We start from the raw sequence: 56152 nt of genomic DNA, 5'->3' as shown, positions 1-56152 counted from the left end.
ATCGCAGCGCTCGCCCTGTTCAGCGCTGCACCGCACGTCGACGCCGACGCCGTGGTCGCCGCGGGACCGTCGGCCACCGCCCCCTTGCCCACGGACGACACGAATTTCGTCAACGACAACGGCCAGACCTCCGGTGACACCTTCACCCAGAACGCCCAGGACCAAAGCACCGCGAGCGGTGCAGGAACGCCCTGACGCAAGTCGCTGTCGTCACGCACCCAGCGCGTCGAGCGCGGCCGCCACCGACTTCTCGCGCAGCTCCTCGTGGGGCGCATCGGGGAACTGCACGCAGCAGTCCTGCAGGCCACCGAACGCGACGACCGCCCGCGTGGACTGCGCCAGCGTCGGCTTCTTACCGAAGACCAACCTCGCCAGCCGCTCCCGCCACGCCAGCACGGTGTCGATGAGGTCGAGGTCGATCAGCGTCGACAGCTCGGTCAACAACAGCACCAGATCCCGGCGGTGCCGGTAGTGGAAGTCGAAATAGCCCTCCAACAACTCGCGCACATCGTTGTGGCCGCGGCTCTCGTGGTCGGCGACGAACCGTTCACCCTCGTCGATCAACGGCACCAGAATGCTGCGCACCAGGTCTTCGCGTGACGGAAAGTGGTAGTACAACGCGGGTTTGGTGATGCCCAGCCGATTCGCGATGTCCTGCAGGCTGGTGCGCTGCACTCCCCGCTGCAAGAACAGCTCGCGGGCGACCTCCTGGATGCGCTCACGAGTGTCCGACCGGGGCCTGCTCACCCCACCACCTTATCTGACTTACCGATAGGTAAGTGGGATGCTAAGCTTACCGAACGTTAAGTAAGTGCGGGAGGTGCTCATGCGGATCCTCATCTCTGGCGCCAGCATCGCCGGCCCGGTCCTGGCGTACTGGCTGACCCGGTACGGCTTCGACGTCACCGTCGTGGAGCGCGCACCGACGCTGCGCAAGACCGGCGGGCACGCGGTCGACTTGTTCCGTCCCGCAATGGAAATCTCGGCCAAGATGGGCGTCCTCCCGCGCATCGAGGCGCTGGCCACCGGGACGGACCGGTTGACGATGTACCGGGAAGGCCGGACGAAGGCCACCCGGATCGACCTCACCAAGATCTATGCCGCCACCTCCGACCGGCACGTGGAAATCATGCGCGACGACCTGAGCGAGATCTACTACGACGTCGCCCGTGACGACGTCGAGTACCTGTTCGGCGACTCGATCACCGCGATCGAACACGACGCCACCGTGACATTCGAGCATTCGGCGGCGCGCACCTTCGACGTCATCGTGGGTGCCGACGGGTTGCACTCCCATGTTCGGCGCCTGATCTTCGGCGAGGAGGCCGACCTGACGCGCTTCCTCGGGGGATACCTCTCGGTGGTGTCGGCACCCAAGACGCTGGTCGAGTCCGGCCAGATGGTCGGCCACGTCGGTGTCGGCCGCTTCGCCGGGATTTATACCGCCGATCACCTGGACGACGCGCGCGCGGTGTTCATGTTCCGCAGCAAAACCGAGTTGGACTACGACCATCGTGATGCGTTGCGGCAGAAGGAATTACTGCGCGACGCGTTCGCCGGGATGCACGACCAGGTGGACAACTGGCTGGGCGAGCTGGAGCGCACGCCCACCTTCTACTTCGACTCCATCACCCAACTGCGCACCGACCGGTGGTCGCGCCGGCGGGTCACCCTGGTCGGCGACGCCGGATACTGCCCGGGACCCGCGGTGGGCGGCAGCACCAGCCTCGCCGTCCTCGGCGCCTACGTGCTGGCCGGCGAACTCGCCGAGGCGGACGGCGACCACCTGCGGGCCTTCGCCTCCTACGAACTCCGGATGCACGAACCGGTCCACCGCAGCCGGAATTTCGCCCGCGGCGCAGCCAAGGGCATCATCCCCGGTTCACGAATTGGCGTGTGGGCGTTAACCCGCGGCGCCCAGCTGATCTCGGCGATGCCGGTGGCGCTGTCGCGGTCCGTGGCCAAACTCAACACCAAGGGCATCCGGATGCACGATTCGATGCCGGTTCCCGAATACACCGGAAGCGACGTCTGACAGCATGTCCTGTAGAGCCGCGGCCCCGAGCAGTCGCGCGCCACAAGGGGAAGGCCTCACATGGAGCTGACCGGTGTTGGAATCTGGAGCAGTCAACTGCGCTACGGCGACCCGGCCGAATCCGCCGAGGCCGCAGCGGAACTCGACGAACTGGGCTTTCCGGCGCTGTGGATACCCGACGTCGGCGGTCCGGTGTTCGACGCGGTGGGTCATCTGCTCGCCGCGACCAGGCGGACCGTGATCGCCACGGGAATCCTGAATCTGTGGATGCATTCGCCCGCCGATGTCGCCGAATCCTTTGCGACGCTGACCGGCGAGCACGGCGACCGCTTTCTGCTGGGAATCGGTGTCAGCCACGCCCCGCTGATCGATGCCGGCCATCCCGGGCGATACCGCAAGCCGCTGGCGGCAACGGCGTCGTTCCTGGACGGCTTGGATGCCGCGCCTCGGCCGGTTCCCACCGAGCGCCGCGTTCTCGCCGCGCTCGGACCAAAGATGCTCACGCTGTCCGCCACTCGTGCCGGTGGCGCCCACCCCTACCTAGTCACCCCTGAGCACACCGCTTCCGCACGTTCGACTTTGGGCCATGGCCCGTTGTTGCTCCCCGAACAGACCGTGATCCTGACCGACGACGGCGACGAGGCCCGCGAGATCGGAACCGATTGGCTGCGAGCATATTTGGCCCTCCCCAACTACGCCAACAACCTGCTGCGCAGTGGCTTCTCCGAAGACGACCTGTCGCAGGTGAGCGATCGGCTCTTCAACGCGATCATCGCCTGGGGTGATGAAGAGGCCATCATGCGCCGTGTCGCCGAGCATCGTTCCGCGGGCGCCGACCACGTCTGCGTCCAGGTGCTGCTGGCCGATCCCCGAACATTCCCGCGTGCGCAATGGCGCCGAATCGCCGCCGCCTCCACAGTGAGCTGACCGGCCGGGGTGATCGGGCCTAGGGTGAGCTATGGCTTCCAAACAGACCCTGTTTCGAATCTTCTACCGCATTGGATTCACCCCGTGGGATGGCCATCCGCTCGCCCAGAGCGTGCGCGATCTGGTCGAGGGAACGCGCGACGCCGCCGCGCTGCCCGCCGGGTCGGCCCTCGAGCTCGGCTGCGGCACCGGTGACTGCTCCATCTATCTGGCCCAACATGGCTGGAAGGTCACCGCGGTCGACTTTGTGGCCAAGCCCCTCGAGCGCGCCCGTGCCAAGGCCGGCGCCGCCGGTGCCGCGGCCGACTTCGTCCAGGCCGACGTCACGCGGTTGAGCCAGGCCGGCATCGGCGCGAACTTCGAGTTGATCGTCGACAACGGGTGCCTGCACAACATGAGCGACGCGGATCGCGACGCCTACGTCCGGGAGATCAGCGCCCTGGCGGCACCCGACGCACGACTCCTGATCGTCGCGTTCGTGCCCGGCGGCCGGGTCGGGGTGCGCGGCGTCGACCGCCCCGAGATGGAACGACGATTCACGCAAAGCTGGACGCTGTTGTCGGCCGGTGCGGAACGCGAGCTGGACCGTGCCGAGAAGACACCGGCCTGGTACTACCTATTCCAAAGGCGGCGTTAGCCTTCCAAGACCGCAGGATGCAGCAGCCCCCGAAACCTCGTTGTTCCGGGGGCTTTTGCGCCTGCGTGGTGCGGGATTAGCTCAGCGAGGCCGGAGGCAGGAAGCGGTCGCCGTACTTGGCGGCCAGTTCCTTGGCCCGGGCCACGAAGGCCTCCTTGCCGGTCCCGAGCGCGCCCTGGTAGCCGACGATGAACTGCGCGCTACCACCGGTGTACGGCGGGAAGCCGATGCCCATGATCGAACCGATGTTGGCGTCGGCGGTCGATGTCAGCACGCCCTCGTCCAGGCACTTCTGGGTTTCCAGCGCCTCGGCGAACAGCATGCGATCGATCATGTCCTGCAACGGAATTTCGGCGCTGCCGGACTTGAACGTCTCGCGCAGACCCGGCCACAGCCGGGTGCGCTTGCCGTCGGCGTATTCGTAGAAGCCCGCGCCCTTCAGCCGCGACGGGCGACCGATCTCGATCATCTTCTCGACGACGGCCTCGGCCGGATGCGGCTCGTACGTGCCGCCCGCGTCCTCGACACCCTTGCGGGTGGCCGCGGCGATCTTGTGCATCAGCTCCAGGTTGAGCTCGTCGGACAGCTGCAGCGGAGGCGCCGGGTAGCCGGCCTGTGAACCGGCGTGCTCGATGCTGGCGGGCTCCACGCCCTCGCCCAGCATCGCCAGCGCCTCGTTCACGAACGTGCCGATCACCCGGCTGGTGAAGAAGCCACGGCTGTCGTTGACGACGATCGGGGTCTTGCCGATGGCCAGCGTGTAGTCGAACACGCGGGCCAGCGCCTCGTCGGAAGTCTTCTCGCCCCTGATGATTTCGACCAGCGGCATCTTGTCGACCGGCGAGAAGAAGTGGATCCCGATGAAGTCCTCCTGGCGCTTCACGCCGGTCGCCAGACCGGTGATCGGCAGGGTCGAGGTGTTCGACCCCAACAGGGCGTTGGGCTCGACGACGTCCTCGATCTCCTGGAAGACCTTGTGCTTGAGTTCCTGGTTCTCGAACACCGCCTCGATCACGAAGTCGACACCCTTGAGGTCGGCGGGGTCGGCGGCCGGCGTGATGCGGTCCAGCAGCGCCTTGCTCTTCTCCTCGGTGGTCTTGCCACGCTGAAGCGCTTTGGCCTCAAGCTTTTCCGAGTAAGCCTTGCCCTTCTGGGCGGCCTCGAGGCTGACATCCTTGAGCACCACCTCGAAGCCGGCCTTGGCCGACACGTAGGCGATACCGGCACCCATCATGCCCGCGCCCAGCACGCCGACCTTGGTGATCGGGGTCTTGCCGATGCCGTCCGGTCGCGACCCGCCGCCGTTGATGTGCTGCAGGTCGAGGAAGAACGCCTGGATCATGTTCTTGGCGACCTGGCCGGTGACCAGCTGGGTGAAGTAGCGGCTCTCGATGCGGCTGGCGGTGTCGAAGTCGACCTGCGCGCCCTCGACGGCCGCGTCCAGGATGGCGCGCGGCGCCGGCATCGGGGCGCCCTTGAGTTGCTTCTTCAGCAGTGCCGGGAACGACGGCAGGATGCCGGCCAGCGCGGGGCTGGCCGGGGTGCCGCCGGGCATCTTGTAACCCTTTTTGTCCCAAGGCTGTTCGTGCGAATCGGGGTTTGCCTTGATCCACGCCTTGGCGGCCGGCACCAATTCCTCGACCGAGCCGACGAGCTCGTCGACCAGGCCGATCTCCTTGGCCTTGTCCGGCTTGAAGCGGGTGCCCTGCGACAGAATGTTCATGAATGCGTTCTGAATACCGAACATCCGCACGGTGCGGGTCACCCCGCCGCCACCGGGCAGCAGGCCCAACGTGACCTCGGGCAGACCGACGACCAGGCCCTTGACGTCCGCGGCGATGCGGTGGTGACAGGCCAGCGCGATCTCCAGGCCGCCGCCCAGCGCGGCGCCGTTGATGGCGGCCACCACGGGCTTGCCCAACGTCTCCAGCGCACGCAGGTCACGCTTGACCGATTCGACGGTGTCAAACGCCTCACCGGCGTTCTCCGGGCCGAGGTTGATCATGCCCTTCAGGTCACCGCCGGCGAAGAAGGTCTTCTTCGCACTGGTGATGACCACGCCGGTGATCGAATCCTTCTCAGCGGCAAGGCGTTCCACAGCGTTGTGCATGGACTCGCTGTAGTGCTCGTTCATCACGTTGGCCGACCCGGTGGGGTCGTCCAGGGTCAGCGTGACGATGCCGTCGTCGTCCTTGTCCCACTGAATGGTGTTCTCTGCCATGGTCTTAGACCCTCTCGATGATGGTGGCGACACCCATGCCGCCGCCGATGCACAGCGTGACCAGGGCGCGACGCGCGTTGCGGCGCTCGAGCTCGTCGACCATGGTGCCGGTGATCATGGCGCCGGTGGCGCCCAGCGGGTGGCCCATCGCGATGGCACCACCGTTGACGTTGAGCTTCTCGTCGGGAATGTTGAGGTCCTTCTGGAACTTCAGCACCACAGACGCGAACGCCTCGTTGAGCTCGAACAGATCGATGTCATCGACCGTCAGGCCCGCACGGTCGAGAACCTTCTGAGTGGCCGGCGTCGGGCCGGTCAGCATGATGACCGGGTCCGCGCCGCTGGTGGCGGTGGCCACGATGCGCGCCCGCGGCGTCAGCCCCTGCGACTTGCCCGCGGCTTCCGAACCAACCAGCACCAGCGCGGCGCCGTCGACGATGCCCGAGCTGTTGCCGCCGGTGTGGACGTGGTTGATCTTTTCGACCCAGTGGTACTTCGTCAGCGCCACATCGTCGAAGCCGCCCATCTCACCGATGCCGTCGAACGCGGTCTTCAGCTTGCCCAGGCCCTCGAGCGTGGTGTCGGGCCGCATGTGCTCGTCGTGGTCGAGGATGACCAGACCGTTCTGGTCGCGCACCGGCACGACCGACTTGGCAAAGTAGCCGCCCGACCACGCCTCGGCGGCCTTCTGCTGGCTGCGCAGCGCGTAGGCGTCGACATCGTCGCGGGAGAAACCCTCGATGGTGGCGATCAGGTCGGCGCCGATGCCCTGGGGCACGAAGCCGATCTGGTAGTTGGTCTCGGGGTCGGTCGCCCAGGCGCCGCCGTCGGAGCCCATGGGCACGCGGCTCATCGACTCGACACCGCCGGCCAGCACCAGGTCGTCCCAACCGGACCGCACCTTCTGGGCGGCGGTGTTGACCGCCTCGAGGCCCGAGGCACAGAACCGGTTGAGCTGCACGCCGCCGGTGGTCTCGGGCAGCCCCGCGGCCAGCACCGCGGTGCGGGCGATGTCGCCGCCCTGGTCACCGACGGGGGACACGACGCCCAGGATCATGTCGCTGATCAGGTTCTCGTCGAGGTCGGGGAAACGCCGGCGCAGCTCGTCAACCAGACCCACGACCAGGTTGAGCGGCTTCACCTCGTTCAGCGAACCGTTGCGCTGCTTGCCCCGCGGGGTGCGGATGGCCTCATAGATAAAAGCTTCTTCGGACATGACGACTTCCTGTTCTCCGAATAGGGTTCGAATCCGTCTTCAAGACTAGGTTCCGCACCACCCTAACAGGGCCCCCGGCCAACCTGTTGGTTGGCCGAAACTGCGCAGCTCACGGGTGCCTAGTGGCGGACACCACTTCTTGAGCGTCACGCCAGCGTGACTGCGGCCGCCGATCGCCACGCTGGCGTGACGTTCGCGGAACCGCACTCCGCCTAAGCTCGACCACCATGACGGTGTCGCGACTGCGCCCCTACGCGACCACGGTGTTCGCCGAGATGTCGGCGCTGGCCGCGCGGGTCGGAGCGGTCAACCTGGGTCAGGGGTTTCCCGACGAGGACGGGCCCCCGGCCATGCTGAAGGCCGCGCAGGAGGCCATCGCCGACGGCGTCAACCAGTACCCACCGAGTATGGGCATCGCACCGCTGCGCCACGCGATCGCCGCCCAGCGCCGGCGCCGCTACGGCATCGAATACGACACCGACACCCAGGTGCTGGTGACGGTCGGGGCGACCGAGGCCATCGCCTCGGCGGTAATCGGCCTGGTCGAACCCGGCTCGGAGGTCCTGCTCATCGAGCCGTTCTACGACTCGTACTCGCCGGTGGTGGCGATGGCCTCCGCGCAGCGGGTGGCCGTACCCCTGGTTCCCCATGGCCGCGGCTTCGCCCTGGACGCGGATGCCCTGCGCAGGGCGGTGACGCCACGGACCCGCGCGGTGATCGTGAACTCGCCGCACAACCCCACCGGCACGGTGCTGAGTGCGGCCGAGCTTGGGGCCATCGCCGAGCTCGCGGTTGCGGCCGACCTGTTGGTGATCACCGATGAGGTGTACGAGCACCTGGTGTTTGACGGCCGGCAACACGTTCCGCTGGCCGGGTTCGACGGCATGGCCGAGCGGACGATCACGATCTCCAGCGCGGCAAAGATGTTCAACTGCACCGGTTGGAAGATCGGATGGGCTTGCGGCCCAGCGCATCTCATCGCCGGAATGCGCGCGGCCAAACAGTATCTGAGCTACGTCGGCGGTGCGCCGTTCCAGCCGGCAGTCGCCCTGGCCCTGGAGACCGAGGACGCGTGGGTGGCCGACCTGCGCGCCACTTTGCAGGCCAGACGCGATCGTCTGGCCACCGGGCTGATCGACGTCGGATTCGAGGTGCACGACAGCGCCGGCACGTACTTCCTGTGCGCCGATCCGCGTCCGCTGGGCTACGACGACAGCGGCGCGTTCTGCGCGGCGCTGCCCGAAAAGGTGGGAGTGGCCGCGATCCCGATGTCAGCCTTCTGCGACCCGGCCGCGACACACGGTCCGGCCGACGTGTGGAATCACTTGGTGCGCTTCACCTTCTGTAAACGCGACGACACCCTCGATGAAGCGATCAAGCGCCTGGCCGCGCTGAAAACCGGGTCGGCTCGCTAGCCCGCGGCCCCCGTCACCCGCTTTCGCAGGCCCTCCAGTGCGGCATTCAGGATTTTGTTGCCGGCCGACCTCACCCAGAACCCGGGCAGCGGCGCCCTGAGCTCGATCGTGAGGCTGAATCGCACCCGGGTCTTGTCGTCCCCCTCACGTGCCAGGTTGTATTCGCCATGCTGAGCGTGTTGTTGGGCGGTCTTCTGCGCATCCCAGACCATCCAGTCGGGCCCCCAGTGATACTCGACCATTTCGGTATCTGGGATGCCGCTTACCCTGAGCGTCATTTTCACGTGGTGCGGCAGGCCGTCGGGATATCTGTCGACGACTTCGACCCGCTTGTGCAACGGGGACCACGAGGGAACGGCGTCCATGTCCGCCAGCGCCTCCATGATCACTCCCGGGGGCGCCTCAATGACAATTTCAGACGATGCGCGTATGGCCACCGACTACCAAATTAGCAATCGCGCCACCCCGGCGAGCCGAAAAAGCGTAATTACGTTGCCTTGTCCGAATCGTCGCCACCCACGACCAGGGCGCGCAACCCCTTCATCGACGCGTCGAGAACACTCTCGGCCGCTCGCCGCACGATGAACGCGGGCATGGGCCGGCCGGGTTCGACGGTGATGTCGAAGCGCACCCGAGTCTGGTCGACCCCTTCGGGTTTGAGGGTGTACTCGACGTGCTGCCCATGCTGCTGGGAGGTCCCGGTGGCGTCGTAGACCACCCAGTCGGGGCCCCAGTGATATTCCAGGACCTCTTTGTCGACCAGCCCGAGAATCTTGATGGTGGTTTTGACGTGGTGGGGCCGGCCGTCGGGATAACGGTCGATCACTTCGACGTGTTTGTGCAGCGGCGACCACGATGACAGGACGCCGACGTCTGTCAGCGCCTCCATGACCACTTCCGGCGGCGCATTGACGACGAATTCCCGTGATGCTTTTACGGCCACTGAAGATCAACTTAGCAACGCTGACCCCGTTACGGATCGGATTCGGCGTAAACAGTTTACTACCAGTCGATTTCGTTGAGCGGAGTGGTCGCCGCGGGCGGCCGTCCGACCGGTCCCGCCGGGGTCCGCGAAAAGCGCGGGGCGGGTGCGGCCTGGTCGGCGCCGTGCGCGGTGATCACCGTGGACCGCGCCCGCAAGTGCTCATCGGTGGCGGCCTCACTCCACGTCAGCACTCCGGTCACACACGCATCGGTGCCGGCGAACGTCTGTGCCCATTCGTCACGAGTCCGGCTGGCGAATCGCCGGGTGAAGACCTCACGCATCTGCGGGTAGGAACCTCTGTCGTGCTGCGCGGGTACGTCGTCGGGTGACAGGCCGAGCCCATTGCACAACGCCGCGAAGAATTGGGGCTCGATGGCGCCGACGGCTACGTATTTGCCGTCGGCGGTCTCGTAGCAGCCGTAGAACGGGGCGCCGCCGTCGAGCAGAAACGATTCGCGTTGGTCACGCAGTGCGCCAGTGGACTTCATGGTCCACATCATCTGTGCCAGCAGGCTGACCCCGTCGACCATCGCGGCGTCGATGACCTGCCCCTTGCCCGAACGTTCCCGTTCGTAAAGGGCGACCGCGATGCCGATCAGCACCAGCATCGAGCCGCCGCCGAAGTCGGCGACCAGGTTCAGCGGCGGCATCGGTGGCCGGTCGGCGTAGCCCAGCGCGGACAGCACACCGGTCTGCGAAAGGTAGTTGATGTCGTGGCCGGCGGTCGGCGCCAGCGGCCCATCCTGTCCCCAGCCGGTCATCCGCGCGAAGATCAGGCGCGGATTGATTGCCGCGCAGTCGTCGGGTCCGATGCCGAGTCGCTCGCACGTGCCGGGTCGAAAGCAGTCCAGCAGCACGTCGGCCTTGGCGGCCAGATCTAACAGCGCCTCAGGCCGCGCCTTGACGTCCAGGTCGACGATTCGCTTGCCGCGGTGCAGCAGATCGCGGTCCTCGGCCGGCATCGCGAGACCGCCTGTTTGGCGGCGCACCCGCACCACGTCGGCACCCAGATCGGCCAGCAGCATTCCCGCGTGCGGCCCCGGTCCGATGCCGCCGAGTTCGATGACCCTGACCCCGGTCAGCGGCCCGCCGCCGCTCACCGTTACTACTTCGCCTTCTTCACCTTGAGCACCCGCTCGCGCAGCGCCTTGGTCGCGGAATCGATCGTTCCCTTCACGGCACGCTTGAGCACGAATCCGGGCAACGGCACGTTCGGGTCCGCGAGAAGCTCGAATTTGACCAGGGTCTCGTCGCCTTGCGGTATCAGGGTGTACTTGCCGTCCTGCGCCTTCTGCTGCGAGGAGCTGACCAGCGTCCAACTGACGACGTTGTCACCCCAGGTGTAGGCGACCACCTGGTCGTCGGTGATCCCGGCGACCTTGACCTTCATCCGCACCTGACCGGGGCGCCCGTCGTCGCCGGTCTCGAGGATCTCCGCACTCTGGTGCGGCTCCGACCATTCGGGCATCGCTTCGAAGTCGGCGATGACGTCCAGAATCTCCTCCGGACTGGCTTCGATGACGATCTCGCGGGATTCTTTGAGTGCCATGGCCCGCACGATACTGGCACGGCGTCTCACCCGGAACAGATTGGACCGAGCGTACCGTCGTGCCTGTGACTGATGCCGCGACCGATCCCGCATACACCGTCGGTGACTATCTGTTGGACCGTCTCGCCGAGCTCGGCGTCTCGGAGATCTTCGGCGTTCCCGGCGATTACAACCTGGAATTCCTCGACCACATCGTCGCCCACCGCAGCATCCGGTGGGTCGGCAACGCCAACGAGCTCAACGCCGGCTACGCCGCCGACGGGTATGGGCGGCTGCGCGGAATGTCAGCACTGGTAACAACATTCGGCGTCGGCGAGCTCTCCGCGGCCAACGCGATCGCGGGCAGTTACGCCGAGCAGGTCCCCGTCGTACATATCGTCGGCGGCCCGTCCAAGGATGCCCAGGGCACGCGCCGGGCGCTGCACCATTCGCTCGGCGACGGGGACTTCGAGCACTTCTTCCGGGTCAGCCGCGAAATCACTTGCGCCCAAGCCAATCTCATGCCAGCGACGGCCCGCCGCGAGATCGACCGGGTGCTGTCCGAGGTGCGTGAGCAGAAGCGCCCCGGATACATTCTGATGTCCATCGACGTCGCCCGCTTCCCCACCGAGCCGCCGGAGGCGCCGTTGCCCCGCTACACCGGTGGCACGAGTCCCCGCGCGCTGGCCATGTTCGTCGAGGCCGCGACCGAACTCATCGGCGACCATCAGCTCACCGTTCTCGCCGACTTGCTGGTGCACCGGCTGCAGGCGATCAAAGAGCTCGAAGCGTTGCTGGCGGCCGACGTGGTGCCGCACGCCACGTTGATGTGGGGGAAGAGTCTGCTCGACGAGAGTTCGCCCAACTTCCTCGGCATCTACGCGGGCTCCGCCAGCGCGCCGGCGGTGCGGACCGCGATCGAAGAGGCACCCGTGTTGGTCACCGCCGGAGTGGTGTTCACCGACATGGTCAGCGGCTTCTTCAGCCAGCGGATCGACCCGACCCGGGCCATCGACGTCGGCCAGTATCAGAGCAGTGTGGCCGGAGAAGTCTTCGCGCCGCTGGAAATGGGTGCCGCACTCGAGGCGCTGGCCACGATCCTGGTCCACCGCGAAATCTCATCACCACCGGTGGTGTCGCCGCCGGCCGCGCCCCTGCCGCCACCCCCACCGCGCGAGGAACCACTCACCCAGAAGATGTTGTGGGACCGCCTTTGTGTAGCCCTCACACCGGGCAACGTGGTGCTTGCGGACCAGGGCACCTCCTTCTATGGCATGGCTGACCACCGGTTGCCGCAGGGGGTGACCTTCATCGGTCAACCACTATGGGGCTCAATCGGTTACACGCTGCCCGCCGCGCTCGGTGCGGCGGTGGCACATCCGGACCGCAGGACGGTATTGCTCATCGGGGACGGCGCCGCGCAACTGACCGTCCAAGAGCTCGGCACCTTTTCGCGCGAGGGCCTCTCGCCCGTCATCGTGGTGGTCAACAACGACGGCTACACCGTCGAACGGGCGATCCACGGCGAGACCGCGCCGTACAACGACATCGTCAACTGGAAGTGGACGGACGTTCCCCACGCGCTGGGCGTCACCGACCACCTCGCGTTCCGCGTCCAGACCTACGGCGAGCTCGACGATGCCTTGGCCGCCGCCGCGGAGCACCAGGACCGCATGGTCTTCGTCGAGGTGATGTTGCCTCGGCTCGAAATCCCCAACCTGCTCGTCGAACTCGTCCAACCGACATCACCGGACGGCAGCCCGCGCCGCTGACACCATCGCCCGGCTTAGCGCGGGTTCGGGGTTCGCTCCGGGCTGGAGGATCGCAGCATGGCCTGCACCGTTCGCCGACAGCGACCGCAGTCGGCGCCCGCTCCGCACGCCTGGGCCACATCCTTCGTGGTCGACGCACCGCACTCCACGGCCTCGGCCACGGTTTGACTGGTGACTCCGTTACACAGGCACACGAACACCGGCGAACTCCTCAGTCCGCCTCGATGCGCATCATGTCGAAGAGTCGGCCGACGAATATCGGAGGGTAGGCTCCCACTCCGGCGCCGGACATCCATTCAGCCGCGGCATCAGGGTGGTCGATCCATCGCTGCGCGCCTGCTTCGTCGGGCAGCTCCGACATGATCAGCACCTCGTGCTCATCGTCGAAAGCTTGGAATACCCAGGTCTTTTGAACACCGGCCGCGACGAATCTGTCCAGTGCCGAGGACACTTCGGCGGTAAGGGTCGAAACGTCGTGGACGGATGCGATCGCGACTACCACGACGCCCGGTGCCGCCGCGGCTTTCGGTGGCTGCGCGATGAACCTGTCCACGATCTCGCCGGCGAAGACCGCGGGAATGTCGTCGACGCCGGCCTCGTCGAACCAGTCGAAGAAGACCCGGGAGCGCAGCAGCTCCACGATCGGCTCGCGGCTGTGAACGCCGATCATCACCAATACCCGACCGTGGTCGTGTGTGGAGGTGTAGACCAGCACGTGGTGCGCGCCGATATCGGCCAGGGCGGCTTTATTGCGCTCCAGCAGGGGCCATACCCGGGTCGGATCGGGGACCCGATAGTCCGACGCGATCACCATCGAATGAATATCGCCGTTGTTCATCGAAGTTGGTCCTTCATCACTTTCCCGGTCGCGTTGAGTGGGAGTGAATCAAGGAACTGTACCGCGCGCGGCACCTTGAACCCGGCCATGCGCTCGCGGCACCAGCCGATCAACTCTTCGGCACTGACGTCGGCGTTGCGGACCACAAACGCCTTGCCCACCTGGCCCATCCGTTCATCGGGGACACCGATGACCGCCGCCTGCGCCACGGCCGGGTGGTTGAGCAGGAAGCCTTCGATCTCGGCCGGATAGGCATTGAATCCGCCGACGATGAACATGTCCTTTTTGCGACCGACGATGCGCAGCCGCCCGGTCTGGGTGAACGCCCCCAGGTCTCCGGTGTGCAGCCAGCCGTCACCGTCGATCGCTTGGGCGGTGGCCTCCGGTTCGTCGAGATACCCCTTCATGACTCCGTAGCCGCGGACCAGCACCTCGCCGTCATCGGCGATGCGTACCTCGACCCCCTCACACGGCACGCCCGCGGTGGTGGCCACATCCTCGAAGGAATCGCCGGGCAGAGAAAGGGTGACGTTGCCGGCCTCCGTGAGTCCGTAACCCGTCATCAACGTCTGGAACGGCAGTTCGTCATGGATGCGACGCACCAGCTCGACGGGTATGTCGGCGGCGCCGGTCACTCCCGCACGCAATGACGACAGCTTGGACTTGTCCCTTACCGTCAACAACGAGTGATACAGCGTCGGCGGTCCGGGAAGCATCGTAATGCGCTCGCGTTCAATGAGATCCACCACCGTGTCGACGTCGAACACCGCGACGGGAAGCATCGTCGCGCCGCGCAGGAAGGAGGTGACGAGTCCCGCCTTCAGGCCGAACGTGTGGAAGTACGGATTGATCTGCAAGTAGCGGTCGCCCTCGCGCAGGTCCGCGAGCGTCGCCCACTCCTCGTACATGCGCAGCGTTTGACCGTGGCTCAGCATCGCACCCTTGGGGCGCCCGGTCGTGCCCGAGGTGAAGATGATGTCCGAGGTGTCGGTGCCGCTCACCGGCCGCTCGAACGGTGAACCGCTGGACAGGAAGTCGGACTTCAGGTCGATGACCGGCACCCCCGCGGGTGCGGTGTAGTCCTGGCCCAGAAAACCCTTTTGGACCAGGACGGCCTTCACCTTGCTCCGGACGATGATGTCGCCGGCTTCTTCGGTCTTGAACCGGGTGTTGACCGGGACGAGCACGCCGCCCGCGGTGAGCAACCCGAACGCCGCGATGATCCACTCGGCAGAATTGGGCGCCCAGATCGCGACTCGGTCACCCTTGTCGATGCCGAGGTCGGCGAAGGCGCCTGCGGCGCAACGGATCCGCTCGACGACTTGCCTGAATGTCAAGCGCAGCGGACCGTCGACGACGGCCTCTGCGTCGCCGAACCGGTCCGCTGCACTCGAGACCATCTCGGGGATGGTCTGCCACGGTTGATTGGCCGGTTCCTCCTCAGGCCGCTTTGCGCCCTGCATCGTCACCGCCCGGTTGGTTGGCCTGTCACACCGTGACGAGGCGACCGAGGTTGCCGCCCATGATCTTTGCCTGATCCTCAGCGGACAGATGCGACAGCGCGTTGACGTAGAACGTCGGCTCCGCCAGGCCCTCGGGGTGCGGCCAGTCCGAGCCGTACAGCACCTGATCCACACCGACGAGGTTGACCAGATCGTCGATGCCGTCCTCGAAGAACGGGCTCACGTGGATCCGATTCTTGACCATCTCGACGGGGTCGCTCGGGAACACTTCCGGGGCCTTGCGGAACACCTCGGCCAGGCCGTCCAGCAATGGAGTCATCCACTTCGAACCGGCCTCGACGATCGCGACCTTCAGCTTCGGGTGGCGGTAGAGCGCGCCGTGGATCACCCACGACCCCACCGCGTCCTGGATCGGCCGCCACTCGTTGAGTATGCCCATCGCATTGGTTTGGAATGGCAGCATCTCCTGGTCGGCACCGTCCCATTCGGAGGTGTAGCGGGAATAGCCGCTGTCGCTGGAGTGCATGCCGACCAGCAGGTCGTACTCGACGACCCGCTCCCAGAACGGATCGAACTCGGGCAGCGCGAACGAGCGGGGGCCGCGGAAGCCGGGGACGGGAGCCGGGCGGACCAGAATGCAACGGGCACCGCGCTTGACCGCCCATTCCAGCTCCTCGATCGCTTTCTCGACGATCGGCAGGGTGATGACCGGGGTGGTGAAGATGCGGTTCTGGTAGTTGAAGCCCCAGACCTCGTCGAGCCACTCGTTCAGCGCGTGGATCAGGACGTGGACGGCAACCGGGTCGTCGCGCAGCCGCTCCTCCAGCAGGCTGGCCAGCGTCGGGAACATCAGGGTGCGGTCCAGACCCAGCTCGTTCATCTTCTCTAGGCGCGGGCCGGGCTCGAAGAACGCCGGGATCGCGCGCATCGGCTCACCGAACAGCTCGCGCTTGCTCTTCCCGTCCGGGTTGCCGTACTTGAAGTACTCCTCCCAGGCGCCCGGCCGGGCGACGACCTCGAAGGTCGGGTTGGGGATGTAGTTGCTGATCTGGCCGCGGATCGCGATCTTCGTCCGCCCGTTGATCTGGACGTACTGGACGAAGTCCTTGTACTCCTTGGGCAGGAACTTGGTCAGCGCTTCTGGCGGCTCGTACAGATGGTTATCCGCGTCAAAGATGGGAAATGGGACGTCTTCCCGGTGCGATAACTGGCCCATGAAATCCTCCTTCGCAATTTATGAGAATACTATTCTCTACAGGCGCCCAATCGCAACGTGGCCCCGCCCATCCCCCGTTCCGCGTGGTCAGCACGTCACGAAGATCTTGAATGTGGCGGTAGCCGGTTCGCCGGGTTTGTCGGTCTTGTAGCCGTTGGCGGTGCCGCTGAGGGTGAATTTGTCACCGGTCATGCTCATGTCGGCGTTACCGTCCCCACCGCGGGAGTACATCCCGCTGAACCCACCCAGGTTCCGGATGCGCACGGACTCGGCTGTCGCCGGTTGCGCACTCTCGTCGATGATGAGCTTGGCTCCGGCAAAATCGCTACCGATGTCGATCGTCCGGGTCCACTCCCGCTGACTGCACTTCACGATGTGGAAAGTCCGATCGTTACCGTTGACGGTCACTGATGCCGTGCTCGAGATATGGGTTGGTGGCCGTGAAGTGCATGCCCCAACCAGGGCAACGGTCAGGGCCGCAGCAACGGCCATGATTCGGTTTCGCACGGGTCACCTCCATCCTCACTGACGAAAGTTCTTGGGCCTGCAGCGATGATGTTATTCTCGCGAAAAGAGAATGCCAATATCGGGTTTCTTGTCCGAGGAGCGATAACGCATGGTGGACCTAGAGATCGACGATGGGCTGGCGGTACTCACCATCGATCGCCCCCACGCACGCAATGCCATCGCGCCGGACACCATGGAACAGCTCGAGAAAGCGCTCGATGCGGCGGAGGGAGCCGACGCGCTGGTCATCAAGGGGGCCGGTGAGCACGCCTTCGTATCGGGCGGTGACCTCAAGGAGCTGAGCGCGCTGCGGACCGAAGAGGACGCCGCAGCGATGGCGCGGCGGATGCGGTCCATCTGCGACCAGCTGGCGGACTTCCCCGCGCCCGTCATCGCCGCGCTCAATGGCCACGCGTTCGGCGGTGGCGCCGAAGTCGCTGTCGCCGCCGACATCCGGGTGGCGGCCGATGACATCAAGATCGCCTTCAACCAAGTGCAGCTGGAGATCATGCCGGCCTGGGGAGGAGCCGAGCGGTTGGCCGCGCTGGTCGGAAAGAGCAAGGCGCTGCTCTTGGCCGGTTCGGGAACCGCCCTTAGCGCGTTCGACGCCGAGCGGATCGGGCTGGTGGACCGGGTGTTGCCCCGCGACGTCTTCGACTCGCCCGAGGAAGGATGGCGAGCGATCGCGAGGTCGCTGGCCCGCCGCCCGGCGACGGAGATAAAGCGGGTAATTCGCGGAGTTTCTCCTGATGAGGCGATAGCATCCTTTGCACGATTATGGGTTGCCGACCCACACTGGCAGGCCGCAGAACGGCTCATGAGCCGCAACACCAAACCGCGCCCGGCAGCCGGAGGAGCGTCATGACCACCATGAAGACAGTGATGGGCCTCGGTCCTGTCGTGTCGTTGGCTTGTCTATTAACGGCAGCGGGCGTGCTGGCGGGAAGCGGACGGGCACACGCCGACGACCCCGTGATGCATCACGTCAAGTACACGGTCACCGCGCAGAATCCGATCTATACCTCCATCTATTACCTGGACCACCAGCCGGAAAAATTTTCCGATTACAGCCACAATCCCTACTCGTTCACGCCGCACGTCGACGTCGATCTCGCCCCGGGCAAGCCGTGGGGCTTCGATCTGGACATGTCGAATCCCGACGATTACGCGATGGTGGTGGCGAGCACGGGCACGGAGCCCGGCACGCCGGGACTTCACTGTGACTTGTCCGTAGACGGTGCGGTCGTCGTATCCAAGGACGGCCCCAAAGGCGTGCTCTGTTCGCTGCGGAACTGGTGAACCACCCAGGTCTCCGGTACACCCTCGATCGGCTGCGGATCGCCTTCCAGGCGGCGCAGGTAGTTCTCGACCAACTCCACCGTCTCGGCATGGCCGGCGGACATGCCGATCGCCTGCTCGAGTACCAGAAAGCGCGACAGGCTGCTCATCAGCACAGTCCACACCACCGGTGGGATGTCGATGTCTTGGCCTCCGTCTTGAATTCTGGAGCCGTAGCGCTGCAGCGCCTCCGCCACCGCTTGGCGCTGTTCCTCGCGGAAACGCTCGGCGTAGTAGGCGATTTCGGCGCGCATGTCCTTGCGGTGATTGGCCAGTGCCATGAATTCCATCGAGATCCGCGTGAAGGCGGGATCGGTGCCGAATCGCCACAGCGCCCACAGTGGCTGCGGCAACTTCATCATTTGCGCGTGCACTTCGAGCGCTTCTTCGGCTCGTCGGCGAAAGACCGCGAGGAACAACTCCTCCATGGTGCGGAAGTAGTAGTGCACGAGCTGAGGCTTCAACCCCGCCCGGCCGGCCAGGCGCCGCGACGTCACCGCGGCATAGCCCTCTTCGAGCATCAACTGTTCGGCGGCATCGAGCAACAGACCACGGTTTTTCGCGTCCGGCGCCCCGATCCTGCGGGCCGATGTCATGTCCCTGCTCCGTACTGTGTGCCATCCCGTGCCGACCACACGGATCGTATCGTGGCCCGGCGTTGCGATCTTGACCCTGACATTACCGCCATGCTAAGCAGGTGCTCAGCACATTTTCGACCTCGCAATCGGGCGGCGGTACTCACTTGCCGCCGAACACCACCGGTAAACCCAGCGCAGGGGGACGCACTCCGATGAGCAACTTCGACTCGATTGACTTCTTCACCGATCCGAGCTTGGTCCCGGATCCGCATCCGTACTTCGACTACCTGCGCAGCCAGAACCCGGTGCTGCGCCTGCCGCACTACGGCGTCGTCGCGGTCACCGGATACGACGAAGCCTGCGAGATCTACAAGGACCCCGAAACGTTCTCGAACATCGTCGCACTCGGCGGGCCGTTCCCGCCGCTCCCATTCACGCCCGAAGGCGACGATATCGGTGCACAGATCGACCAGCACCGCAGTTCCTTCCCGATGAACGAGCACATGGTCACCATGGATCCGCCGGACCACACCAAGGCCCGATCGGTGCTGAGCAAGCTGCTGACCCCCAGCCGGTTGAAGCAGAACGAGGAGTTCATGTGGCGCCTCGCCGACCGTCAGCTCGACGAGTTCCTCGGCATCGGTGAGTGCGAGTTCATTGCCGAATACTCAAAGCCGTTCGCCACCTTGGTGATCGCCGATCTGCTCGGCGTTCCGGAGGAGGACCACAAGGAGTTCCGCACCGTATTGGGCGCCGACCGGCCTGGCGCGCGGGTAGGCGCCCTGGACCACGAGTCGGTGGGCATAAACCCGCTGGAGTGGCTCGACGACAAGTTCTGTAACTACATCGAGGACCGGCGGCGCGAGCCGCGCGGCGACGTGCTGACCTTCCTGGCCGAAGCGAAGTATCCGGACGGGTCCACGCCCCCGGTCATCGAGGTGGTCCGCTCGGCGACGTTCCTCTTTGCCGCCGGCCAGGAGACCACGGCGAAGCTGCTCAGCGCCGCCCTGCAGGTGCTCGGCGACCGGCCCGACATCCAGCAGCAGTTGCGTGAGGACCGCAGCCTGATTCCCGGGTTCATCGAGGAATCGCTGCGGATGGACAGTCCGGTCAAGAGCGACTCACGCCTGGCGCGCAAGGCAACCACCATCGGCGGCGTCGACATTCCTGCCGGCACCGTGGTGATGATCCTGCCGGGAGCGGCCAATCGCGACCCACGCCGGTTCGACAACCCGCACGAGTTCGACCTGCGCCGCAGGAACGTCCGCGAACACATGGCGTTCGCCCGTGGTGTCCACTCCTGCCCCGGCGGCCCGCTCGCCCGCGTCGAGGGGCGTGTCTCGATCGAGCGGATCCTGGACCGGATGCCGCACATCGAGATCAACGAAGCCCATCACGGGCCGGCCACCGAGCGTCGCTACTCCTACGAGCCGACGTACATCCTGCGCGGCCTGAGCGAACTGCACCTGTCGTTCACCACCGCCGACGCGGTCGCGCCGGTGGCCTAGGAACGGCACTCTCAAGCGCTACCGGACTTGCGCGCCGACGAAATAACTGCCGAGCAAGACGACGGCGATCAGCACCACCCACGCGTCGGTGAGTCGGCACAGCAGGACCGGAGCGTTTCGCACCTCCATGAACTCGCGAAAAATGATGCGCACCTTGACAAGTGCGATCACGATGACGCTCGACGTCACCACCGCGCTGGACTTCAGCGCCCCGGCGACCGAGTGGTCTATCCATAGGTAGCCGAGCGTGAGGGCCGCCAGAATCAGCCAGACGAACAGCAGCCGCTTGTTGAATTTGATTCCGATCACCTCACCACGTAGAGCAGCGCAAAAATCAGCACCCAAAGGAAATCGACGGTGTGCCAATACGTTGCGCAGGTTTCGACAAGTTCCTGGGATCGCCGCGCCGGACTCCGGAGTCGGTAGACGATGACACCGAGGGCGACGAAGCCGATCAGCAGATGCACGAAGTGGATGCCGGTCAAAAAGAAGTAGTAGGTGAAAAAGTCATCGCTGTCGAAGCCATGTCCGGCGCGGACCAACCGGGCCCACTCGAACACCTTGAAGAACAGGAACACTGCGGCAAAGGCCGCCGTGATGGCGACGTCCCTGAGCGCCGCCCGGTAGCCACCGGCGCGAGCCGACTGGACACAGCGCGCCACCGACCACGAACTCAGCAGCAGGACAAGAGTGTTGAAAACACCTACCCGTAGATCGAGGTGCGCCTGCGCATGCAGGAAGAGCTCGGGATTGCGGCCCCGGGAGAACAGGTAGAACCCGAAATAGGCCGTGAAGACCAGGGTCTCGAACAATACGAAGGCCCACATGTCGTGCTGGCCCGGCACGAACCGGCCGTGTTTACTCTTTTCGGCGAGGTCGGTCTTGAGATCGGTCACTGCGCAACCGCCTTCTTCCGCGGCAGGGCCGGCAGCGGCCCGGTGCCCAAGTCGTCGCGGCGGATCATCTGAAAGAGCATGACGATGAAGGTGACTTGGTAGATACCGAACACGACCATGTCCAGCCACCAAGCGATCTCGCCGTCCCACGCGAACACGCCACGCCGGAAGATCCAGCAGGGCGCGACGACGACCTCGGTCAGCGCATTGCACAGGTTGAGATAGCCGAACCACTTGGGGAACACGCGATTCTTGTCGAGCAGGATCGCGACCATCCAGATCAGCGAGCCGATCAGAAACACTCCCATGGTTCCGTCGAAAGACAAGAAGGCGAAATCATAGAGCCAGCCGATCACTTCCGGGTCGCGCTCCGGCCGCAACGTCCCGACGATCAGCGCGATGTTGAGCAGCAGCATGCCGGGAACCGCGCTGAGTGAATAGATGATCAGATACGAATAGCCGAACGCGCGGCTGACGGACATGCGGCGCATCGAGTACGCGATGAGGGCGTTGTTGGTCGCGATCAAGCCGCTGATCGCGAAGATGATGCCGAAACCAACTGGTATCCCCAGGTGGCGTTCGGAGAACCAGTGGAGCTGCGTCGCGAGGTCCCAGGTGGGCTCCGGCGGGGGCTGGACTTGCGCCACGATGAAGAACATCGGGAAGAACACGTTATAGAAGACCAGCAGTGCCGCCCACGCCAGCCAGAGCTCGCGCTTAGGGCTGCGCCATAGGTGCCAGCCGATCCGGCGATGCAGCGGCCCCCGCGGGGGCGTGGTCGGCGAGGTCGGTGGTGTGATCACCGCGCTCATGCGTTGACCAGTTCTTCCCCGGGTTCGGGCTTCTGGGCACGCTCGCGATAAATGGCTCGTCCCAACACGATTCCCATCACGACGATCCAGACCGCAATGGCGACGTTTTTCACCCAGAAGGACAGGAAGCCGTCCCACGCCAACGGGCCGGTCAACGACACTCCGACAAAAGCCGCGGGCACCAGCGCAGCCGCCACCAGAAGGTTGAAATGGGCCACCCACCGGCTGAATATCGGATGTGGTTGATCGTCGAAATAGATTGCCACGGCAAGGATTACGCTTTGGCCGATCAGGAAGGGCACCACGATGGTGAAGGTGATCCAGCCGAAATCGTTGAGCAGCTGGGTCAGCTGCGGGCTCCGCTCGGGACGGAAGGCAGCCAGCAGCCAGCAGACGTTGGCCACCAGGAATAGAGTCGGACCGCCCGCAGCACACCCCAGCATGGCGTAGGAAAAGATCGGCGTCCGGTGCGCCATCCTGCGGATCTGCAGCACGATCAGGGCCAGGATCGGCACCAGGCACACGCCGAACCAGTTGAACACGATCATGCTGGAGCGGATCTCGGGGAGGTGGGCCGGATCGCGATAAAACGCTGCGACCTGATCCGCCGGCATCGTGGGTGACATAGGCGGATTGAAGCCCGGAAAGAGGAGGAACGAGGCTATCCAGAGGATCAGCGCCACCGGCAACGTCCACAACAGAATCAGCTCGCCGTCGGTGCGCCGCGACGCGGTTCGCGCGGATTGGCGACCGCCTGCATCGTTTCCACCGACGTCGGACATTGGTACTCCTTCCCCGCACGAAACCACACGGAAACTCGGCTAGTGAGCGAAGCTAGCCGATCGGCTAGCCACGGTCAATAGCGTCGTCTAGTCTCGGTGCGTGGGAACAGCACGGCAGTCGGTCACCGGTGAGCAATTCTGGCTCATCGAGCACAGCCCGGCCCGGACACGGGTACTCGATGCCGCGTTGGATCTGATCGCCACACACGGTGTCAGCGGTACGTCACTGCAGATGATCGCGGACGCCGTCGGGATCACGAAAGCTGCTGTGTACCACCAATTCCGAACCAAGGAGCAGATCGTCATCGCCGTGACCGAGCGCGAACTGGGCCGGCTGGAGCCGGCGCTCGAGGAGGCCGAAGCATACGACGACGGTCCTCAAGCGCGAGATGCCTTGTTGGTGCGCGTGGTTGAGATGGCCGTGCGCGACCGCCGGTTGGTGCGCACGCTGCAATTCGATCCGGTCGTCGTCCGGTTGCTGGCCGAGCACAAGCCGTTTCAACTCTTCATGGACCGTCTGTACCAGGTGCTGCTGAGCGATGCGGGTCTGGACGGGCGGATCGAGGCCGCCATGTTCTCCGGCGCGCTCAGCACCGCGGTCATGCATCCGCTGGTGGTCGATATCGACGACGACACCTTGCTCGAACGTGTTACCGATCTGAGCCGGCGCCTGCTCGGTCTGCCTCGGAAATCCCGCGACTGACGCTGCTACGTGTCGGCGCGGACCCAGCTCGATATGCCGTCGTGAGCAATACAGATCAGGAACAGACCATCAGGCGCCTGCGCGACGTAGTTCAGGTAGTTCTGGCAGTCGGCGTTTTCGTCCTTGACTCCCGCCATCGGAGGTGAGCGGAACCATCGCGGTTGGTATCGCCTGGGCGAGCCGCAGAACATCAACCGTCCGGGCTCCGAGGCGAAGGAGACATAACCGTCCGCGACACCGAAGGCGTAATAGCTGGTGTTGTCGCACGGGGCGCCTAAAACCTGGTGCGGCATGATGCCCGGGGTGCAGGCGGGGTAGTCGCAGACACTCGGTCCGGCCGAAGCTTGCGGTGCCGCCAGCACACCGGCGCCGAGCAATACGGCAACCAGGGCCACGATCGATCGCACCCGATTACTCTGCCACACCTGAAAAGAAAATTCTCCTAGTTGGAGAAGATCTTCTGAACCGGACAGCCGTCGGCACCGCGCCGCCCCAACCCCTTGCGTCCCGGTGCCGGACAGACCGGCATTTCCGCATGTGAGGCCCATGATTACGGCCGCACGGTGACGTCGTTGGGGCTAGGCCGAAGTGATAAGCTCATTCTCCGTGCACGATCCAGAGGGGCCTGACGCCGACCATTGTGATGGCCCGGCGGAGGTGACCAAATCGGACGAAACACAGTCGGCCGCCAACACCGCAGCGCCCATCTCGAAAGTAGACACAGAAGACGAAGTTGCCGAGGCTGAGGCGCGCGCCGCGGCGGCTCGGGAACGCCTCTTAAAACTGCGCGGGACAGCCGAAACCGGGGACGCGAACGCGGACGCCGACCAAATTGACGAGCAGCGGCCCGCCAAGTCGACCCGGGCGCGACTACGGCTGCCGCGGCGGCCCGGGCGGCCACGGTGGCTTCGCCGCCCGGGGCGCAAAACAGTAGCCGCCGGCGTCGGTATGGTGCTCTTCTCCGCTTCCCTCGGAGCCACCGGCTACATGGTGTGGCAGCACCACATCGCGATGCATAATCGCCAACTCGCCGCGGAGTTCAGTGCAGCCGCCCGGCAAGGGATCACGGCTTTCATGTCGATTGACCCCGATCATGCCAAGGAGGATGTCCAGCGCACGATCGATGCCTCTACGGGCGACCAGAAGGACCAGCTAGCTGTGCTGTCGACCCTGATGGTCAAGAAGGCCGAGGACACCAAGGTCGGCACCAAGGTCACCATCGAAGCCGTCGCCGTCGAGTCGTTGAGCGACAATTCGGGAGTCGTGCTTGTGGCGGCGAAAACCGATCCCATTGGACCGGATAACGCCAAACCGCCACCGGCCTTGTTTCGGCTCAGCGTCAACCTGGACCGCGACGGCGGCCGGCTCAAGATGTCGAAAGTTGATTTCCTGCGATGACTGTCGAACCTGGCTCGTCGCTGGACGGCGCCGAAAAGGCGATTGACGGCGCCCCTAGTTCACCCGCCGAGGACGGACCGGCGCCCGCTGGCGAGAGACCGGCACGCTTGCGCCGGCGGGCAGCCCTTCGGCGCCGGGCCCGACGGTATTTGGCAAGGTGGCGTTCGATAGTCGCGACAACGTTGGTTATTGCCGCCGTGGGAGTCGCTGCCGGCGTGTACTTCATCCTGTACCGGCCGGATCGGCAGGTCGGCGACGCGGCGGCGCACCGGGCAATCCAGGCCGCATCAGATGGCGCCGTGGCGGTGTTGTCGTATTCCTACGACCATTTGAACCGCGATTTCAACAACGCGAAATCACATCTTACCGGCGACCTTCTGGCCTATTACAGCAAATTCAGCGACGATGTCGTCGCGCCGACGGCGCAGAAGGGACAACTGACGGCGTCCGCCAAGGTGATTCGGGCCGCAGTCTCGGAATTGCATCCGGATTCGGCCGTCGTGCTGGTTTTCGTCGACCAGACCACGAAAAGCCTGAAGAAGAAGGATCCCGAGAACACGCAGAGCAGCGTCCTGGTCACCCTGACAAAAGTCAACGGTTCCTGGCTGATCGCGAAATTCGACCCATCCGGATGAGCGCGGCAGATCTTGTCCTAACCGTTAACTGGCGGGCCGAAGCGGTGTAACGTCATCGCTCGAGAACGCCGCAACCGACGGTGAAACGGTGCCATTGGCACTCTCGGATTACGCGCTTCGAGGAGCACCTGATGCGTTCAGTCAAAACATTCACCACCGCAACGCTGGTGGCCGCCACTGCATTCGGCGGTTTGAGCACTGCATCCCCAGCCCAGGCAATAACCAAGGAAGACGTGGCCCTCAACGGGACTTTCCGCGCCACGTCCATTGGCGATTGGGCCCAGAGAAATGACCAGTACTTCGGCGAACCGACGGTCTACCAAGTATGGACCATCAGCTCGTCGTGCGAGTCGACCTTGGAATGCCATGGCACGGTGACGAGCGACCAGGGATGGAGCGCACCCCTATATATGAAAGATGGGGAGATGTGGAAGGTGAGGCGCGAAGTGCCGGACTGGGAGCGGTGCGAGGACGGTTCCGCGTTCCCCGGGCAGCAGCAATTCTTTTTCTACCCGGTGAACGACAATGGTGGATTCCAAATCGGATCGCGGGTCCTCTCGGGCAAGGACAAGACAGTCGGCCCCAGCGGCGCCTGCGGGCAAAACCAGTGGCTTGACATCACGATGCCGTTGCGCCTGGACCAGCTCTCCTGACCGCGCGGTCGTAGCTTCATCGCCCCGCCCTCGGGCCGCTTCATCTCAGGGCGAATTCAGGTGGGAAGCATGTCCTTCCATGTCCTGGGCGCTTTCGGAGCAACGAGATCCGACTGCTGGTACAACTTCCCGTCCGGACCGACATAACGACCGGTGCGCGGATCGTACTTTGCCACCACCACCGAGGGCGCGGGCTTAGATGCGTTGGCGCCGAACGCGCTTGGCGCAGCCTGGGGTCCTCCGCCGCCGGCCGTGTCGGCCGTCGCGGGATCGGGAGGAATGGTCGGGGCTGGAGGCGGGGCCGGCGCGGCGGGCGGCGAGGGAAGTTCTCCCGCCGCAGGGACATCGAGTGGCGCTATGGGCGGAAGGTCCGCCGACATTCTCGACATCGGCGCCAGCACTGGTCCCGACGACGGCACGGGGGGAACAGCGGCCCCAGCCGTGCCCGGCGGTGGATTTTCCCCGCGGGGCCCCGCCGGTGCGCCGCGCGGCACCGCCCCCGGCGGTAGCGGCGTTCCCTGCACCGGGCCGAAGATCCTGTCATTGGTGGTGATCCGGTCATCGGGCGGGACGCCCTGGGCTAGCAGATTCGGATCCAGCGGATAGGGACCGAGGGTGTGCTGGCGCATCGCCAGCGGCATGTACGGCTTGTCGCTGTTGCAGATTTCGACGGTCGGTGCGCGCTTACCCGGGTGACCCATGCAGGGATAGTTGCGGGCACCGCGAACTCCGATCGGTGAATCCTGCGGGAGTTTGCAATACAACCCGTCCGGTGTGTCGATGTCGGTGAGGTCGTCCGGGGAACGCCACGTGTTGGGTGGCATGAAGCCGACCGTGCAAATAGGCGGATCGTCGACCGTGGCGGCGAAGTCGCCGTAAGCCCTACCGTCGGGATGGTTTTCACCCTGAGCGGCCTGCTCGATAGCAACCCCCGACGGCAGCAACACCAGCAGCTGCTCGATCGAGGGGTGGTAGGTGACGCCGATCTGCCCGATAGTGGTCAGGTTGGCGAGCAACACCGGCAGCGTCGGTTTGATTTGTTCGAGAAGCCGGGACGCCTCGTTCGCCGCGTCAGGACCTTTCTCCAAGATAGTGCGAAAGTGAGAATCGTTGTTCACCAACACATCCGAGATGCCGGCGAAGCTACGCGCCCACGTTCTGATCGAATCGGTGGTGCGCGCCTGGGTATCCAGCAGCGGCCCGGTGTCTTCGGTGAGGGCTCGGGTGCGATCGACGACGCCGTTGGCGTCGCGGGACAGCGTCTTCGAGGAATCGATCAGTGACCCCAGGTCGTAACCGGAGCCGTTGAAGCCCTGGAACGTCTCGTCGAGCAATTGGCCGAGTTTGGTCTTCGGGATGCTGCCGACCAACGCGTTGAGCTGCTCGAGCATCGGCCCGACCGGCTGCGGAATCGTCGTGTCGCGCACGGCGATAACTGAGCCGTCGTGCAGGTAGGGCGCCGAATTGGTCTTGGGCCGCAGATCCACATACTGTTCACCCACCGCGGAGACACTGAGCACCTGCGCTGTCAGGTCTGCCGGGACCTTCGGTGAAGTGCTAAGCGACAGAGTCGCTTTCGCGCCGGTCGGCGTCAAACCCACCGAGGTGACCTTGCCGAGCTGAACCCCACGGTAGGTCACGTTCGAAAACCGGTACAGGCCGCCGGTGGCCGGCAGCTCCAGCGTCACCGTCATCCGGCCGATGCCCAGCAGGGTCGGCGCTTGAATGTAGAAGAGGACCATTGCGATGATGCCAATAGTCCCGACAACCGCGAAGATCCCTAGCTGGATACGAACGAAGCGCGTCAGCATCTATCCACCCGCTCCCGTCGGAGGCGCGTCGGCGGGCGCCGGCGTTTGACCAAGACCCGCATCAGGCACCAGGGCCGCACCCGGCGGCGGACCAGGCAGCGGAGCCGCACCCGGCGGAGGCCCAGGCAACGGGCCGTAAGCCGACGAAGGTCCCGGTACCGCACCCGGCGGCGGTGGGGGCAGCGGCAACGCGTTGGGATCGATCCACGGTGGCCTCAGCGGGTTATGCAAAGGATCGAGCGTGTAATTGAAGCGATACGGGTCCCCGGGCACCGGTGGCACGGGCATATCCAGCTGCCCCCAGTGGGTCCCCAGGAACAATCCCTTCTTGAGCCGTGGAATCGTTATGTCGAAATCGAAATGCAGGTTGAAGAAGTCGCCTCGGACCGCTCGGTCGACGAAGTTCTGGGTGAACGGGAACACGAACGCCGCCGCGATGGCCGCGCCGAAATCCGGTCCGACGTCGGCGAGCGCTTTGATAGTCGGCTCCAGGTTTTTAAGATTCTTGACCAGGTCGGCCTGGGAATCGTTGACCAGCCGGGTGGCGGTGTTGCTGAACACGCGAAGGTGGTCCAGGGCGGCCGTCAGACGAGGCCGCTCCCTGACCAACACTTCGAGCGCGGGCGGTATCTTGTGCAGCGCATCGGTGAGAACGTCGCGTTGGTCGGCGAAGGTGGCCGACAGCCGATTCAGCGCCTGGATGGAGGCGACGATGTTGTCTTTCTGGTCGTCCAGAGTTCCGACGAACGTGTCCAGGCGGGTGATCAGATCACGCACCGCGCCCTCGTGCCCGGACAGGGCGGCCGAGAAATTGTGGATGACCTCCCCAATCTGTCCCAGTCCACCGCCGTTGACGACCGCGCCCAGCGACGACAGCGTCTGCTCGGTCGACGGGTAGGCGGATGACCGGCTCAGCGGGATGGTGGCGCCCGGCTGCAGCCGTCCGCTTCCCTGCTGGCCCGGCGGAGTATTGAGCTCCACATGCATCGAGCCCAGCAGGCTGGTCTGACCGACGGTGGCTAGCACGTTGGCCGGGACCACCACATCGCGCTTGACCGAGATCTCGACGTCGGCGTGCCAGCCTTGCACCCTCATCGCACCGACACTGCCGACGACGACGTCGTCGACCATCACCGGCGAATTCGACTCCATCGTCCCGACATTCGGGAGCTCGACATGGTAGATGTTGGCCCCCGGCCCCCGTCCGACCGCACCGGGCAGGGGTAGCGAATTCAGGCCGTGGAATGCGCATCCCGTCGACGTCAACACCACGCAACAGCCGGTGGCGAATACCCGCTTAGCCGCTACCCGGGCCCTCATTGTTGTGGCCCTTCGTCTGGCAGCAGCATGCCCGACACGGTCGGCGCCGGTGGTGGTGGCATCGGCGTCGACGGTGGCGGCGGCAGCGGCATCGCCGCGCCCGGTATCCGCGCCGGCGGCACCGCCCCCGGCGGTCCGACCGGATCACCCGGCAGGCCGGTGTAGGCGGACACTGCGGGCGGGATCTCGGGTGGTCCGGGTTTCGGGCCCTCGCCGCCGGGCGCCAGGCGCGGTTCGGTGTAGAGAATCTTGGACGGGTCAATCGACTTGGATATGAACGGGTTGAGGGGAAGTGGCGAGTTATTCCAGCTGGTCTGCCGCAAGCCGGGACCGAGGAACAGGGAGCACAGCTTGCCCGATTCGACCGCGGTGATGTTCTCGATGGCGCCGATTTGCGTGCAGCCCGGAGTGGACAGCAGAACCTGGCCGCCCCAGGTGGGATTCGCCATATTCATCAGCCCGAATCCTCCGACGATGGTTCCGGTGTCGGCGTTGTAGTCGTTGAAGAAGTTGCCGAACGCGTTCGGCGAGGTGTGCAGAATGTTTTCCAGGGCCATGTGGTGATCGACCAGGTTCTGCGTGACATCGGCCAGCCTGGCGATCTGCTCGCTGGTCTGGTTGCGAGTCCCGGCGATGAATCGCCGCACCTCGCCGACCGCCGTCGACAGATCGGTCAGCGCCGCGTCCAGGTCGGATTTGCTGTCATTGACCACGCTGGTGAGCGTGGCCAGGCGGTCGTTGAACTGCACGAGCTGGACGTTGCTGTCGCGCAGCGCGCCGACGAAGGTCTGCAGGTTTTTGATGATGTCGACGATGTTGCCGCTGCCGTTGGCAAGGATCCGGCCCACGCCTGACAATTGGCCGAGTGTTTGCCGCAGCTTGTCGCCGTTGCCGTCCAGCGCATTGGCGGCGCTGTCGATGAACCGGCCCACGGATGTGCCCGATACCCCACTCTTGGGCCCCAAATCCGTTGCCAGCCGCATCAACTGGGTTTTGACCTCATCCCACTCGACCGGCACCGCGGTGCGCTCAACCGGTATGACCGCCCCATCGTGCATGACCGGCCCACTATCGCGGTAGGCCGGTGTGAGCTGGACGTAGCGGGCCGCCACCAGATTCGGGGCGACGATAACCGCCTTCGCGTCCGCCGGAATGGGCACGCCGCGGTCGACCTCAAGGGTCATCTTGGCCTGTGTGCCCTGCGGCTGAATGGATTTGATGTTGCCGACCTTGACACCCGAAACCCGCACCTCGTCATGGGGATAGATCGCGGTGGCGGTGGTGAAAAAGGCGGTAATCGTCCGTGGGCCGAAGAACGTGTTTCGGACGACCACGGCGGCGCCGGCAACAATCAGCCCGACCAAGACAACCGCCGTCACGGCCACCAGCCTGCCGCGCGGCATCCGGGAGATCATTGCGATCCTCCGATCCGTCCGCCCAACGTGCAGCCAGGGCACTGTGGAATCAAGTTGTACGGCCAAGGGGTCAGCGCCCGAGGTACCGGGGACGGGAAGCCGGGACCCTTAGAAGTATCGAAGGTGCGGAATCCCCAGAGGTAGTCGACCAACTCCTGGAAGAGTTGCGGGACAAGGAAGTTCGGGGCGAACGCCTGGTAGGCGTACATACCGGAGATGGCCTCACCGACCGTGATTTCGAATTTGGCGAGACCCGGCAGCGCTTTGCCGATGTTGTCGCGGTTCTTCTCCAGCACCGCGGTCACCCGATTCAGCCGCTCCAGCGTCGGTGCCAATGTGCTTTCGTTGTCGTGCACCAACCCCGTCAGCTGCTTGGCCACCACCGAGGTGTTGGCCAGCAGGTCCACGACCTCTTGTCGCCGCGCGACCAGCACTTGCAGCAGAGAATCGGAGTTGAGGATGAGCTTGTTGACCTGCATGCTGCGTTCGGAAAGTATCCCGGTGACGTCGCCGGCACTCTTGAACAAGTCACCCAGGTTCTTGTTACGACTGTTGAGGGTTCGTGATAGCCGGGTGAGTGCGTCGAAGGCCGGCCCCATTTGGGGTGCGATCTGGTCCAGCGTCGCCGCCAGCGTGTCCAACGACTGATTCAGCGCCGTGGTGTTGGTGCCGGCCGTGTCCGATGTCAGATCGCTGACCGCTTCGGTCAGCGAGTACGGCGAAGACGTGCGCGAGACGGGGATCAGCGTCATCGGGTGCATCGTGCCGCTGCCGGCGGACTCCACCGTCAACATCCGCTCGCCCAGCAGCGAGCCGGTGCGGATGTGCGCGGAAGTCTCCGACCCGAGCAGGATGTTGCCTTTCATCGCGAACGTCACCAGCGCATCGCCGTGGCGCAGCTTCACATCCGACACCGTGCCGACCTTCATCCCCGACACAATGACGGGGTTGCCCGTCGCAAGGCCGCCGGCTTCGGTAAACAGCGCCTGGTAGCGGACCATCGTCGCCCACGAGATGAAGCGGTCGGGCGACAGGCCCACCAGGATGACCATCACCGCCAGGACGACGCCGATGAGTCCGGGCTTGACCAGCCCAGCTCCGCGATACTTGAGCATTAGGGTTCCGTGCACCTTCCTGCATCTGACCTGAAGATATTGGCGCGCACGGTCTTACCCGAAAGATCCGTGCCGCGGATCCCGAACTGGCAGAGGTAGTACGGGATGGTGGCGCCGTTCACGCCGAGGCGGACCAGCTTGCGGTAGTTCTGTGGCGACTTGGCGATTGCGGCGTCGAGGCGGTCCTTGTCGTTATCGAGGATCGGCGCCAGCCGATTCAGCTGAGCTATGGTGCCGGACAGCGGCGGGCGGGCCTCGGCCAGCAGATCCGCCAGCGAGGCGGTCCCCCTGTCCAGGGCGTCAATCGCGGACCCGATCGTGTCGCGGTCATTCGACAGGCCGCTGACAAGCTGCTCGAGGCGATCGATCGCGCCGGAGAACTGTTTGCCGTCCTTGGCAACCGTGCCGATCACGATGTTGAGGTTGTCGATCAGTTGTTGCACGGTTTGATCGTTGTCGGCCAAGGCGTTGGAAAACGACGTCGTCTTGGCGAACAGCGACTCGAGAGTCCCGCCTTGACCCTGGAAGACCTGCAACAACCCCGAGGTGAGCGCGTTGACATCGCGCGCATTCAGGCCCTGGGTAACGGGTTTGAGTCCGCCAAGCAGCAGATCGAGGTCAAGGGCCGGGGCGGTACGGTTGACCGGAATCTGACCGCCGGCCGGTAGATGCTTGGTCGAGCCCGGACCATCGACGAGTTCGAGGTAGCGATCGCCCACCAGGTTGAGGTAGCGGACCGCCGCCCTGGTGCCCTCGGTGAGGACGACGTTGCGGTCGGCGTCGAATTTCACCACAACTTTCTTGTCCGGTTGCAGCGACACGCTGTTGACCGTGCCCACCCGGATCCCGGCGACGCGCACCGACTGGCCCGATTTGAGACGCGAGACGTCGGTGAACACTGCGGAATACTTGGTCGTCGAACCCGTCCGGTACTGGCCGAAGATGAAGAACAGGAAGGCAGTAAGGATCGCCATCACGACCGCGAAGATCCCGAACTTGATCAGCGTGGCGCGCGTTCTCATCCGGGTTGTCCGATCTGGGCGGGGTTGCGTGGCGGGCCGGCGATCGGCCCGTACAACAGCTGCTTGAGCCCGTCGAAGTTGAGCAACAGCTGTGGGTTTCCGTACCCCACCGGGTCGGCGCCGATATCGGTAATCAATTGCGGTGGACTCGTGTTGAACGGCAGCTTCGGCAGGCCCACGCACTGCGGGCCGCCCGTCGCCGCAACCTTGGGCAGGTTCGTCGGGTACCGATAACGTTCGGCGCCCCACGTGAGACTCGCCGAGATGTTGATGCTCGGTTCCGACAACGGCGCCCCGTGCGTTATCTGTACGAGCCCGGCAAAAGCGCAGTTGAGAGCCGGGGCGTACTCATTGGTCAGGTCGGTGGTCGGCACCAGAAGGTGCAATACATTCGTCAGCGGTTGGCGGTTCGTCGATAAGACGTCGTTGCCGATGTCGGCCAAGCCGATCGCGCTGATCAGCAGCGCATCCAGGTTGTGCTGCTCATCGACAAGCGTCTTGCTGATCCGGACCGCGTTGGATGCGGTCTTCACCAGGTCCGGAGCCGCGTCAGCATAGGCGTTGGACACCGCCGGCAAGACCGCAAGGTCATGCCTGAATGCGGGAAGACTCGGCTCCAACCTGGCCAGAAACGAATCCAGGTCGTTCAGTGACTGCCCAAGCTGTGGACCCCGGCCACTGAACGCCTGTGCCAGCGCACCCAGCGACTCGTTGAGCTTCGGCGGATCGATGTGGCTCAGAACCGACACCAATTGCTGGAACACCGTGTTGATTTCGACCATGACGTGCTGTCCCTGCAGCGTCTGGCCGCTGTGTAGCCGTTGGGCCGAGGGTTGGTCGGGTTCTACCAGCAGGACGGACTTGGCACCGAAGACCGTCGATGACGCGATGTCGACGAGCACGTTGGCGGGAATGAAGCGCATCTGCGACGGGTCCATCGCCAAGTGAATGGCCGCTTGGCCGTTGGGCAGCGAGTTGATCGAGGCCACCTTGCCCACCTGCACGCCGCGCAGCTTGACCTTGGCGTCCGGGTTCATGACCAGGCCGGCTCGCTGCGAAACCACGGTCACCGGCACGGTTTGGGTAAAGGAGCCCTGAAACAGACCCACCGCCACGGCGAAGATCACACCAATGATGACGACGGTGGCCAGTCCGAACAGGGGCGGCAGGTAATTGCGCTCGGGCGGCCGGGTATGGCCGGCGCGCGCGGGTCGGCCGCCGACCGCGCCGCGACCCGCTGGCACATTCTGAGTCACTGCCGTTCCACCTCCTCTGCTAACCGGACAGGTTGAAGTTGCCGTTGGAACCGTAAATAGAAAGCGAGACCAACAGCGTTACCGAAACCACGACGATGAGCGAGGTGCGCACCGCGTTACCGGTCGCGTTGCCCACACCGGCTGGCCCCCCCGAAGCGAAGTAACCGTAGTACGTATGGATCAACAAGATGGTGAGCGCCATCAAAATGGCCTGCAAAAACGACCACAACAAGTCGATCGGGTTCAGGAACGTGTTGAAGTAGTGCTGGTACAAGCCCTGTGACTGTCCGAGCAAGAACGTCGTGGTGAACTGACTGGCCACGAACGACAGGATGACGGCGATGCTGTACAACGGCGTGATGGCCATCATTCCCGCCAGGATCCTGGTGCTCACCAAATAGGCAACCGGCCGAATCGCCATGCTCTCCAAGGCATCGACTTCTTCGTTGATCCGCATGGCGCCCAACTGGGCGGTCACCCCGGCGCCGAAGGTAGCCGCCAGACCGATCCCGGCGACCACCGGTGCCGCGATTCGCACGTTGATGAATGCGGCCAAAAAGCCTGTCAGCGCCTCGATGCCGATATTGCCCAGCGAGGTGTAACCCTGAATGGCCAATGTGCCGCCCGCTGCCAGCGTCAAAAAGCCGACGATCACAACGGTTCCGCCAATCATCGCCAAAGTGCCCGCGCCCATGCTGATCTCGGCAATCAGCCGCACGACTTCGCGCGTGTAGCGAGTAGCTGCGAAGGGGATTCCGGCGAGCGCTCTACCGTAAAACATGGTGTGATCGCCGATCCGGCCCAAGAAGGCGACCGGCCTCTCGAGCTGGCGGGTCAATCGTGGATATGCGGCCCTGAGCGCCATTCGCAGTCCCTACTTCGCCGTCATCTTGATGCCGACCGCGGTGACCACCACGTTGACGACGAACAGGGACATGAAGGCGTAAACCACGGTTTCGTTCACCGCGTTGCCAACAGCTTTAGCGCCCCCGCCGGTGATCGACAGGCCCCGATAACAGGCGACCAATCCGGCGATGAGGCCGAAAAGGGCTGCCTTGACGCACGAAATAATCACCTCGGGCACGCCGGTGAGCAAGGTGATACCCGCGGCGAACGCACCAGGGTTGACGTCTTGCACAAACACCGAAAAGACGTAGCCGCCAAGGACGCCGATGATGACAACCAGGCTGTTGAGCAAAAACGCCACCAATCCGGAAGCCAGCATTCGCGGTGTCACCAGCCGTTGCACCGGGTTGATGCCCAGCACTTCCATCGCGTCGATTTCTTCGCGAATCGTTCGCGCCCCCAGGTCGGCGCACATTGCCGTAGCACCGGCGCCCGCAACGATCAAAACGGTGACCAGCGGGCCGAGCTGGGTGACTGCACCGAACGCGGCCCCCGCACCGGACAGATCCGCCGCGCCCAGTTCGCGCAAGAGGATGTTGAGGGTGAAGCTGACGAGGACGGTAAACGGGATCGCTACCAACAGGGTGGGAGCCAGCGACACCCGTGCGACAAACCAGGATTGCTCCAAGAACTCCCGCCACTGGAACGGCCGGCGGAACGCGAACTTGACCGCGTCGGCCGACATTGCGAACAAGGCTCCGACCGCTTGCATGGGCCCCGAGAAGTCCCATTTCAGTTTCAGCTGCGGCAATCCTGCTGACCAGTGGTTTGCTCCCTTGGTTGCCATCGGTCTCAGACCCTTCCCCGCGTTACGAGACCGACAGTCTTGTTCTGGCGCAACGGCTGCGGTAGATTCGGCAGCATTGACGGCTGTAAACGCGTGCTGACGAGGGCGAAATGCTCGGCGGGCAGCCGCATTCCGGCAAGGATCTGCGATGTGACAGCCGCTAGCTCGCTCACGCCAGACCTCCGTTCGTGAGTTGGCGCTGCAAAACGAAGAACTCCACGTCTTGAAGCGTCCGGCGATTATGACTCATGCCAAGTCCAGGCGGAGCGAAAAATGCATAACCGTTATCGCGCATTTCGCGGTCGGTGCAAGGGCGCAAGGCAATTGCGTCCCAACAGAAGCGAAGGTCGCCTCACGCATTACAGGGCTGCTCCAGTCCACTAGTACTCACGTGACGGCACCGGCCGTCTTGAGTTCGATGATGCGGTCCCAGTCGAGGCCGAGCTCCATCAGGATCTCGTCGGTCTGCTCAGCGAACCCGGGAGCCGGCCCGGTCTGTGGCGCTGCGACGTCGAACTGTACCGGGTTGGCCACCAGCTCGAGTTCACCCGCCCGCACCATGTACTCGTTCGAGCGGATCTGCGCGTCGTCGGCTGCTTGCAGGGTGTCCTGCACCGGTGCCCACGGCCCGGAGAGCGTGGCGAAACGTTCGCTCCACTCGACCAGTGTGCGGGCGGCGATGGCCTTGGTCAGCAGTTCCACCGCGTCGGCGGTGTTGGCCGCGATGTTCTCCACCGTGTCGAACCGTGGGTCATCGGCCAGCTCGGGCAGGTCGACATGGCGGCACACGTCGGCCCAGAACTTGGTGGGCTGCATCATCACGAAGGAGATGTAGCGGCCGTCGGACGTCGTGTACAGGCCCACCAGTGGGTTGTTGGGCGCGCCGTGCACACCGGGCGGCGGCGACTCCAGCCGCTGGTTCAGATGCCTTGTCAGCGCGACCGTGTGGCCCAGCGACCAAAGGCCACTGCCCAGCAGCGACACATCGACGACGGACGGTTCGCCGGTGCGCTCACGCTTGAGCAGCGCGGCCGCGATGCCCCCGGCGAGGTTGGTGCCCGAGATGGTGTCGCCATACGCCGGTCCGGGCGGCGCGATCATGCCCGGCATGCCGGCGGGAGTAATAGTGGCGGCGGTTCCGGCCCGGCACCAGAAGGCCGTCATGTCGTAGCCGCCCTTGGTCGACTCTTCGCCGCGCGGGCCTAGCGCACTCCCCCGCGCGTAGACGATGTCCGGGTTGACCGCCCTGATGTCGTCGACGTCGATGCCGAACTTCTTCCGGTGATCGGGCAGGAAACTGGTCAGGAACACATCGGCGCGGCGGGCCAACTCGTAGAGCACTTCCTTGCCTCCGGGCACCGACATGTCCAGCCCGATGCTGCGCTTGCCGCGGTTGGCGTGCTCGATGTTGGGGTTGGGATCGCCTTCGACGCGCAGCATCCCGGTCTGCCGCAGCCCCCGTTGCGGGTCACCGGTCACCGCGTGCTCGACCTTGACCACGTCCGCGCCCCATTCGGCAAGCACGGCACCCGCCGACGGGACGAACCCGTACATGGCGACTTCAAGGATGCGGATGCCTTCGAGCGGCCTCATGCACCGGCTCCTCTCGCTGAGACGGCTGGCACGGCAAAGGTCTTGCTCTCCAGGAACTCCTCGAGCCCGGCCACACCCATCTCGCGACCCACGCCCGACTGCTTGAAACCCCCGAAGGGGGTGTCGGCGCCGAAGTAGTTGCCGCCGTTGATGGAGAAGGATCCGGCCCGGATCCGGCGCGCCACGGCGAGCGCGCGGTCCTGATCGCGGCTGAACACCGCGCCCGCCAGTCCGTAGATCGAGTTGTTGGCGATGCGCACGGCATCGTCGTCATCGTCGAACGCGATCACCACGAGGACAGGGCCGAAGATCTCGTCCTGCGCGATCTCGCTGTCGGGATCGACATTGGTCAGCAGCGTCGGTGCATAGAAGTAGCCGGGATCGAGTCGCTTACCGCCGGTGACCAGGGTTGCCCCGGCCGCCACGGCGCGCTGGACCATGCCGTCGACCTTGTCCCGCTGTTGCTCGTTGATCAGCGGTCCCATGTAGGTCTTGGGGTCGGCCGGGTCGCCGTGTCGCACCTTGGCGAAGTTCTGCGCGATCAGCTCGACGATCTCGTCGTGGTGGGACTTGGGCACCAGCAGCCGGGACGTGAGCGCACACCCCTGGCCCGCGTGGGTGACCATGCTGAAGGCCGCGAACAGGGCGGCGTTGGCGAAGTCGGCGTCGTCGAGCATGATGGCCGCCGACTTGCCGCCCAACTCCAGGAAGACGCGCTTGACGGTGTCGCTCGCGGCGGCCATGATCTTGCGCCCGACCGCGGTCGATCCGGTGAAGGTGATGACGTCGACGTCCGGGCTGGTGGTCAGCGCGACGCCGGACGCCGGATCCGACGAACTGAGCACGTTCACCACCCCGGCGGGAATGTCGGTGTGATTGGCGATCAACTCGCCCAGTGCCAAGGTGACCAGTGGCGTGTCCGGGGCGCCCTTGAGCACCACGGTGCATCCGGCTGCCAGCGCCGGAGCGAGCTTCGCCAGTGCGAGCTGGTTGGGATAGTTGTAGGCGATGATGGCGCCGACCACGCCGGCGGCTTCCTTTTCCACCCAGCGGTGGTGACGCATGCCCCGCGATTCTTTTTCGCCGAGGTCTTCGGAGAACTGATAGGTGCGCAGCAGGTCCGCGTAGAAGCGCACGATGCCGATCGGCTCGTCGAGCTGAGCGCCCTGGGTCAGCGCGCGGGTGGCGCCGACTTCGGCGATGGTGAGTTCACGCAGCTCGTCTGCGTGGTCGACGAGCGCCTGGTGCAACTGGTCGAGGCAGCGGATCCGCAGCTCCACGTCGGTGGGCCAGCTGGTGGTGTCGAACGCACGCCGGGCCGCCGCGATCGCCGTCTGGGCCTCCTGGCCGCCGGCCTCCGGCGCATGCCCGATGACCGCACCCGTCGCGGGATTGATCGAGGGGAACGACTTTTCGGCGCCGACCAGCCGGCCATCGATCAACAGACGGCGGTCGAGGTGGGGCTCAGGCGCGGCATCCGCGATGGTCTGCGCCGCGGGCTCTGCCGTGTCCTGGGCAGGCATTCCGTACCCCCTAGTGTGGTGGCCGTCACGATAATTTCATTCTCTTCCCCGGCGAATCTTACATTCGAGTTTCGATAATTCAAGAAAGTCTCAGGAATGGGATCGAGGTGCTGAGCAGGGCCGCAAATGCCCGTACGCTGTCGGCCTGGGCCTCTCCATGCAGGCTGGAGGCGGTGTTGTGCGCATGTTGCATGCCGCTCCGCGCGGAGAGTAAGGTTCTCATAATTGTAAGGGAGATTCTTTGTGACTGAAATGGCCCCCTGCGGAGTAGAGGCCTCAACATGAAGACTGCTGTAGTCACCGGTGGCGGATCCGGCATCGGCCTTGCCGTCGTGCAGCGCCTGCGCGCCGACGGTTTGAACGTCGCCTCAATCGACCTGCGGCCGGCGGAAGCCGATTTCGCTTTCACTGCCGACGTCACCGACCGGTCGCAGCTGGATGCGGCGCTGTCGGCCATCCGCGCCCAGCTCGGGCCGGTGACTGTGCTGGTCAACGCGGCCGGCCTCGACGGGTTCAAGAAGTTCAACAACATCAGCTTCGAGGACTGGTACCGGGTGATCGACGTCAATCTCAACGGCGTCTTCCATACCGTCCAGGCGGTGCTCCCCGACATGGTCGAGGCGGGGTGGGGACGGATCGTGAACATCTCGTCGTCGAGCACGCATTCCGGTGCGCCCTACATGAGTCACTACGTGGCGGCCAAGTCGGCGGTCAACGGCCTGACGAAGTCGCTCGCACTCGAGTACGGGCCCAAGGGCATCACGGTCAACGCGGTGCCGCCGGGCTTCATCGACACCCCGATGCTGCGCGCCGCCGAGAAGAACGGATTCCTCGGCGATATCGACGAGACCATCGCGCGGACACCGGTGCGCCGGATGGGCACGCCCGAGGACATCGCGGCGGCCTGTGCGTTTTTGGTGTCCGAGGAAGCCGGCTACATCACCGGCCAGATCCTGGGCGTCAACGGCGGCCGCAACACCTGAGCGGTGGCGATTGGTCAGCGGTGCCCGGTAACCAGTGTGAGAGGGGAAAACGCGTGAAGGTCTGGGTGGATTCGGAACGGTGCCAGGGCCATACCCTGTGCGCGATGATCGCTCCGGAATCGTTTCAGCTCAGCGACATCGACGGCAGTTCGTCGGCGGTCGACGAGGTGGTGCCCGCCGATCGCGAGGACCAAGTGCGTGAAGCCGCGCAGTCCTGCCCGGAGCAGGCGATCATGATCACCGACGACGCCTGAGCCGGTACCGGGTCCTTGGCTACCGAAACACTTAGGGAGACAGAGCGTTGAGTGTCGACGACGTCGTGAATGACAGCGACCGCAAAAAGAACCGGTACCACTTCGACCGGCATTCCTCCGAGTACCGGTCGAAGTTCAAGGCGATCACCGAAGAGATGCACGCCAAGTGCCCCATGGCCTGGACCGAAACCTATGGCGGTCATTGGGTTGCGGCCGGCAGCCACGAGGTCTTCGAGCTGGCCCGCTGCCCCGCCGTCTCCAACGATCACGACATCCACGGTGAACGCCGCGGCTACAAAGGCATTTCGATACCCACGGCCAGCCGCGTCAGTGCGGTGCGCGGCGGGATCCTGGAAATGGACGACCCCGAACACCGTACCTACCGAACCGTGCTCAACCCGTATCTGTCGCCGGCGGCGATCAAGCGCTGGGAACCGTTCATCGACGACGTGACGCGCGCCTGCCTCGACGAGAAGATCGAGGGTGGTCACATCGACTTCGTCGACGACCTCGCCAATATCGTGCCCGCCGTCTTCACGCTGGCAATGCTGGGCATCCCGCTGAAGAAGTGGAACATGTACAGCGAGCCGGTACACGCCGCGGTGTACACGCCCGAGCACTCCCCCGACATCGAGCGCGTCACCGCGATGCACCGGGAGATGGGGCTCGACATGGTCAACAGCATGATCGAGATCCGCGCAAACCCGCGGCCCGGAATCGTGAACGGTCTGCTCGAGATGCGCATCGAAGGCGAGCCGGCCCCGGAACTGGAAATCCTGGGCAATCTCGGTCTGGTCATCGGCGGCGGCTTCGACACCACGACCGCCCTGACCGCGCACTCGCTGGAATGGCTCTCGGAGCACCCCGATCAACGACAGCTGCTCAGCGATGAGCGCAAAACGCTGATCGACCCCGCGACCGAGGAGTTCCTGCGCTTCTTCACCCCGGCGCCCGGTGATGGCCGGACGTTTTCCGACGACGTCGAACTCGACGGCACCCAGTTCAAAGAGGGTGAGCGCCTGTGGATTTCGTGGGCGATGGCCAACCGCGACCCGTCGGTCTTTCGCGACCCGGACAAGATCGTCCTCGACCGTAAAGGCAACCGGCACTTCAGCTTCGGGCTGGGGGTCCACAGGTGTATCGGGTCGAACGTGGCGCGCACCGTATTCAAATCCATGCTGACCGCGGTCCTCGATCGGATGCCCGACTACAAGTGCGATCCGGAGGGGACCGTCCACTACGAGACCATCGGTGTCATCCAGGGCATGCGTAAGCTGCCGGCCACCTTCACGCCCGGCCGCAAGGTCGGCGCGGGCCTGGACGAGACGCTGGAGAAGCTGCAGCGCATCTGCGATGAGCAAGAGCTCGCCAGGCCGATTACCGAACGCAAGGAAGCCGCGGTCATCGACTAGGTGGGCCTGGACGAACCGGTCGTTGACTGCCGCAATTTTTCCGACTAGGCCTGTTCGGCGTGACCGCGCCCTATATTTGGGCCAAGCGCGTGTGCAGAGATGGGAGACGCATCGGTGAAGACTCTCGCAGTGGCCCTTGCGCTTGGCACGGCCGCGCTGACGGTCACGCCGACCGCCCACGCGGACATGCTGTTCGGCAACTACAGGGTGGACACAAACCGCGATCCCGGGCACAGCTGGATTTGGTCGATCAGCCCGTGCACTCCTGCAGGGCCGGGATGCGTGAGCGTGTATGCGACTCCGCAACCCAACGGACAAGCGACGGTCTACAGAGGAGAAGCTCACCTGGCCAACGGCCGCTACACCTTGGCTGTTGACGTGCCCGACGGTGTGCGCTGCGTGGTCCAGTTCTTTCCCTCGCACGACGTTTACTCGTGGGATGCGGTGACGCTGGCGGGTCAGGTCGACTCGACATTCGACACCGGCTGCGGTGGCGGGCCGGGGGGCACCAACAGTTGGCCGTTCTCGCTCGTGCGATGGTAGCCGCGTGAGACGTACAGGAGTCGGTCGAGCATGACGGCGACGGGCAGCAAGCACGATGGCTGACGCAAAGAAGCCGCCGCAAGATTCGGCCACCTCGAAAGCCGATGCGATGGCTTTGATCGAAGAAGCCGAGGCCGAAGCCGCCGAAGCCGAAGCGCTGGCGGCTGCGGCGCGCGCCCGCGCCCGCGCCGCCCGGCTCCGGCGCGAAGCGCAGGCCCAAGCTGAGGCTGAGCAGCAGGCCAGCGAACAACTCGAGAACGCCGAAGCCTCGGATGAAGAAACGACGGAGGCCGACGAGGACGCAGCCGACAGCGACGAGGCGACGACCGACGACGACGTCACCGCCGAGGCAACCGACACCGGCGAAGCGGAGACCGAGGAAGAAGTTTCCGACGAAACCCCCGAAGACGCAGAATCGGAATCCAAGCCGGCCCGTTCTCGGCGACGCGTGCGGTTGCCATCGTGGTCCGTGGCGTGGAAAGCGGCCGTCATCGTTCTCATCTGCGCCTTCATCGGGGCCAGCGGATACATGATGTGGAACCGCCATCAAGTCACCGAGCGCAACCAGCGCGCCGCGAACTTTCTCGCGGGAGCCAGACAAGGTGTCGTCAACTTGACTTCCATGGACTTCAATAAGGCCAAGGAGGACGTCCAGCGGGTGATCGACAGTTCGACTGGCCAGTTCCGGGACGACTTCCAGGCGCGCGCAAAAGATTTCACGACCGTCGTGGAGCAGTCCAAAGTGGTCACCCAAGGAACCGTGAATGCGGCGGCCGTGCAATCCATCAATGGAGATTTCGCGTTGGTTCTCGTCGCGGCGACATCGCACATCACCAACGCCGCGGGCGCCAAAGACGAGCCACGCAATTGGCGGCTCAAGGTGACCGTCAAAAACGACGGCGGCCAATACAAGATGTCCAACGTGGAGTTCATTCCATGAGCGAGGACAAGCCCAGCATCGACACCGCCGACGACTCTGCCGAAGAAACCGAACACAGTGGGCCCAGCGAGGCACGAGCGCGGCGCAAGGTAAAAGTCGTTCCCGTGATCCTGATTGTGCTGCTGCTGCTTTCCGGTGGCGCGGCGACGTGGCTGTACTTCAAGCAGTACCGGCCCGATAAACAGACCGACCCCGGCGTCGCGAGCGCGGTCGCCAATGCGGCATCCGACGGAACGGTCGCGCTGCTGTCCTACTCGCCCGATTCACTCGACAAAGACTTCGCCGCCGCCAAGTCGCACCTGTCCGGAGATTTCCTGTCGTACTACAACCAGTTCACCGAACAGATCGTCGCTCCGGCGGCCAAACAAAAGTCGCTGAAAACCAACGCTCGGGTGTTGGGGGCCGCGGTGCAGGAATTACGTCCGGATTCGGCCGTCGTGCTCGTGCTGGTCGACCAGAGCACCACGAGCAAGGACAACCCCGACCCCGCGATGGCCTCCAGCAGCGTGCTGGTGAGTATGACCCGGGTCAACGGCAAGTGGCTGATCACCAAATTCGAGCCCGTCTAGACGACTGGTGAATGCCGTTGCTGGGTAAGCGACGCCAGTTTGCCGCGGCCCCTCGCCGAGCGTGACGTTGATCGCGTGCCCGGAACCGGGCCGTGAAGCCGCGGCGTTGGCTGTGAGCTGAGCGCGACGACACGCCGACCGCCGAGACTGCGCCCAAGAATCCATCAAGAATTCGCCGAGGTCGGCATTCGATCCTTTTCTCACACGGCTTGAGGGCCGGCAGCCGAGAGGAGGAGTCGCCATGTCGCTACTGGGCAACCACATATCGCTGATGCACGGTTGGGTGCCGATTACGGCCCAGATCGTCGCTCCGATCACGCTGGGGATGGCTGCCGGGTGGCGATCGCGTCGTTGGCATTTGTTGTGGCTCCCGACCGCCGCCGTCGTCGGGGCCATGGCGGCGCTCGGGGCGCACCGCTGCATCGGCGCACGGGCACCGCAGGCACTGTACGGGTGGATCGCGCTGGTCGGCATGGCCATGGCGGTGCTGATTCTGGGTTGGCGCGGTGCGCGTTGGTGGCGGCGTGGATTGTCGATCCTGGCCGTGCCGCTGTGCCTGCTCTGCTCGCTGCTCGTGCTCAATCAATGGGTCGGCTACTTCCAGACCGTGCAGAGCGCATGGAATCAATTCGCCTCCGTTCCGCTGCCCGACCAGACCGACAAGGCCACCGTCACCACGCTGGCGGCGAAGGGCTCCAAGCCGCCGCACGGCAGCCTGGTGCCGGTGGTGATCCCCGAAGACGCATCGCATTTCAAGCACCGAGAGGAACTCGTCTACCTGCCGCCGGCATGGTTTGCGAGCTACCCGCCGCCGCAGCTGCCGACGGTGATGATGATCGGCGGCATGGTCAACACGCCCTCCGACTGGGTGCGCGCCGGCGGCGCGGTGGACGCCGTCGACGCCTTCGCCGCAACCCACGGAGGCAACGCGCCGGTGCTGGTGTTCGTCGATCCGGGCGGCGCGTTCGACAACGACACCGAATGCGTCAATGGCAGCCGCGGCAATGCCGCCGACCACCTGACCAAAGACGTTGTGCCCTATATGGTCTCGAACTTCGGGGTGAACCCCGACCCGTCCCGCTGGGGCATCGTCGGCTGGTCGATGGGCGGAACATGCGCGGTGGACTTGACCGTCATGCACCCCGCCACGTTCAGCTCATTCGTCGACATCGAGGGCGACCTGGCACCCAACACCGGAACCAAGGAACAAACCGTCGCGAACCTGTTCGACGGCGATGCCGACGCGTGGGCAAAATTCGACCCGACGACGGTGATCAACCGCCACGGCCGCTACACCGGCGTATCCGGTTGGTTCACGATCTCCTCGGGTGGCTCGCCGCGTCGCGACATCACGACCGTCGATACCGCCGCGATGGCTGTCGCGGGCCGCGTCGCCGCCGCCGACCCGGGTAACCAGGCCGCGGCCGCCGCTTCCCTGTGCGGATTGGGCCGGGCGAACGGCATCGATTGCGCGGTGGTGGCTCAGACCGGAAAGCACGATTGGCCGACGGCCGGCGTGGCCTTTTCCACCGCGTTGCCGTGGCTGGCCGGTCAGCTGCACACCCCGGGCGTAACTCGGATTGCCTTGCCCAACAACGTTACTCAGCACGCACTCTGATGGCGCTAGCCGCGTGGGAGGCCGAGTACCCGCTGGGCGATGATGTTGCGCTGGATTTCGGAGGTGCCGCCGGCGATGGTTCCGGAGAAGCTGCGGGCGTAGCGCTCGAACCAGCTGGCGAAGTAATGGTCGAGGTTCATGTGCGCATACGGTCCCGTCAGGCCCGGGTGAACGAGCCCATCGGATCCCGCGGACGTCAGCGCCAGTTCCATCCCACGCAGCTCCGCTTCGGAACCGAGCAGCTTCAGCACCGATATCGCGGCCACGTCATCTTCGCCGCGCGCAGCGCGGGCCAGAGCCGCCGAGCCCAACAATCGCAGCGCCTGCTTGTCCATGATCGTGCTGGCGTATTGGTCGCGCTCAACCTCGGTGCTGGGATGAAAGTCGTCGATCATGTTCTCGAGGCGATCGGCGAAACCCAGCCACATCATGGTGCGTTCGTGCCCCAGCGATCCATTGGCCACCCGCCAACCCTGGTCGAGCTCGCCGACCAGATTCTCCGCGGGCACCCGCACGTCGGTGAAGAACACCTCGTTGAAGTCCAGATCATCGGCGCCGCAGATCGACGGGAACGGCCGGCGCACCAGACCCGGGGTGTCGGTGGGGATGACGAGCACGCTGATTCCCTTGTGCTTCGGCGCATCCGGGTTGGTACGGACGAACGTCAACAGGACGTCGGCATCGTGGGCGCCCGAGGTCCACACCTTCTGGCCATTGACCACGAAGTGATCGCCGTCGAGCACCGCGCGAGTGCGTAACGATGCCAGGTCGGAGCCCGCGCTGGGTTCGCTCATGCCCAGTGAAGCGGTGATCTCTGCCCGCAGGATCGGCACCGCCCAGCGCCGCTTCTGTTCGTCGCTGCCGAACGACAACAGCGACGCCCCAACGATATTCACACCCTGCGGGTTGAAGCTGTGGTAGATCCGGCGACGGCTCAGTTCCTCGAGGTAGACGAACTGCTGAATGACCGTCGCGTTGCGACCACCGAATTCCGGCGGCTGGCTGGGCAGCAGCCAGCCGTTGTCGAATAACAACCGCTGCCAGTCGCGTGCCCACTGCGGCATGTGCGAGACGGACCTGGGCCGGTCGAGTGTTTGGCTTGCGGGAGGTAGGTTTTCGTCGAGGAACGCCGAGAACTCCGCCCGGAACTCCTCGACGTCGGAATCAAAAGTCAGCTGCACGGTATTCCTCCGCGATCCGCGCCCGGTGTTCCGCCGCGCCACCGAGCATCAGCTCACCCGCCTTGGCTCGTTTCAGCGCGAACTGCAGGTCGTTCTCCCAGGTGAATCCCATTGCGCCGTGCAGCTGTAGGCCGTGCCGGAACACCAGCGACTGGCATTCCCCCGCCGATGCCTTGGCCATGGCGGCCGCCAGCCGGCGGCGGGGATCGTCCGCCGCGATCGTCAACGCGGCGAAGTAGGCCAGCGCGCGCGCCCGTTGCACGGCGACGTGCATGTCGGCGGCCTTGTGCTGGACGGCCTGGAACGAGCCGATCGCCACGCCGAACTGCTGGCGGCTACTCACGTGCTCGAGCACCAAGTCCAGGATGCGTTGGCAGGCACCGACCATCGTGATGGCCATGCCGGTCAGGGCGAAATGATGAGCGCGTTCCGCGTCGACGGTCAGCCGGTCGCTGTCGGGCACCCGAATCTCCGCGAAGGACAGGTCGGCGACGTGTAGCACCGGGTCGAACACCGCTGCGCGCCGGGCCGACACCTCACTGGACGCGACGAGGAACACCCCGGCATCGGTCACCACCGCGAGCCGATCCGCGCGATCCCCGTCGAGCACATGGCGTGCCGTGCCTTCCAGCACCCAGCCCTGCGCGTCGCGGTGCGCCGCGACCCCGCCGTAGACCGCGGTGCCGGACTGGTGTGGGTCGAACCGGTCCGCGGCAAGCGGTGCGAACTGGCTCATCGTGGCCAGGAACGGGGTGGGGTCGGTGGCGCGCCCGAGCTCTTCGAGCACGATGGTCAGCTCGACGGCGCTGTCGGAATCGCTGAGCTCGGTCCAGCCCTGGTCAACATACGATTTCCACAGCGGACTGGGGTCGACGCCCTCTTCGGCCACGCTGCGCACCAGCGACGACGGGCACTGCTTTGCGACAGCGTCGCGCACCGTGTCCTGCCACAGTCGCTGATCAGCATCGAACTCCAACAGCATCCGCGCCGCCTCTCGTCGTGACTGTCAGGGCGAGAATACCATTCTCGGTTGCGGAAGTAATCATCTCTGAATCCGGGCATGGGGTCACCGGAATGCCCGTGACGAGCGGAATTCCCCCGGCGACCTAGGTGCCGGTCACGAGGCCGTCGGCGGTGTTGTCCCAGCGGTCGAGGTTCACGAATTCGGCAAGCGGGCGGCGGCGCAGCGGCCCATGATTGCCCTTGGGCCACCCGACCACGATGTGGCCGGCGATCATCCAGCCCTCGGGTATGCCGACGGCTTCCCTGAGCAACGGTTCACCGCCATACGAGGCCCAGCTGGTCAGGCAGGCGCCGAGCCCCTGGGCGCGGGCGGCCAGCAGAAAGTTTTGCATAGCGGGAAAGATCGATCCGCCCAGCAGGAGTTCCGACGCCGTCGGGTAATGCGCTTGGGCGAACAAGACCGAAGTGAATTCACCGGCGCGGTCGTGCAATTCGTACGTCGCACGGTAGGTGCGAGCGCGGCGACTGGTGTCGTCGTCGGCGGGCCGGCTCATGCCGTAGACCGGCTCGATCACTTCCAGCGCCTGGGCCGCCGCCTTGGCCACCACGGCCCGCTGCTCGGGCGAGCGCAGCACCACAAAACGCCAGCCTTGTGCGTTGGCCCCCGAGGGAGCCCACCTGGCCGCCTCGAGACACCGCGCCAGGGTCGCGTCGTCAACCGGTTCCTCGGTGAAACGGCGGATCGTTCGGGCGGTCGACATCACTTCCCAGATGTCAGCGCTTGCTCCGGCCACTGCTTCTCCTCAACATCTAGAGTTACCCGAGACCTGCACCTCGATCACGCGTATCTCCAACGGCTGCAGCGGAATTGGATGACGGCCAAGTTCCAGCAGTCTCCGAACGGGCACGAGGACACGGGTGGACAGGTCCATTTGATCCTCGACTGTAGACCCAGCGCAGCGGCCACGGTGCAAGACTGCGCTCAGGCAATCGGACACCTCGACAGCGCGCGCACGACACCAACGAGGGCCGCTGCCCCGAACTGAAGGGAGAGTCCGTTGGATCGCGAAACCTACCGCAGGGGGCTGCACATCCGCTCCGAGGTGCTGGGCGAGGAGTACGTCACTCGCGCGTTGGCCGACGCGGATGACTTCACCGGTCCCCTGCAAGATCTCGTCACCGAGTACTGCTGGGGTGCCGTGTGGGGTCGTGAGGAATTACCGCGGAAGACCCGCAGCATGCTCAACCTGGCGATGATCTCGGTGCTCAACCGGCCCAACGAATTGCGTACGCACGTCAAGGCGGCACTGACCAACGGTGTCACCCGCGAGGAGATCCGCGAGGTCTTCCTGCAGGTGGCCATTTACGCCGGCGTGCCGGCCGCCGTCGACAGTTTTCGCATCGCGCGCGAGGCGTTCGCCGACCTGGACCGGGACTAGGGGCTGTCATGGAAGTCGGATTCATCGGCCTGGGAAACATGGGCTGTCCCATGGCCTGCCGCCTGATTCAGGAGGGGCACGACGTCATCGCCTTCGACACCCGTAGCGAGGCGCTCGAGCGTGTCGTCGCGCTGGGGGCACGCCCGGCGTCGTCGCCCAAAGAGGTCGCCGACCGCGCCGAAACGGTGATGGCCAGCCTTCCCACGCCGGGCGCGTCACTCGAGGTGGCAACCGGTGCGGTGGGTGTGATCAAAGGCGCGCGGGTGAAGCGCTACGTCGACTTGTCCACCGTCGGTAGCCAAATGGCGGTGCGGATCCATGACCTGCTGGCCGAGCGCAACATCGTGGCGATGGACAGCCCGGTCAGCGGGGGCGTCGGCGGGGCCGAGAAGGGGACGCTGGCGCTCATGGTGTCCGGCCGCCGCGCCGAATTCGATGTCGTACGAACCGCACTCGAAGCCTTGGGCCGCCCACTGTACGTCGGTGAACAGCCCGGATCGGCGCAGACGATGAAGCTGGCAAACAACATCTTGGCGGCAAACGTCTTGGTCGCCACCGCGGAAGTCGTCGTGATGGGCGTCAAAGCCGGCCTCGACCCATCGGTGATGATCGACGTGCTCAATGCGGGGTCGGGCGCCACGAGTGCGAGCCGCGACAAGTTCCCCCGCGCGATCCTGCCGCGCACCTTCGACTACGGCTTTGCCACCGCGTTGATGCTCAAAGATGTGCGTCTTTACCTCGACGAAGCGCGAGCGCTCGGCGTGCCCGCCGAGGTTGCCGAGACCACCGGCCGGTTGTGGGAGGCACTCGCCCGCGTTGAAGGGCCCGATTCCGATTTCACGACGGTGATCAAACCCTTCGAGCGGGCCGCCGGCGTCACGGTGGGCGGGCCTTCGACTAGCCCACCGGGCCGCCCGTCGGAGTAACCAGCCGAGCGGATGGCACCGTCGCCAATCCTGAGAATGGTATTATCCGGATTGAAGAACCCGACTTGCCCCAAGGATCGCAAACCGCCTGTTACCAGGGACGATGATTAAACGAAATGCTTACCGGAAACCCATTGATTGACCGCAGAATAAAATGTTAGATTGGCTATCTTGTGACCTCGCACGGCTTGCTTTGGCTGCCGTAGCCGAAGGGTGGCCCTCGTGATCAAACACGCCGACGGAACCAGCACACCGTTGATCGACGCGAGCGTGCACATCTTCTTCCCGTCCACCAAAGCACTGCGCAAGGTGCTGCGCGAACCGTTCAAGAGCCGCGGCTTCCCCGACTACGAGATGGACTGGTACGGCGCCCCCGGCGGTGAGTACGCGCCCAACACCGAGGGACCGGACCGTCAGTACCCGGGTTCGGATCCGGAATTCGTTGCCAATGAACTGTTTTCGAAGCGCGGGGTCGATGTGGCGGTGCTGCATCCGATGGCACGCGGCATCATGCCGGACCGGCACCTGGGCAGCGCGCTGCACGCCGCACACAACGAGATGATGGTGTCGAACTGGCTGGAATCCGGCGAGTTCGGCGAGCGGTTCCGCGGCACCATCCGGGTCAACCCCGACGACATCCCCGGCGCACTGCGCGAAATCGAGAAATGGCGTGCGCATCCGCGGGTCGTCCAGATCGGCGTCCCGCTGCAATCCCGCGAGCTCTACGGCAAACCGCAGTTCTGGCCGATCTGGGAGGCCGCCGTCGACGCCGGACTGCCCGTCGCCGCGCACATCGAAGTCGGTTCCGGCATTGCTTTTCCGCCGACGCCGAACGGGAACACCCGTACCTATGAGCAGTACGTCAGCTTCATGGCGCTGAACTACCTGTACCACCTGATGAACATGATCGCCGAGGGAGTGTTCGAGCGGTTCGACGGCCTGAAATTCGTTTGGGGCGACGGCGCCGCCGACTTCATCACGCCATTCATCTGGCGAATGGACACCTTCGGCCGCCCGCACCTCGAGCAGACGCCGTGGGCCCCGCGGATCCCCAGCGACTACCTGCCCGGTCACGTGTATTTCGTTCAGGGAAGTCTCGACGGCCCCGGCGACGTCGAGTTCGCCGGCGAATGGTTCGGGTTCACCGGCAAGGACGACATGGTGATGTTCGGTTCGAGCTATCCACACTGGCAGTGCGGTGATGTCACAAAGCTGCCCAGCGCCTTGTCCGCCGAGCAGCGCGAGAAGCTGTGCTGGCGCAACGCGGCGCTGCTCTACGGCATAGACATTCCCGCCGGGGTGGGCGCACAGTAGAAGTATCGCGAAAGACTGAGGAGAGCCAGATGACGTTGACCCATTCGCAGGAGCGGATTCCCGCTACCGAGCGCATAGCCGTCCGCTGCGTCGACTCGGATGTCCACCCGGCCCCCAAGCGCGGCGAGCTGCTCCCGTACATTCCCGAGCCGTGGCGCAGCAAGTACTTCCTCACTCGCTCGGTAGGCGAGCAGATCTATTACGACGCCCCAGACTACGCGCACTCCTACGCGATGCGCGTGGACTCCTTCCCCCCCAACGGTGAGTTCCCGTGCAGTGACCCGGATTTGGCATTTCGCCAGCTGATCATGGAGGCGGGCTCCGACATCGCAATCCTGGAGCCGGCGGCCTACCCGGCGCGCATTCATGAAGCCCAGCACGCGATGTCGGCCGCGTTGAACGACTGGCAGGCCAATCACTGGCTGGACAGCCACAACAACTGGCACGAGCGGTGGCGCGGTTCGATCTGCATCGCCATTGAGGAGCCGGAAGAGTCGGTGCGCGAGATCGAGCGCTGGGCCGGACACCCCTACATGGCGCAGATTCTGATCAAGGCCGAGCCGCGGCCGTCATGGGGCCACCCGAAATACGACCCGATCTGGGCGGCCGCCACCAAGCACGACATCACCGTGAGTTGCCACCTGTCGCGCAGCCAGTTCGATGAGCTGCCGATCCCGCCGGTGGGATTCCCCAGCTACAACCACGATTTCATGGTGACCTACTCCCTGCTGGCGGCCAACCAGGTGATGAGCCTGATCTTCGACGGTGTGTTCGACCGGTTCCCGACGCTGCGAATCGTGTTCGTCGAGCACGCGTTCAGCTGGATCCTGCCGCTGATGTGGCGCATGGACGCGATTTACGACGCACGCAAGTCGTGGCTCGACATCAAGCGCAGGCCGTCCGAGTACGTCAAGGACCACATCAAGTTCACCACGCAGCCGCTGGACTACCCCGAAGACAAGACCGAGCTGACCCGCGCGCTGGAATGGATGGAGTGCGAGAAGATCCTGCTCTTCTCCTCGGACTACCCGCACTGGACATTTGATGACCCGCGCTGGTTGGTCAAGCACCTGCCCAAGCACGCCCGCGACGCGGTGATGTACAAGAACGGCATCGCGACCTACCACCTGCCCGAGACCGTACCGGTCCTCGAGGGTCAGACCCGGGTGCTCTGAGTTGACCGAAGAAACCAAGCGGCCCGAGCCACGTCTCGCCCAGGGCCGCGAGCATGTCGTCGCCACGGTAGACGAAATCCCGCCCGGCACACACAAACTGGTGCCGATCGGACGGCACGGCGTAGGCGTCTACAACGTCAACGGCACCTTCTACGCCATCGCGAATTACTGCCCCCACCAAGGCGGCCCACTGTGCTCGGGACGAGCCAGGGGGCGCACGATCGTCGACGAGACGGCGCCGGGTGACTCCGTCATGGTGCGCGACCTGGAATACATTTACTGCCCTTGGCACCAATGGGGTTTCGAGCTGGCGACCGGCACCACCGCGGTCAAGCCCGAATGGAGTATCCGTACCTATCCGGTGCGCATCGTCGGCAACGACGTTTTGGTTCAGGCCTAACTACAGGAGAATCGGTGCCTTCTATTGAGATCAACGGGGGAAACGTCGTCTACGAAATCCTCGGTGACTCCGGCGATCTCATTGCTCTGACGCCGGGCGGCCGGTTCAGCAAGGAGATCCCCGGCCTACGTCCGCTGGCCGACGCTCTGGCCGCGGGCGGCTATCGGGTGCTGCTGTGGGACAGGCCCAACTGCGGAGCCTCCGATGTGCAGTTCTACGGACAAAGCGAATCCCACATGCGCGCCGAGACGCTGCACAAGTTGGTGACCGGCCTCGGTTTCGAGCGCTGCATCCTCGCCGGAGGGTCCGGCGGGGCAAGGGATTCCATGTTGACCACGATGCTCTACCCCGAGATGGTCACCAAGCTCGTCGTGTGGAACATCGTCGGCGGCATCTACGGCAGCTTCGTCTTGGGCTCCTTCTACATCATCCCCAGCATCCTCGCGGTGCGCGGCACCGGCATGGACGGCGTGGTGAAGGTACAGGAATGGCGTGAGCGCATCGAGGAGAATCCGAACAACAAGCAGCGGTTCCTCGACTTCGACTCCGATGAATTCCTGAAGTTGATGCTGCGCTGGCTCAACGCCTTCGTCTCCAAACCGGGACAGACGATTCCGGGCGTCGAAGACGAGATGTTCGACCGGATCAAGGTCCCCACGCTGATCATTCGCGGCGGCGAGAACGACATGGATCACCCGAAGCGGACGTCGCTGGAGGTCAGCTGCCTGATCAAAGGATCCAAGCTCATCGACCCGCCGTGGCCCGAGGACGCCTGGGAGCGTGCGTCCGAAGACCGTGCCGCAGGCCGGGTGCAACACTTCAACATGTTCGATACCTGGGTGCAGGCGGCACCCGCGATCCTGGAATTCCTGGGTTCCTGATGGCGCTACACGGTGCGAATGTGGACCTCGCAGTTGAGCGACGCCTCCAGCGCCGTGTGCACGCGGCTTTCCGGAATGCGTTCCAGGTCCTTCTCCCGCAGCGTCACGTGGACGATGTCGAACCCGTCATCACCGGGCGTGCGCTCGATATCACCGGTGAGCCCGAATGCGGACAGCACCCCGTGGGCGTCGTCGTCGGTCCCCCGGCTGACAAAAGTGATCACACCCGGGACGGGGTCAGCGCCGAATGCTCTGGCGCACAACCCAATTGCGGCGGCCTTGGCCGCGTCACCATCTTCGGCCGCAATGAGCAATTCGACTTCGCGGCGGGATGCGGGCAGGGACGCGAGGTCATTGTCGACCACGTCCGCGCCGGCCGTGGCCACGAGCTCGAGGAGAGCGACCATGCCGTCACGTAGTTGCGCGGGCGTGAGCACGCTTTCCGGGTCGACGTTGACACGCACCACCGCAGTTCGCATGTGCGCAAGCCTAACTAACACGATGGCAGGCCAGCTTTGAACACCACTGCGTCCACCACCATCACCACCGCGGCCTTCCCCGGGTGCACACCACGGCTGCTGAGTGAGCAAGCCGCCCAGGCCCGGGAAGACCTCACTGCCTATCGGAAGCTCGGCGGCTACGGCCCGCTTGCCGACACCGATGAATTCTTGGGCGAAATCGAATCCAGTGGTCTGGCCGGCCGCGGGGGTGCGGCGTTCCCGCTGGCGCTGAAGCTGCGGACGGTTCGCGACAACGGGCGCCTGATAGCGGACACCGGTGTTCCAATCGTCGTCGCGAACGGCGAAGAGGGAGAACCGGCTTCAATCAAGGATCGCTGGCTGCTGCGCCATCGTCCTCACCTCGTCCTGGACGGACTGCGGCTGGCCGCGGCAATCGTTGCGGCCGACCGCGCCTACATCTACATATCCGACTCCGAATCGGCGCACAGCGTCGAATCGGCGCTCGGCGAGCTGGATCCCGGCGCGCTCAGCGTCACCATCGACATGCTCAGCGTGCAGGCCGGATACGTGGCCGGCGAGGAGACCGCCGCGGTTCGGGCGATCAACGGCGGGCCGGCCAAGCCGACAGACAAGCCGCCGCGCCCCTTCGAAGCGGGCGTCGACGAGCGGCCCACGTTGGTGAGCAATGTCGAGACCCTGGCCAACCTGCCCTACCTGCAGTGCCACGGCTCGGCGGAGTTCCGGTCACAGGGCACGACGCTGTCGCCGGGCACCTTCCTGGCCACCATCACCGGGGCCGGGCGGCCGCCCGTGCTCTATGAGCTTCCGCACGGCCTACCGTTCACAGAACTGATTGCCCTGCACGGTATTTCGCCTGACCAGGTGCGCGGAACCTTGATGGGCGGCTACTTTGCCGGTCTGCTCAATCGCTCGGTGCTGGAGACAACCCTGGACCACGAGACGATGCGGCGTGTCGGCAGCGGCCTGGGGTGCGGCGCGATTTCGGTCATCACCGACGACTGCCCCGTTGCGGTGGCGGCATCGGTGCTCGCGTACTTCGACCGCGAAAACGCCGGGCAATGCGGATCGTGCTTCAACGGAACGGCGGCGATGGCCGCGGCCGCCGGTGCGCTGCGCGACGGCGCCGCGACTACAGAAGATGTCGAACGGTTGCGTCGCTGGTCGGTGCTGCTGCGAGGTCGCGGTGCGTGCGCAACACTGGATGCCGCCACCAATGTTGCCGCCAGCCTGCTCGATCAGTTCCGGGACGACGTCGGTGCCCATCTCGACGGCAGGTGCCCGGACTGTACCCGTCATGCGTTCCGCGCCGACCGTCCCTACGAGGCGGAACCTGCGAGGCAAGCATGAAAATCCGTCTGGACCGCACCATTTGCGACGGCTTCGGCATCTGCGCCAAACACGCGCCGGGATACTTCTCGCTGGACGACTGGGGGTACGCATCCCTCATCGGGGACGGCACCGTGGCGGAGGCGGATCGCGACGAGGTCATGCGGGCGTTGCTCGATTGCCCGGTGCACGCCATCACCGAAATTGGTCAGCGCGCCTCCCGCGCTTCCCAGCCGCCACTGGCCGACACCGAGGATCCGGCCGAGCACCTGAAAACCGAAGAGAACGAGGCGGAGTGGGGATTCACGCGTTGAGCGATCCCCACCCGAAAACCTAGTGCCGTGCAACTCACCTTTGACACCGACGTAGAAGCGTTTCGTGCGGAGTTCGTCCGCTTTCTCACCGAACATCTTCCGACGCAAGCTCAAGCCGCGGAGCGCCCTTCGTCGACTTCGCACGTGCCCGAATGGTCGCGCCGCTGGCAGCGACTCCAGTTCGACCACGGTTGGCTACTGCCGGGCAACCGCCCGGAATTCGGCGGTCGCAACGCAAATATCTTGCAGCAGTTCGTGCATCGCGAGGAGCTGTCGCGGCGCCGGATCTATCACTGCTTCAATCCCCAAGGCGTCGGCATCATCGCCGCTTCGCTGTTGTCCTTCGGTACCGAGGAGCAAAAGCGGCGCTGGGCCGTTCCGATCCTGCGAGCCGAAAAGACCGCGTCGCTGGGAATGAGTGAGCCCGGAGCCGGCTCGGATCTGGCCGGCCTGCGGACGAAGGCCGAGCTGGTCGGTGATGAGTTCGTGGTGAATGGGCAAAAGGTATGGACCTCCGGAGCCCACGACGCCGACGTCATTCTCACCTTCGTCCGCACCGACCCAAACGCTCCCAGACACAAGGGAATCAGCGCGCTGCTCATCCCTACCGATACTCCCGGG

General features: G+C 64.9%; 61 protein-coding genes (1 of these 61 cut by a window edge). 29 read left to right on the top strand and 32 right to left on the bottom strand.

Annotation, left to right across the window (positions count from 1 at the left end; genetic code table 11):
* Positions 1-195, top strand: partial view of a hypothetical protein gene (locus tag A5782_RS03320; RefSeq protein ID WP_067095097.1) — the 3' portion only. Its footprint begins 84 nt before the window's first position; the window shows 195 of its 279 coding nt (coding positions 85-279); its start codon lies beyond the left edge, outside the window; the stop codon is at positions 193-195.
* A 15-nt stretch (positions 196-210) separates the two neighbouring features.
* Here the strand turns inward: A5782_RS03320 and A5782_RS03315 are convergent, their stop codons facing one another.
* On the bottom strand, positions 211-747 hold the full coding sequence (locus tag A5782_RS03315) for a TetR/AcrR family transcriptional regulator (RefSeq protein WP_067095094.1): 537 nt from the start codon (positions 745-747) through the stop codon (positions 211-213).
* A gap of 79 nt (positions 748-826) precedes the next feature.
* Between A5782_RS03315 and A5782_RS03310 the strand changes: the two genes are divergently transcribed.
* From A5782_RS03310 to A5782_RS03300, 3 genes are read left to right on the top strand one after another with little or no spacing between them, the layout of a single operon-like run.
* Positions 827-2035, top strand: coding sequence for an FAD-dependent monooxygenase (locus A5782_RS03310; protein ID WP_067095443.1), 1209 nt, complete (start codon positions 827-829; stop codon positions 2033-2035).
* A gap of 60 nt (positions 2036-2095) precedes the next feature.
* Entirely contained in the window at positions 2096-2962 is an 867-nt protein-coding gene (locus A5782_RS03305) for an LLM class F420-dependent oxidoreductase (RefSeq protein WP_067095092.1), read from the top strand.
* Between the two features lie 31 nt (positions 2963-2993).
* A complete protein-coding gene (locus A5782_RS03300) occupies positions 2994-3599 on the top strand; it encodes a bifunctional 2-polyprenyl-6-hydroxyphenol methylase/3-demethylubiquinol 3-O-methyltransferase UbiG (protein ID WP_067095089.1) in 606 nt (201 codons plus the stop codon).
* A 76-nt stretch (positions 3600-3675) separates the two neighbouring features.
* On the opposite strand, the gene A5782_RS03295 is transcribed toward A5782_RS03300, so the two are convergent.
* Together A5782_RS03295 and A5782_RS03290 are read right to left on the bottom strand one after the other, a co-directional pair.
* The gene (locus A5782_RS03295) at positions 3676-5820 is read right to left on the bottom strand and encodes a 3-hydroxyacyl-CoA dehydrogenase NAD-binding domain-containing protein (protein WP_067095086.1); all 2145 of its coding nucleotides are present in this window, start codon (positions 5818-5820) and stop codon (positions 3676-3678) included.
* A 4-nt stretch (positions 5821-5824) separates the two neighbouring features.
* Positions 5825-7036, bottom strand: coding sequence for an acetyl-CoA C-acetyltransferase (locus A5782_RS03290; RefSeq protein WP_067095083.1), 1212 nt, complete (start codon positions 7034-7036; stop codon positions 5825-5827).
* A gap of 227 nt (positions 7037-7263) precedes the next feature.
* Between A5782_RS03290 and A5782_RS03285 the strand changes: the two genes are divergently transcribed.
* Positions 7264-8451 (top strand): pyridoxal phosphate-dependent aminotransferase, encoded by a 1188-nt coding sequence (locus A5782_RS03285; RefSeq protein ID WP_067095079.1) that lies wholly within the window; start codon positions 7264-7266, stop codon positions 8449-8451.
* Here A5782_RS03285 and A5782_RS03280 read toward each other — a convergent pair.
* The 4 genes from A5782_RS03280 to A5782_RS03265 are packed head-to-tail and all read right to left on the bottom strand — an operon-like array spanning position 8448 to position 10985.
* Positions 8448-8888 (bottom strand): SRPBCC family protein, encoded by a 441-nt coding sequence (locus A5782_RS03280; RefSeq protein WP_082942760.1) that lies wholly within the window; start codon positions 8886-8888, stop codon positions 8448-8450. The two genes, A5782_RS03285 and A5782_RS03280, sit on opposite strands and share 4 nt — an antisense overlap.
* Positions 8889-8938: 50 nt before the next feature.
* Positions 8939-9394, bottom strand: a complete 456-nt coding sequence (locus A5782_RS03275) for an SRPBCC family protein (protein ID WP_067095076.1) — start codon at positions 9392-9394, stop codon at positions 8939-8941.
* Positions 9395-9453: 59 nt separating this feature from the next.
* Positions 9454-10536, bottom strand: a complete 1083-nt coding sequence (locus A5782_RS03270) for a CaiB/BaiF CoA-transferase family protein (protein WP_067095073.1) — start codon at positions 10534-10536, stop codon at positions 9454-9456.
* 5 nt (positions 10537-10541) lie between these two features.
* Positions 10542-10985 (bottom strand): SRPBCC family protein, encoded by a 444-nt coding sequence (locus A5782_RS03265; RefSeq protein WP_067095070.1) that lies wholly within the window; start codon positions 10983-10985, stop codon positions 10542-10544.
* 65 nt (positions 10986-11050) lie between these two features.
* Here A5782_RS03265 and A5782_RS03260 point away from each other — a divergent pair, with 65 nt between their 5' ends.
* Positions 11051-12736 (top strand): alpha-keto acid decarboxylase family protein, encoded by a 1686-nt coding sequence (locus tag A5782_RS03260; RefSeq protein ID WP_067095067.1) that lies wholly within the window; start codon positions 11051-11053, stop codon positions 12734-12736.
* Positions 12737-12750: 14 nt separating this feature from the next.
* Here the strand turns inward: A5782_RS03260 and A5782_RS25110 are convergent, their stop codons facing one another.
* The 5 genes from A5782_RS25110 to A5782_RS03240 form a co-directional block, all read right to left on the bottom strand.
* Positions 12751-12936 carry a bacterioferritin-associated ferredoxin gene (locus A5782_RS25110; protein WP_082942759.1) on the bottom strand — a complete coding sequence of 62 codons (186 nt, stop codon included), beginning with the start codon at positions 12934-12936 and terminating at the stop codon, positions 12751-12753.
* 11 nt (positions 12937-12947) lie between these two features.
* On the bottom strand, positions 12948-13574 hold the full coding sequence (locus A5782_RS03255) for a fatty-acid--CoA ligase (RefSeq protein ID WP_067095065.1): 627 nt from the start codon (positions 13572-13574) through the stop codon (positions 12948-12950).
* The gene (locus tag A5782_RS03250; RefSeq protein ID WP_082942769.1) at positions 13571-15037 is read right to left on the bottom strand and encodes a FadD3 family acyl-CoA ligase; all 1467 of its coding nucleotides are present in this window, start codon (positions 15035-15037) and stop codon (positions 13571-13573) included. The genes A5782_RS03255 and A5782_RS03250 overlap by 4 nt, the downstream gene beginning before the upstream one ends.
* Before the next feature lie 25 nt (positions 15038-15062).
* The gene (locus A5782_RS03245; protein ID WP_067095062.1) at positions 15063-16253 is read right to left on the bottom strand and encodes an amidohydrolase family protein; all 1191 of its coding nucleotides are present in this window, start codon (positions 16251-16253) and stop codon (positions 15063-15065) included.
* Positions 16254-16340: 87 nt separating this feature from the next.
* Positions 16341-16760 (bottom strand): lipoprotein LpqH, encoded by a 420-nt coding sequence (locus A5782_RS03240; RefSeq protein ID WP_067095059.1) that lies wholly within the window; start codon positions 16758-16760, stop codon positions 16341-16343.
* Positions 16761-16869: 109 nt separating this feature from the next.
* Here A5782_RS03240 and A5782_RS03235 point away from each other — a divergent pair, with 109 nt between their 5' ends.
* Positions 16870-17625 (top strand): enoyl-CoA hydratase/isomerase family protein, encoded by a 756-nt coding sequence (locus tag A5782_RS03235; RefSeq protein WP_067095056.1) that lies wholly within the window; start codon positions 16870-16872, stop codon positions 17623-17625.
* A 68-nt stretch (positions 17626-17693) separates the two neighbouring features.
* Positions 17694-18059 carry a hypothetical protein gene (locus tag A5782_RS25105; RefSeq protein WP_082942758.1) on the top strand — a complete coding sequence of 122 codons (366 nt, stop codon included), beginning with the start codon at positions 17694-17696 and terminating at the stop codon, positions 18057-18059.
* Here the strand turns inward: A5782_RS25105 and A5782_RS03230 are convergent.
* A complete protein-coding gene (locus tag A5782_RS03230; protein ID WP_067095053.1) occupies positions 17975-18694 on the bottom strand; it encodes a TetR/AcrR family transcriptional regulator in 720 nt (239 codons plus the stop codon). The two genes, A5782_RS25105 and A5782_RS03230, sit on opposite strands and share 85 nt — an antisense overlap.
* Before the next feature lie 194 nt (positions 18695-18888).
* On the opposite strand from A5782_RS03230, the gene A5782_RS03225 reads away from it, so the two are divergent.
* Positions 18889-20184, top strand: coding sequence for a cytochrome P450 (locus tag A5782_RS03225; protein WP_067095050.1), 1296 nt, complete (start codon positions 18889-18891; stop codon positions 20182-20184).
* Between the two features lie 18 nt (positions 20185-20202).
* Here A5782_RS03225 and A5782_RS03220 read toward each other — a convergent pair whose 3' ends face one another.
* From A5782_RS03220 to A5782_RS03205, 4 genes are all read right to left on the bottom strand, one after another.
* Positions 20203-20490 (bottom strand): cytochrome C oxidase subunit IV family protein, encoded by a 288-nt coding sequence (locus tag A5782_RS03220; protein WP_067095434.1) that lies wholly within the window; start codon positions 20488-20490, stop codon positions 20203-20205.
* Entirely contained in the window at positions 20490-21011 is a 522-nt protein-coding gene (locus A5782_RS03215; protein WP_067095432.1) for a cytochrome c oxidase subunit 3, read from the bottom strand. Before A5782_RS03215 ends, A5782_RS03220 begins: the two co-directional genes overlap by 1 nt.
* Before the next feature lie 65 nt (positions 21012-21076).
* Positions 21077-21892, bottom strand: a complete 816-nt coding sequence (locus A5782_RS03210; RefSeq protein WP_067095048.1) for a hypothetical protein — start codon at positions 21890-21892, stop codon at positions 21077-21079.
* Positions 21889-22674: a hypothetical protein gene (locus A5782_RS03205; protein WP_067095045.1), complete on the bottom strand. Its 786-nt coding sequence runs from the start codon at positions 22672-22674 to the stop codon at positions 21889-21891. The genes A5782_RS03210 and A5782_RS03205 overlap by 4 nt, the downstream gene beginning before the upstream one ends.
* Positions 22675-22774: 100 nt before the next feature.
* On the opposite strand from A5782_RS03205, the gene A5782_RS03200 reads away from it, so the two are divergent.
* Positions 22775-23377, top strand: a complete 603-nt coding sequence (locus A5782_RS03200; protein ID WP_067095043.1) for a TetR/AcrR family transcriptional regulator — start codon at positions 22775-22777, stop codon at positions 23375-23377.
* Positions 23378-23382: 5 nt separating this feature from the next.
* On the opposite strand, the gene A5782_RS03195 is transcribed toward A5782_RS03200, so the two are convergent.
* Positions 23383-23772, bottom strand: coding sequence for a hypothetical protein (locus A5782_RS03195; protein WP_067095040.1), 390 nt, complete (start codon positions 23770-23772; stop codon positions 23383-23385).
* A 211-nt stretch (positions 23773-23983) separates the two neighbouring features.
* Here A5782_RS03195 and A5782_RS03190 point away from each other — a divergent pair, with 211 nt between their 5' ends.
* The 3 genes from A5782_RS03190 (at position 23984) to A5782_RS03180 (ending at position 26063) form a co-directional block, all read left to right on the top strand.
* Positions 23984-24775 (top strand): hypothetical protein, encoded by a 792-nt coding sequence (locus tag A5782_RS03190; protein ID WP_067095037.1) that lies wholly within the window; start codon positions 23984-23986, stop codon positions 24773-24775.
* Positions 24772-25410 (top strand): hypothetical protein, encoded by a 639-nt coding sequence (locus tag A5782_RS03185; RefSeq protein ID WP_067095033.1) that lies wholly within the window; start codon positions 24772-24774, stop codon positions 25408-25410. The genes A5782_RS03190 and A5782_RS03185 overlap by 4 nt, the downstream gene beginning before the upstream one ends.
* A gap of 131 nt (positions 25411-25541) precedes the next feature.
* Complete coding sequence (locus A5782_RS03180) at positions 25542-26063, top strand: hypothetical protein (RefSeq protein WP_067095429.1); 522 nt, start codon at positions 25542-25544, stop codon at positions 26061-26063.
* A 56-nt stretch (positions 26064-26119) separates the two neighbouring features.
* Here A5782_RS03180 and A5782_RS03175 read toward each other — a convergent pair whose 3' ends face one another.
* The 10 genes from A5782_RS03175 to A5782_RS03130 all read right to left on the bottom strand — a co-directional run bounded on the left by A5782_RS03175 (position 26120) and on the right by A5782_RS03130 (position 38811).
* The gene (locus tag A5782_RS03175; RefSeq protein ID WP_067095031.1) at positions 26120-27874 is read right to left on the bottom strand and encodes an MCE family protein; all 1755 of its coding nucleotides are present in this window, start codon (positions 27872-27874) and stop codon (positions 26120-26122) included.
* Complete coding sequence (locus A5782_RS03170) at positions 27875-29194, bottom strand: MCE family protein (RefSeq protein ID WP_067095028.1); 1320 nt, start codon at positions 29192-29194, stop codon at positions 27875-27877. It lies immediately after the preceding gene.
* The gene (locus tag A5782_RS03165) at positions 29191-30609 is read right to left on the bottom strand and encodes an MCE family protein (RefSeq protein ID WP_067095025.1); all 1419 of its coding nucleotides are present in this window, start codon (positions 30607-30609) and stop codon (positions 29191-29193) included. Before A5782_RS03165 ends, A5782_RS03170 begins: the two co-directional genes overlap by 4 nt.
* Entirely contained in the window at positions 30606-31724 is a 1119-nt protein-coding gene (locus A5782_RS03160; RefSeq protein WP_067095022.1) for an MCE family protein, read from the bottom strand. The genes A5782_RS03165 and A5782_RS03160 overlap by 4 nt, the downstream gene beginning before the upstream one ends.
* Entirely contained in the window at positions 31724-32746 is a 1023-nt protein-coding gene (locus tag A5782_RS03155; RefSeq protein ID WP_067095019.1) for an MCE family protein, read from the bottom strand. Before A5782_RS03155 ends, A5782_RS03160 begins: the two co-directional genes overlap by 1 nt.
* Entirely contained in the window at positions 32743-34002 is a 1260-nt protein-coding gene (locus A5782_RS03150) for an MCE family protein (protein WP_067095016.1), read from the bottom strand. Before A5782_RS03150 ends, A5782_RS03155 begins: the two co-directional genes overlap by 4 nt.
* A 19-nt stretch (positions 34003-34021) precedes the next feature.
* Positions 34022-34867, bottom strand: a complete 846-nt coding sequence (locus A5782_RS03145) for an ABC transporter permease (RefSeq protein WP_067095013.1) — start codon at positions 34865-34867, stop codon at positions 34022-34024.
* 9 nt (positions 34868-34876) lie between these two features.
* Positions 34877-35695 carry an ABC transporter permease gene (locus tag A5782_RS03140; RefSeq protein ID WP_067095010.1) on the bottom strand — a complete coding sequence of 273 codons (819 nt, stop codon included), beginning with the start codon at positions 35693-35695 and terminating at the stop codon, positions 34877-34879.
* Between the two features lie 387 nt (positions 35696-36082).
* The gene (locus A5782_RS03135) at positions 36083-37288 is read right to left on the bottom strand and encodes a CaiB/BaiF CoA-transferase family protein (RefSeq protein WP_067095005.1); all 1206 of its coding nucleotides are present in this window, start codon (positions 37286-37288) and stop codon (positions 36083-36085) included.
* The gene (locus tag A5782_RS03130; protein ID WP_067095001.1) at positions 37285-38811 is read right to left on the bottom strand and encodes an aldehyde dehydrogenase family protein; all 1527 of its coding nucleotides are present in this window, start codon (positions 38809-38811) and stop codon (positions 37285-37287) included. The genes A5782_RS03135 and A5782_RS03130 overlap by 4 nt, the downstream gene beginning before the upstream one ends.
* A 281-nt stretch (positions 38812-39092) precedes the next feature.
* Between A5782_RS03130 and A5782_RS03125 the strand changes: the two genes are divergently transcribed.
* From A5782_RS03125 to A5782_RS03095, 7 genes are all read left to right on the top strand, one after another.
* The gene (locus A5782_RS03125; protein ID WP_067094998.1) at positions 39093-39794 is read left to right on the top strand and encodes an SDR family NAD(P)-dependent oxidoreductase; all 702 of its coding nucleotides are present in this window, start codon (positions 39093-39095) and stop codon (positions 39792-39794) included.
* A 53-nt stretch (positions 39795-39847) separates the two neighbouring features.
* Positions 39848-40048 (top strand): ferredoxin, encoded by a 201-nt coding sequence (locus A5782_RS03120; protein WP_067094995.1) that lies wholly within the window; start codon positions 39848-39850, stop codon positions 40046-40048.
* A gap of 47 nt (positions 40049-40095) precedes the next feature.
* Complete coding sequence (locus A5782_RS03115; protein ID WP_067094992.1) at positions 40096-41460, top strand: cytochrome P450; 1365 nt, start codon at positions 40096-40098, stop codon at positions 41458-41460.
* A 99-nt stretch (positions 41461-41559) separates the two neighbouring features.
* On the top strand, positions 41560-42003 hold the full coding sequence (locus A5782_RS03110) for a hypothetical protein (RefSeq protein ID WP_067094989.1): 444 nt from the start codon (positions 41560-41562) through the stop codon (positions 42001-42003).
* 55 nt (positions 42004-42058) lie between these two features.
* Positions 42059-42943 carry a hypothetical protein gene (locus tag A5782_RS03105; protein WP_067094986.1) on the top strand — a complete coding sequence of 295 codons (885 nt, stop codon included), beginning with the start codon at positions 42059-42061 and terminating at the stop codon, positions 42941-42943.
* Positions 42940-43512, top strand: a complete 573-nt coding sequence (locus tag A5782_RS03100; RefSeq protein WP_067094983.1) for a hypothetical protein — start codon at positions 42940-42942, stop codon at positions 43510-43512. The genes A5782_RS03105 and A5782_RS03100 overlap by 4 nt, the downstream gene beginning before the upstream one ends.
* 241 nt (positions 43513-43753) lie before the next feature.
* The gene (locus tag A5782_RS03095) at positions 43754-45130 is read left to right on the top strand and encodes an alpha/beta hydrolase family protein (RefSeq protein ID WP_067094980.1); all 1377 of its coding nucleotides are present in this window, start codon (positions 43754-43756) and stop codon (positions 45128-45130) included.
* 5 nt (positions 45131-45135) lie between these two features.
* On the opposite strand, the gene A5782_RS03090 is transcribed toward A5782_RS03095, so the two are convergent.
* The 3 genes from A5782_RS03090 to A5782_RS03080 all read right to left on the bottom strand — a co-directional run bounded on the left by A5782_RS03090 (position 45136) and on the right by A5782_RS03080 (position 48035).
* Complete coding sequence (locus A5782_RS03090) at positions 45136-46311, bottom strand: acyl-CoA dehydrogenase family protein (RefSeq protein WP_067094977.1); 1176 nt, start codon at positions 46309-46311, stop codon at positions 45136-45138.
* Entirely contained in the window at positions 46295-47293 is a 999-nt protein-coding gene (locus A5782_RS03085; protein ID WP_067094974.1) for an acyl-CoA dehydrogenase family protein, read from the bottom strand. The genes A5782_RS03090 and A5782_RS03085 overlap by 17 nt, the downstream gene beginning before the upstream one ends.
* Before the next feature lie 124 nt (positions 47294-47417).
* Positions 47418-48035 carry a nitroreductase family protein gene (locus A5782_RS03080; RefSeq protein WP_067094971.1) on the bottom strand — a complete coding sequence of 206 codons (618 nt, stop codon included), beginning with the start codon at positions 48033-48035 and terminating at the stop codon, positions 47418-47420.
* Between the two features lie 297 nt (positions 48036-48332).
* Here A5782_RS03080 and A5782_RS03075 point away from each other — a divergent pair, with 297 nt between their 5' ends.
* The 6 genes from A5782_RS03075 to A5782_RS03050 all read left to right on the top strand — a co-directional run bounded on the left by A5782_RS03075 (position 48333) and on the right by A5782_RS03050 (position 53409).
* A complete protein-coding gene (locus tag A5782_RS03075) occupies positions 48333-48713 on the top strand; it encodes a carboxymuconolactone decarboxylase family protein (RefSeq protein WP_067094968.1) in 381 nt (126 codons plus the stop codon).
* An 8-nt stretch (positions 48714-48721) separates the two neighbouring features.
* Positions 48722-49639 carry an NAD(P)-dependent oxidoreductase gene (locus A5782_RS03070; protein ID WP_067094965.1) on the top strand — a complete coding sequence of 306 codons (918 nt, stop codon included), beginning with the start codon at positions 48722-48724 and terminating at the stop codon, positions 49637-49639.
* A gap of 222 nt (positions 49640-49861) precedes the next feature.
* Complete coding sequence (locus tag A5782_RS03065; RefSeq protein WP_067095425.1) at positions 49862-50953, top strand: amidohydrolase family protein; 1092 nt, start codon at positions 49862-49864, stop codon at positions 50951-50953.
* A gap of 29 nt (positions 50954-50982) precedes the next feature.
* On the top strand, positions 50983-52128 hold the full coding sequence (locus A5782_RS03060; protein ID WP_067094962.1) for an amidohydrolase family protein: 1146 nt from the start codon (positions 50983-50985) through the stop codon (positions 52126-52128).
* A 1-nt stretch (position 52129) separates the two neighbouring features.
* Positions 52130-52528 (top strand): Rieske (2Fe-2S) protein, encoded by a 399-nt coding sequence (locus A5782_RS03055; protein ID WP_067094959.1) that lies wholly within the window; start codon positions 52130-52132, stop codon positions 52526-52528.
* A gap of 14 nt (positions 52529-52542) precedes the next feature.
* Positions 52543-53409 (top strand): alpha/beta fold hydrolase, encoded by an 867-nt coding sequence (locus A5782_RS03050; RefSeq protein WP_067094956.1) that lies wholly within the window; start codon positions 52543-52545, stop codon positions 53407-53409.
* A 5-nt stretch (positions 53410-53414) separates the two neighbouring features.
* Here the strand turns inward: A5782_RS03050 and A5782_RS03045 are convergent, their stop codons facing one another.
* Complete coding sequence (locus tag A5782_RS03045) at positions 53415-53888, bottom strand: hypothetical protein (protein WP_067094953.1); 474 nt, start codon at positions 53886-53888, stop codon at positions 53415-53417.
* A 36-nt stretch (positions 53889-53924) separates the two neighbouring features.
* Between A5782_RS03045 and A5782_RS03040 the strand changes: the two genes are divergently transcribed.
* From A5782_RS03040 to A5782_RS03030, 3 genes are all read left to right on the top strand, one after another.
* Positions 53925-55238: an NADH-ubiquinone oxidoreductase-F iron-sulfur binding region domain-containing protein gene (locus A5782_RS03040; protein WP_067094950.1), complete on the top strand. Its 1314-nt coding sequence runs from the start codon at positions 53925-53927 to the stop codon at positions 55236-55238.
* Positions 55235-55531, top strand: coding sequence for a ferredoxin (locus tag A5782_RS03035; protein WP_067094947.1), 297 nt, complete (start codon positions 55235-55237; stop codon positions 55529-55531). Before A5782_RS03040 ends, A5782_RS03035 begins: the two co-directional genes overlap by 4 nt.
* A 27-nt stretch (positions 55532-55558) precedes the next feature.
* The coding region (locus tag A5782_RS03030; protein ID WP_197694087.1) for an acyl-CoA dehydrogenase family protein at positions 55559-56152 on the top strand (594 nt) is incomplete at its 3' end.

Source organism: Mycobacterium sp. 852002-40037_SCH5390672 (assembly GCF_001665875.1).
Lineage (GTDB): Bacteria > Actinomycetota > Actinomycetes > Mycobacteriales > Mycobacteriaceae > Mycobacterium.
Note: the sequence above shows the minus strand (reverse complement) of the source record. Positions and strands in the feature narration are given on the sequence as shown.

Bases quoted from the DNA above. Each gene is read 5' to 3' on its own strand.
- A5782_RS03310 (WP_067095443.1), top strand. From the start codon at position 827: ATGCGGATCCTCATCTCTGGCGCCAGCATCGCCGGCCCGGTCCTGGCG.
- A5782_RS03305 (WP_067095092.1), top strand. From the start codon at position 2,096: ATGGAGCTGACCGGTGTTGGAATCTGGAGCAGTCAACTGCGCTACGGC.
- A5782_RS03300 (WP_067095089.1), top strand. From the start codon at position 2,994: ATGGCTTCCAAACAGACCCTGTTTCGAATCTTCTACCGCATTGGATTC.
- A5782_RS03295 (WP_067095086.1), bottom strand. From the start codon at position 5,820: ATGGCAGAGAACACCATTCAGTGGGACAAGGACGACGACGGCATCGTC.
- A5782_RS03290 (WP_067095083.1), bottom strand. From the start codon at position 7,036: ATGTCCGAAGAAGCTTTTATCTATGAGGCCATCCGCACCCCGCGGGGC.
- A5782_RS03285 (WP_067095079.1), top strand. From the start codon at position 7,264: ATGACGGTGTCGCGACTGCGCCCCTACGCGACCACGGTGTTCGCCGAG.
- A5782_RS03265 (WP_067095070.1), bottom strand. From the start codon at position 10,985: ATGGCACTCAAAGAATCCCGCGAGATCGTCATCGAAGCCAGTCCGGAG.
- A5782_RS03255 (WP_067095065.1), bottom strand. From the start codon at position 13,574: ATGAACAACGGCGATATTCATTCGATGGTGATCGCGTCGGACTATCGG.
- A5782_RS03250 (WP_082942769.1), bottom strand. From the start codon at position 15,037: ATGCAGGGCGCAAAGCGGCCTGAGGAGGAACCGGCCAATCAACCGTGG.
- A5782_RS03245 (WP_067095062.1), bottom strand. From the start codon at position 16,253: ATGGGCCAGTTATCGCACCGGGAAGACGTCCCATTTCCCATCTTTGAC.
- A5782_RS03235 (WP_067095056.1), top strand. From the start codon at position 16,870: ATGGTGGACCTAGAGATCGACGATGGGCTGGCGGTACTCACCATCGAT.
- A5782_RS03230 (WP_067095053.1), bottom strand. From the start codon at position 18,694: ATGACATCGGCCCGCAGGATCGGGGCGCCGGACGCGAAAAACCGTGGT.
- A5782_RS03225 (WP_067095050.1), top strand. From the start codon at position 18,889: ATGAGCAACTTCGACTCGATTGACTTCTTCACCGATCCGAGCTTGGTC.
- A5782_RS03215 (WP_067095432.1), bottom strand. From the start codon at position 21,011: ATGTGGGCCTTCGTATTGTTCGAGACCCTGGTCTTCACGGCCTATTTC.
- A5782_RS03210 (WP_067095048.1), bottom strand. From the start codon at position 21,892: ATGAGCGCGGTGATCACACCACCGACCTCGCCGACCACGCCCCCGCGG.
- A5782_RS03205 (WP_067095045.1), bottom strand. From the start codon at position 22,674: ATGTCCGACGTCGGTGGAAACGATGCAGGCGGTCGCCAATCCGCGCGA.
- A5782_RS03185 (WP_067095033.1), top strand. From the start codon at position 24,772: ATGACTGTCGAACCTGGCTCGTCGCTGGACGGCGCCGAAAAGGCGATT.
- A5782_RS03180 (WP_067095429.1), top strand. From the start codon at position 25,542: ATGCGTTCAGTCAAAACATTCACCACCGCAACGCTGGTGGCCGCCACT.
- A5782_RS03175 (WP_067095031.1), bottom strand. From the start codon at position 27,874: ATGCTGACGCGCTTCGTTCGTATCCAGCTAGGGATCTTCGCGGTTGTC.
- A5782_RS03170 (WP_067095028.1), bottom strand. From the start codon at position 29,194: ATGAGGGCCCGGGTAGCGGCTAAGCGGGTATTCGCCACCGGCTGTTGC.
- A5782_RS03165 (WP_067095025.1), bottom strand. From the start codon at position 30,609: ATGATCTCCCGGATGCCGCGCGGCAGGCTGGTGGCCGTGACGGCGGTT.
- A5782_RS03160 (WP_067095022.1), bottom strand. From the start codon at position 31,724: ATGCTCAAGTATCGCGGAGCTGGGCTGGTCAAGCCCGGACTCATCGGC.
- A5782_RS03155 (WP_067095019.1), bottom strand. From the start codon at position 32,746: ATGAGAACGCGCGCCACGCTGATCAAGTTCGGGATCTTCGCGGTCGTG.
- A5782_RS03145 (WP_067095013.1), bottom strand. From the start codon at position 34,867: ATGGCGCTCAGGGCCGCATATCCACGATTGACCCGCCAGCTCGAGAGG.
- A5782_RS03140 (WP_067095010.1), bottom strand. From the start codon at position 35,695: ATGGCAACCAAGGGAGCAAACCACTGGTCAGCAGGATTGCCGCAGCTG.
- A5782_RS03135 (WP_067095005.1), bottom strand. From the start codon at position 37,288: ATGAGGCCGCTCGAAGGCATCCGCATCCTTGAAGTCGCCATGTACGGG.
- A5782_RS03130 (WP_067095001.1), bottom strand. From the start codon at position 38,811: ATGCCTGCCCAGGACACGGCAGAGCCCGCGGCGCAGACCATCGCGGAT.
- A5782_RS03125 (WP_067094998.1), top strand. From the start codon at position 39,093: ATGAAGACTGCTGTAGTCACCGGTGGCGGATCCGGCATCGGCCTTGCC.
- A5782_RS03110 (WP_067094989.1), top strand. From the start codon at position 41,560: ATGGGAGACGCATCGGTGAAGACTCTCGCAGTGGCCCTTGCGCTTGGC.
- A5782_RS03105 (WP_067094986.1), top strand. From the start codon at position 42,059: ATGGCTGACGCAAAGAAGCCGCCGCAAGATTCGGCCACCTCGAAAGCC.
- A5782_RS03100 (WP_067094983.1), top strand. From the start codon at position 42,940: ATGAGCGAGGACAAGCCCAGCATCGACACCGCCGACGACTCTGCCGAA.
- A5782_RS03095 (WP_067094980.1), top strand. From the start codon at position 43,754: ATGTCGCTACTGGGCAACCACATATCGCTGATGCACGGTTGGGTGCCG.
- A5782_RS03085 (WP_067094974.1), bottom strand. From the start codon at position 47,293: ATGCTGTTGGAGTTCGATGCTGATCAGCGACTGTGGCAGGACACGGTG.
- A5782_RS03080 (WP_067094971.1), bottom strand. From the start codon at position 48,035: ATGTCGACCGCCCGAACGATCCGCCGTTTCACCGAGGAACCGGTTGAC.
- A5782_RS03070 (WP_067094965.1), top strand. From the start codon at position 48,722: ATGGAAGTCGGATTCATCGGCCTGGGAAACATGGGCTGTCCCATGGCC.
- A5782_RS03060 (WP_067094962.1), top strand. From the start codon at position 50,983: ATGACGTTGACCCATTCGCAGGAGCGGATTCCCGCTACCGAGCGCATA.
- A5782_RS03045 (WP_067094953.1), bottom strand. From the start codon at position 53,888: ATGCGAACTGCGGTGGTGCGTGTCAACGTCGACCCGGAAAGCGTGCTC.
- A5782_RS03035 (WP_067094947.1), top strand. From the start codon at position 55,235: ATGAAAATCCGTCTGGACCGCACCATTTGCGACGGCTTCGGCATCTGC.